Annotated in this window: 46 protein-coding genes, 1 tRNA gene, 2 rRNA genes and 1 pseudogene (1 of these 50 cut by a window edge); 40 read left to right on the forward strand and 10 right to left on the reverse strand. The window is 73.1% G+C overall.

All coding sequences use genetic code 11. The features are described 5' to 3' along the window. The 4 genes and pseudogenes from ACIOGZ_RS02435 to ACIOGZ_RS02450 all read left to right on the forward strand — a co-directional run. Positions 1–762, forward strand: a 23S ribosomal RNA gene (locus ACIOGZ_RS02435); the annotation flags it as partial. A 109-nt stretch (positions 763–871) separates the two neighbouring features. Further along, a 5S ribosomal RNA gene (gene rrf, locus ACIOGZ_RS02440) occupies positions 872–988 on the forward strand. Between the two features lie 204 nt (positions 989–1,192). Beyond that, positions 1,193–1,993: pseudogene (locus ACIOGZ_RS02445) on the forward strand (tetratricopeptide repeat protein); the annotation flags it as partial. 66 nt (positions 1,994–2,059) lie between these two features. Continuing rightward, positions 2,060–2,938, forward strand: coding sequence for a tetratricopeptide repeat protein (locus ACIOGZ_RS02450; RefSeq protein WP_363589383.1), 879 nt, complete (start codon positions 2,060–2,062; stop codon positions 2,936–2,938). Between the two features lie 89 nt (positions 2,939–3,027). On the opposite strand, the gene ACIOGZ_RS02455 is transcribed toward ACIOGZ_RS02450, so the two are convergent. Then, complete coding sequence (locus ACIOGZ_RS02455; protein WP_400812505.1) at positions 3,028–4,398, reverse strand: DUF1015 family protein; 1,371 nt, start codon at positions 4,396–4,398, stop codon at positions 3,028–3,030. Positions 4,399–4,490: 92 nt separating this feature from the next. On the opposite strand from ACIOGZ_RS02455, the gene ACIOGZ_RS02460 reads away from it, so the two are divergent. Further along, entirely contained in the window at positions 4,491–5,090 is a 600-nt protein-coding gene (locus ACIOGZ_RS02460; RefSeq protein WP_363589375.1) for a tetratricopeptide repeat protein, read from the forward strand. Positions 5,091–5,176: 86 nt separating this feature from the next. Further along, positions 5,177–6,214 (forward strand): HAD-IIA family hydrolase, encoded by a 1,038-nt coding sequence (locus ACIOGZ_RS02465; protein ID WP_400984512.1) that lies wholly within the window; start codon positions 5,177–5,179, stop codon positions 6,212–6,214. Positions 6,215–6,309: 95 nt separating this feature from the next. On the opposite strand, the gene ACIOGZ_RS02470 is transcribed toward ACIOGZ_RS02465, so the two are convergent. Further along, positions 6,310–6,657: an SCP2 sterol-binding domain-containing protein gene (locus ACIOGZ_RS02470; protein WP_363624102.1), complete on the reverse strand. Its 348-nt coding sequence runs from the start codon at positions 6,655–6,657 to the stop codon at positions 6,310–6,312. Positions 6,658–6,834: 177 nt separating this feature from the next. On the opposite strand from ACIOGZ_RS02470, the gene ACIOGZ_RS02475 reads away from it, so the two are divergent. The 4 genes from ACIOGZ_RS02475 (at position 6,835) to ACIOGZ_RS02490 (ending at position 9,789) form a co-directional block, all read left to right on the forward strand. Continuing rightward, on the forward strand, positions 6,835–7,761 hold the full coding sequence (locus ACIOGZ_RS02475; RefSeq protein ID WP_400984515.1) for a hypothetical protein: 927 nt from the start codon (positions 6,835–6,837) through the stop codon (positions 7,759–7,761). Beyond that, positions 7,745–7,933 carry a hypothetical protein gene (locus ACIOGZ_RS02480; RefSeq protein ID WP_363589367.1) on the forward strand — a complete coding sequence of 63 codons (189 nt, stop codon included), beginning with the start codon at positions 7,745–7,747 and terminating at the stop codon, positions 7,931–7,933. Before ACIOGZ_RS02475 ends, ACIOGZ_RS02480 begins: the two co-directional genes overlap by 17 nt. Continuing rightward, positions 7,930–8,787: a TlyA family RNA methyltransferase gene (locus tag ACIOGZ_RS02485; protein ID WP_400984517.1), complete on the forward strand. Its 858-nt coding sequence runs from the start codon at positions 7,930–7,932 to the stop codon at positions 8,785–8,787. Before ACIOGZ_RS02480 ends, ACIOGZ_RS02485 begins: the two co-directional genes overlap by 4 nt. 93 nt (positions 8,788–8,880) lie before the next feature. Continuing rightward, on the forward strand, positions 8,881–9,789 hold the full coding sequence (locus ACIOGZ_RS02490; RefSeq protein WP_063349647.1) for an NAD kinase: 909 nt from the start codon (positions 8,881–8,883) through the stop codon (positions 9,787–9,789). A gap of 19 nt (positions 9,790–9,808) precedes the next feature. Here ACIOGZ_RS02490 and ACIOGZ_RS02495 read toward each other — a convergent pair whose 3' ends face one another. Then, on the reverse strand, positions 9,809–11,308 hold the full coding sequence (locus tag ACIOGZ_RS02495; protein ID WP_363589363.1) for a PLP-dependent aminotransferase family protein: 1,500 nt from the start codon (positions 11,306–11,308) through the stop codon (positions 9,809–9,811). A gap of 132 nt (positions 11,309–11,440) precedes the next feature. On the opposite strand from ACIOGZ_RS02495, the gene ACIOGZ_RS02500 reads away from it, so the two are divergent. The 3 genes from ACIOGZ_RS02500 to ACIOGZ_RS02510 all read left to right on the forward strand — a co-directional run bounded on the left by ACIOGZ_RS02500 (position 11,441) and on the right by ACIOGZ_RS02510 (position 15,408). Next, complete coding sequence (locus ACIOGZ_RS02500; protein ID WP_400812510.1) at positions 11,441–12,136, forward strand: YitT family protein; 696 nt, start codon at positions 11,441–11,443, stop codon at positions 12,134–12,136. 88 nt (positions 12,137–12,224) lie between these two features. Continuing rightward, positions 12,225–13,958 carry a DNA repair protein RecN gene (gene recN, locus ACIOGZ_RS02505; RefSeq protein WP_363633577.1) on the forward strand — a complete coding sequence of 578 codons (1,734 nt, stop codon included), beginning with the start codon at positions 12,225–12,227 and terminating at the stop codon, positions 13,956–13,958. A gap of 271 nt (positions 13,959–14,229) precedes the next feature. Next, on the forward strand, positions 14,230–15,408 hold the full coding sequence (locus ACIOGZ_RS02510) for a glycosyltransferase family 4 protein (RefSeq protein ID WP_363633572.1): 1,179 nt from the start codon (positions 14,230–14,232) through the stop codon (positions 15,406–15,408). Between the two features lie 27 nt (positions 15,409–15,435). On the opposite strand, the gene ACIOGZ_RS02515 is transcribed toward ACIOGZ_RS02510, so the two are convergent. After that, the gene (locus tag ACIOGZ_RS02515; protein ID WP_400844681.1) at positions 15,436–17,442 is read right to left on the reverse strand and encodes a glycoside hydrolase family 15 protein; all 2,007 of its coding nucleotides are present in this window, start codon (positions 17,440–17,442) and stop codon (positions 15,436–15,438) included. 720 nt (positions 17,443–18,162) lie between these two features. Here ACIOGZ_RS02515 and ACIOGZ_RS02520 point away from each other — a divergent pair. The 10 genes from ACIOGZ_RS02520 (at position 18,163) to ACIOGZ_RS02565 (ending at position 31,232) form a co-directional block, all read left to right on the forward strand. After that, on the forward strand, positions 18,163–19,842 hold the full coding sequence (locus tag ACIOGZ_RS02520) for a CTP synthase (protein WP_079135937.1): 1,680 nt from the start codon (positions 18,163–18,165) through the stop codon (positions 19,840–19,842). A gap of 93 nt (positions 19,843–19,935) precedes the next feature. After that, a complete protein-coding gene (locus ACIOGZ_RS02525; protein WP_363586994.1) occupies positions 19,936–20,583 on the forward strand; it encodes an NUDIX hydrolase in 648 nt (215 codons plus the stop codon). Positions 20,584–20,758: 175 nt separating this feature from the next. Then, positions 20,759–22,957, forward strand: a complete 2,199-nt coding sequence (locus ACIOGZ_RS02530; protein WP_400984521.1) for a tetratricopeptide repeat protein — start codon at positions 20,759–20,761, stop codon at positions 22,955–22,957. Between the two features lie 261 nt (positions 22,958–23,218). Continuing rightward, the gene (gene ald, locus ACIOGZ_RS02535; protein ID WP_363624116.1) at positions 23,219–24,334 is read left to right on the forward strand and encodes an alanine dehydrogenase; all 1,116 of its coding nucleotides are present in this window, start codon (positions 23,219–23,221) and stop codon (positions 24,332–24,334) included. A 481-nt stretch (positions 24,335–24,815) separates the two neighbouring features. Further along, the gene (locus ACIOGZ_RS02540) at positions 24,816–25,883 is read left to right on the forward strand and encodes a ParA family protein (RefSeq protein WP_030245868.1); all 1,068 of its coding nucleotides are present in this window, start codon (positions 24,816–24,818) and stop codon (positions 25,881–25,883) included. Continuing rightward, positions 25,880–26,467: a hypothetical protein gene (locus ACIOGZ_RS02545; protein WP_400811461.1), complete on the forward strand. Its 588-nt coding sequence runs from the start codon at positions 25,880–25,882 to the stop codon at positions 26,465–26,467. The genes ACIOGZ_RS02540 and ACIOGZ_RS02545 overlap by 4 nt, the downstream gene beginning before the upstream one ends. Positions 26,468–26,700: 233 nt before the next feature. Continuing rightward, positions 26,701–27,567, forward strand: a complete 867-nt coding sequence (locus tag ACIOGZ_RS02550; RefSeq protein ID WP_363586998.1) for a segregation/condensation protein A — start codon at positions 26,701–26,703, stop codon at positions 27,565–27,567. Positions 27,568–27,839: 272 nt separating this feature from the next. After that, on the forward strand, positions 27,840–28,511 hold the full coding sequence (gene scpB / locus ACIOGZ_RS02555; protein ID WP_400811587.1) for an SMC-Scp complex subunit ScpB: 672 nt from the start codon (positions 27,840–27,842) through the stop codon (positions 28,509–28,511). 63 nt (positions 28,512–28,574) lie between these two features. Further along, positions 28,575–29,933: a pseudouridine synthase gene (locus ACIOGZ_RS02560; protein ID WP_400984524.1), complete on the forward strand. Its 1,359-nt coding sequence runs from the start codon at positions 28,575–28,577 to the stop codon at positions 29,931–29,933. A gap of 315 nt (positions 29,934–30,248) precedes the next feature. Then, the gene (locus tag ACIOGZ_RS02565) at positions 30,249–31,232 is read left to right on the forward strand and encodes a helix-turn-helix domain-containing protein (protein WP_159398525.1); all 984 of its coding nucleotides are present in this window, start codon (positions 30,249–30,251) and stop codon (positions 31,230–31,232) included. A 47-nt stretch (positions 31,233–31,279) separates the two neighbouring features. Here ACIOGZ_RS02565 and ACIOGZ_RS02570 read toward each other — a convergent pair whose 3' ends face one another. From ACIOGZ_RS02570 to ACIOGZ_RS02580, 3 genes are all read right to left on the reverse strand, one after another. Further along, entirely contained in the window at positions 31,280–31,642 is a 363-nt protein-coding gene (locus tag ACIOGZ_RS02570; RefSeq protein WP_350883713.1) for a DUF952 domain-containing protein, read from the reverse strand. 79 nt (positions 31,643–31,721) lie between these two features. Further along, positions 31,722–33,269: a mucoidy inhibitor MuiA family protein gene (locus ACIOGZ_RS02575; protein ID WP_400984526.1), complete on the reverse strand. Its 1,548-nt coding sequence runs from the start codon at positions 33,267–33,269 to the stop codon at positions 31,722–31,724. A 3-nt stretch (positions 33,270–33,272) separates the two neighbouring features. Further along, on the reverse strand, positions 33,273–35,639 hold the full coding sequence (locus tag ACIOGZ_RS02580; RefSeq protein WP_400984529.1) for a DUF4139 domain-containing protein: 2,367 nt from the start codon (positions 35,637–35,639) through the stop codon (positions 33,273–33,275). Positions 35,640–36,044: 405 nt separating this feature from the next. On the opposite strand from ACIOGZ_RS02580, the gene ACIOGZ_RS02585 reads away from it, so the two are divergent. The 4 genes from ACIOGZ_RS02585 to der all read left to right on the forward strand — a co-directional run bounded on the left by ACIOGZ_RS02585 (position 36,045) and on the right by der (position 40,920). After that, complete coding sequence (locus ACIOGZ_RS02585) at positions 36,045–37,130, forward strand: prephenate dehydrogenase (RefSeq protein ID WP_363624126.1); 1,086 nt, start codon at positions 36,045–36,047, stop codon at positions 37,128–37,130. 79 nt (positions 37,131–37,209) lie between these two features. Beyond that, entirely contained in the window at positions 37,210–38,304 is a 1,095-nt protein-coding gene (locus ACIOGZ_RS02590; RefSeq protein WP_400811472.1) for a DUF4419 domain-containing protein, read from the forward strand. Positions 38,305–38,493: 189 nt separating this feature from the next. Next, the gene (cmk, locus tag ACIOGZ_RS02595) at positions 38,494–39,207 is read left to right on the forward strand and encodes a (d)CMP kinase (protein WP_363629139.1); all 714 of its coding nucleotides are present in this window, start codon (positions 38,494–38,496) and stop codon (positions 39,205–39,207) included. A gap of 258 nt (positions 39,208–39,465) precedes the next feature. Then, positions 39,466–40,920: a ribosome biogenesis GTPase Der gene (gene der, locus ACIOGZ_RS02600; protein WP_363587005.1), complete on the forward strand. Its 1,455-nt coding sequence runs from the start codon at positions 39,466–39,468 to the stop codon at positions 40,918–40,920. Between the two features lie 149 nt (positions 40,921–41,069). On the opposite strand, the gene ACIOGZ_RS02605 is transcribed toward der, so the two are convergent. Together ACIOGZ_RS02605 and ACIOGZ_RS02610 are read right to left on the reverse strand one after the other, a co-directional pair. Further along, positions 41,070–41,825, reverse strand: a complete 756-nt coding sequence (locus ACIOGZ_RS02605; protein ID WP_363587006.1) for a hypothetical protein — start codon at positions 41,823–41,825, stop codon at positions 41,070–41,072. A 223-nt stretch (positions 41,826–42,048) separates the two neighbouring features. Further along, a complete protein-coding gene (locus ACIOGZ_RS02610; RefSeq protein ID WP_363587031.1) occupies positions 42,049–42,882 on the reverse strand; it encodes a hypothetical protein in 834 nt (277 codons plus the stop codon). A gap of 606 nt (positions 42,883–43,488) precedes the next feature. On the opposite strand from ACIOGZ_RS02610, the gene ACIOGZ_RS02615 reads away from it, so the two are divergent. The 9 genes from ACIOGZ_RS02615 (at position 43,489) to ACIOGZ_RS02655 (ending at position 51,556) form a co-directional block, all read left to right on the forward strand. Beyond that, entirely contained in the window at positions 43,489–44,298 is an 810-nt protein-coding gene (locus tag ACIOGZ_RS02615; protein WP_400984533.1) for a transglycosylase family protein, read from the forward strand. A 340-nt stretch (positions 44,299–44,638) separates the two neighbouring features. Continuing rightward, a complete protein-coding gene (locus tag ACIOGZ_RS02620) occupies positions 44,639–45,079 on the forward strand; it encodes a transglycosylase family protein (RefSeq protein WP_363629135.1) in 441 nt (146 codons plus the stop codon). Positions 45,080–45,185: 106 nt separating this feature from the next. Then, positions 45,186–45,884: an alpha-ketoglutarate-dependent dioxygenase AlkB gene (locus tag ACIOGZ_RS02625; RefSeq protein ID WP_363629158.1), complete on the forward strand. Its 699-nt coding sequence runs from the start codon at positions 45,186–45,188 to the stop codon at positions 45,882–45,884. Between the two features lie 235 nt (positions 45,885–46,119). Next, entirely contained in the window at positions 46,120–46,986 is an 867-nt protein-coding gene (locus tag ACIOGZ_RS02630) for an acyl-CoA thioesterase II (RefSeq protein ID WP_363587009.1), read from the forward strand. A gap of 275 nt (positions 46,987–47,261) precedes the next feature. Next, complete coding sequence (locus ACIOGZ_RS02635; protein ID WP_363587010.1) at positions 47,262–48,053, forward strand: DUF1684 domain-containing protein; 792 nt, start codon at positions 47,262–47,264, stop codon at positions 48,051–48,053. 62 nt (positions 48,054–48,115) lie between these two features. Further along, positions 48,116–49,525 (forward strand): MFS transporter, encoded by a 1,410-nt coding sequence (locus ACIOGZ_RS02640; protein WP_400811480.1) that lies wholly within the window; start codon positions 48,116–48,118, stop codon positions 49,523–49,525. 156 nt (positions 49,526–49,681) lie between these two features. After that, positions 49,682–49,755: transfer RNA gene (locus ACIOGZ_RS02645), tRNA-Pro, on the forward strand. A 1,008-nt stretch (positions 49,756–50,763) separates the two neighbouring features. Further along, positions 50,764–51,087, forward strand: coding sequence for a hypothetical protein (locus ACIOGZ_RS02650; protein ID WP_400473423.1), 324 nt, complete (start codon positions 50,764–50,766; stop codon positions 51,085–51,087). 214 nt (positions 51,088–51,301) lie between these two features. After that, the gene (locus ACIOGZ_RS02655) at positions 51,302–51,556 is read left to right on the forward strand and encodes a hypothetical protein (protein ID WP_400473424.1); all 255 of its coding nucleotides are present in this window, start codon (positions 51,302–51,304) and stop codon (positions 51,554–51,556) included. A 131-nt stretch (positions 51,557–51,687) separates the two neighbouring features. Here the strand turns inward: ACIOGZ_RS02655 and ACIOGZ_RS02660 are convergent, their stop codons facing one another. After that, complete coding sequence (locus ACIOGZ_RS02660) at positions 51,688–52,899, reverse strand: hypothetical protein (RefSeq protein WP_400473425.1); 1,212 nt, start codon at positions 52,897–52,899, stop codon at positions 51,688–51,690. A 174-nt stretch (positions 52,900–53,073) separates the two neighbouring features. On the opposite strand from ACIOGZ_RS02660, the gene ACIOGZ_RS02665 reads away from it, so the two are divergent. The 4 genes in view from ACIOGZ_RS02665 to ACIOGZ_RS02680 are tightly spaced (each overlapping or abutting the next) and all read left to right on the forward strand, a layout consistent with a single transcriptional unit that may run on beyond the window. Further along, the gene (locus ACIOGZ_RS02665; RefSeq protein WP_400473426.1) at positions 53,074–54,426 is read left to right on the forward strand and encodes a hypothetical protein; all 1,353 of its coding nucleotides are present in this window, start codon (positions 53,074–53,076) and stop codon (positions 54,424–54,426) included. Next, positions 54,413–55,006 (forward strand): hypothetical protein, encoded by a 594-nt coding sequence (locus ACIOGZ_RS02670; RefSeq protein ID WP_400473427.1) that lies wholly within the window; start codon positions 54,413–54,415, stop codon positions 55,004–55,006. Before ACIOGZ_RS02665 ends, ACIOGZ_RS02670 begins: the two co-directional genes overlap by 14 nt. Continuing rightward, positions 55,003–55,659, forward strand: a complete 657-nt coding sequence (locus ACIOGZ_RS02675; RefSeq protein ID WP_400473428.1) for a hypothetical protein — start codon at positions 55,003–55,005, stop codon at positions 55,657–55,659. Before ACIOGZ_RS02670 ends, ACIOGZ_RS02675 begins: the two co-directional genes overlap by 4 nt. Further along, a protein-coding gene (locus ACIOGZ_RS02680) for a hypothetical protein (protein ID WP_400473429.1) crosses the window boundary here: on the forward strand, positions 55,656–56,953 show its beginning. The gene runs 1,816 nt beyond the window's last position; the window shows 1,298 of its 3,114 coding nt (coding positions 1–1,298); its start codon is at positions 55,656–55,658; the stop codon falls past the right edge of the window. The genes ACIOGZ_RS02675 and ACIOGZ_RS02680 overlap by 4 nt, the downstream gene beginning before the upstream one ends.

A 56,953-nucleotide genomic window follows, 5' to 3' on the forward strand; every position in this document is an offset into this window, starting at 1 on the left:
GCAACGCCAGTTGTTGTGGAGTCGTCGTTGAAATACCACTCTGGTCGTGCTGGATGTCTAACCTGGGTCCGTGATCCGGATCAGGGACAGTGTCTGGTGGGTAGTTTAACTGGGGCGGTTGCCTCCTAAAGAGTAACGGAGGCGCCCAAAGGTTCCCTCAGCCTGGTTGGCAATCAGGTGTTGAGTGTAAGTGCACAAGGGAGCTTGACTGTGAGACTGACGGGTCGAGCAGGTACGAAAGTAGGGACTAGTGATCCGGCGGTGGCTTGTGGAAGCGCCGTCGCTCAACGGATAAAAGGTACCCCGGGGATAACAGGCTGATCTTCCCCAAGAGTCCATATCGACGGGATGGTTTGGCACCTCGATGTCGGCTCGTCGCATCCTGGGGCTGGAGTAGGTCCCAAGGGTTGGGCTGTTCGCCCATTAAAGCGGTACGCGAGCTGGGTTTAGAACGTCGTGAGACAGTTCGGTCCCTATCCGCTGTGCGCGTAGGAGTGTTGAGAAGGGCTGTCCCTAGTACGAGAGGACCGGGACGGACGAACCTCTGGTGTGCCAGTTGTCCTGCCAAGGGCATGGCTGGTTGGCTACGTTCGGGAGGGATAACCGCTGAAAGCATCTAAGCGGGAAGCCTGCTTCGAGATGAGCACTCCCACCTCCTTGAGAGGGTAAGGCTCCCAGTAGACGACTGGGTTGATAGGCCGGATATGGAAGCCCTGTGAGGGGTGGAGTTGACCGGTACTAATAGGCCGAGGGCTTGTCCTCAGTTGCTCGCGTCCACTGTGTGGTTCCCGGGTAGCGAACAGCTATCGCCGGCGAACAAGAAAAACACTTATCAATTAAAAAGTGTGTTTCGCTGAATACCCGATAGGGTTTCGGTGGTCATAGCGTGAGGGAAACGCCCGGTTACATTCCGAACCCGGAAGCTAAGCCTTACAGCGCCGATGGTACTGCAGGGGGGACCCTGTGGGAGAGTAGGACGCCGCCGAACAATCATTCAAGGCCGCGGCCCCAGCGACTCGCTGGGGCCGCGGCCTTTTTGTGTTTTGCGAACGAGTAGTACCCCGGCAGGCCGGGACCTTCGCCCAGGCGGAGTGTTCCGGGATGTCGGACAATGGAGATGGTGCGCGGCCAGGAGGCCGGCGCCGAAACCGCGTGACGGCAGCGGAGTTGCTCAGTCCGCGGTGGAGCTGAAGCAGCAGAAGGAGTCACCACGATGTCGAACCAGCCCCAGGACCGTCCCGAGCGTCGATCGGACGACGGCCGAGGCTACGAGCCCCGGTCCCGTGGGGGCTGGTCGAACGACCGTGGCGGCGCCCGTCGGGACGACCGTCAGGGCGGCGGCGGCTTCCGTCGTGACGACCGCCCCTCGGGTGGTGGTTTCAACCGTGACGACCGTCCGCGTCGTGACGACCGTCCGTCCGGTGGTGGTTTCAACCGTGACCGCGACGACCGCGGTGGCTTCCGTCGTGACGACCGCCCCTCCGGTGGTGGCTTCAACCGCGACCGCGGCGACCGCCCGTCGGGTGGTTTCAACCGCGATGACCGTGGTGGCGACCGTGGCGGCTTCCGTCGCGACGACCGCCCCTCCGGTGGCGGCTTCAACCGTGACCGCGGCGACCGCCCGTCCGGTGGCGGCGGTTTCCGTCGCGATGACCGTCCGGGCGGTTTCAACCGTGACCGTGACGACCGTCCGCGTCGTGACGACCGTCCGTCCGGTGGCGGCTTCAACCGCGACCGCGACGACCGCGGTGGCTTCCGTCGTGACGACCGCCCCTCCGGCGGTGGCTTCAACCGTGACCGTGGGGACCGCCCCTCGGGTGGTTTCAACCGCGATGACCGTGGTGGCGACCGTGGCGGCTTCCGCCGTGACGACCGCCCCTCCGGTGGCGGTTTCAACCGCGACCGCGGCGACCGTCGGGACGACCGCGGCGGCTACCGCGGCAACCGCGACGACCGCCGTGACGACCGGGGCGGCTACGACGACCGTCGTGGCAACTACGAGCCCGTCAAGCGCCTGCCGATCCCGGAGGACGTCACCGGCTTCGAGCTGGACGGGGACGTGCGCCAGGAGCTCAAGAGCCTTCCCAAGACGCTCGCGGACGATGTCGCCCGCAACCTGGTGATGGTGGCCCGCCTGCTCGACACCGAGCCGGAGGAGGCCTACCAGTTCTCCCGCGTCGCGCTCCGTCTGGCCTCCCGGGTGGCCGCCGTCCGTGAGGCGGCCGGTTTCGCCTCGTACATGACGCAGCGGTACTCCGAGGCGCTGACCGAGTTCCGTGCCGCCCGTCGGATGACCGGCCGCGCGGACCTGTGGCCCGTGATGGCCGACTGCGAGCGCGGTCTGGGCCGTCCGGAGCGGGCACTGGCGATGGCCGGTGAGCCCGAGGTGAAGCAGCTGGACAAGGCCGGCCAGGTCGAGATGCGCCTGGTGTCCGCCGGCGCCCGCTCCGACATGGAGCAGTTCGACGCGGCCGTGGTGACCCTGCAGAGCCCGGAGCTGGCCTCCAGCGCCGTGCACCCGTGGACCGCGCGTCTTCGGTACGCCTACGGCGAGGCGCTGATCGCGGCCGGCCGTGGCGACGAGGCGCGTGACTGGTTCGCGAAGGCGGCCGAGGCCGACACCGACGGCACGACCAACGCGGCGGAGCGCCTGGCCGAGATCGACGGCGTGGAGTTCGTGGACGCGCTCGACCCGGAGATGGCCGAGGAGGAGTCCGAGCAGGCCGACGCCCCGGCGAAGAAGCGCGGCGGCGAGGCCTCCGACGACCGCGTCATCTTCGAGGACGAGGAGGACGTCGAGGAGTACTACGACGAGGACGACCTCGAGATCGACGAGGAGTTCGACGGCGTGGTGCCCGCGCGCGCCACCGAGGCCAAGGACGAGGCCAAGGACGAGGCGAAGGCTGACGCCGAGGCCAAGGGCGACGCCCGCAGCTGAGCGGCTCCGACCGACGAGTGAGGCCCTGCCTGCTTCCCCTGGAATTCCAGGGGAAGCAGGCAGGGCCTCTTCGCGTTTCGGCGGGGAACCTAGCCCAGTTCGAGGTTGCGCAGCACCAGTCCGGTGGCCGGCTTCGGCCCGAAGGAGGTGGACTTGCGCGGCATGGTGACGCCCTGTTCGGCGAGCCTGCGGACCACGCTCTCCCGGACCGGGTGCAGCAGGACGGCGGTGCCGCCAGTGCGCGCGGCCTCCTGCTCGGCGGCTGCGGCGGTGTGCAGGTAGCCGATGTCGTCCGGGCCGTCGGGGACGTGCCAGGTGCGGTCGAGCAGGGTGGCGTGCAGGACCGTGGCGTCCAGGTGGCGCCACTCCTCGGGCCGGTCGTGCGGCACGGTGGCGTCGAGCAGTGCCTCCTCGGGCTCGCCGAGCAGCCAGTACACGCCGTCCCCGCCGGTCAGTATGAAGCCGTTGCCGCCGTGCCGTTTCTGTTCGGCGAGCGCCTGGAGGGCGGCGGTCAGCGGGCCGGGGACCTCCTTGACCTTCCACTGGTCGCCGAGCCTCTCCAGTGCCTCGGCCACGGGCAGCCGGTACAGCACCCGGTGGATGGCCCGGACCCGCAGCGGGTAGCGGGCGGTGTCCACCAGGAGCACCAGGCCGCGGTCCCACGGGCTGCGCGGCAGGTGGCGGTGCTCGCGCTGGAGGCGGAGGTACATCTCCCAGCGGTGGTGGCCGTCGGCGATCAGGGCCCGGCAGGTGGCGAGGTCGCGGCTGATCTCGGCGATCTCGGCGGGGTCGGCGACGGCCCAGAGGCGGTGGTGGGTGCCGTCGCTGGTGGCCGTGGAGAGCAGCGGCTCGCCCTGGACGGTCCGTTCGATGACGCCGGAGGCGCCGCCGCCGCCGCGGTAGGTGAGCAGCAGCGGTTCGAGGTTGGCCCGGGTGGTGCGCATCAGGCCGACCCGGTCGGCGACCGGCCGCGGCATCACGTCCTCGTGGGGGAGGACCACGCCGGCCTCGCGACCGCTCACCGCGAGGGCCCCGATCAGCCCGCGCTGGAGCAGTTCGGGGGAGTCGCCGGTGGCGGGCACGCGCTGCTCGTAGACGTAGAGCGCGGGCGCCGCGTCGGCGGCGAGGATCCCCTCGCGCTGCCAGGCGGCCAGGAGCCGGGCGGCGTGCCGGTACTTGGTGTCGCGGTCGGGCCGATCGCCGGCGTCCTCGGGCTCGGGCCTGGGCAGGATCAGCCGGACCACGTTGTGCGGGTCGGCGGTCTCCAGGTCGAGCCGGCGGCCGGGGTCGACGACGTCGTACGGCGGTGACATGACCGCGGCCAGGGCACCGACCCGATCGGGGACGTAGCGCAGGCCTCGGAAGGGTGACAGGGACAGGCCTGCGGTGGCGACGTGCCCGGGATTGCCGGGGCCGCCCTCGGGAGTCTCGACTCCGTCTTCTGCACTGGGTGTGCTCATTCTGGGCATCGTAACCGGGTACGCGTTGTTGAGAGATCGGAATACCCGTGCTGACCTGTGGGACGGGTGTGCGACCGAGGGCGAGGTACCGCATGGACGACGGGCAGGAACGGCTGGACGGCAGCGGCCCGGCCGAGCAGGGCGGGCCGGCCGGCGTCGGCGGCGGGGGCGCTCCGGCGCACGGCGGCGTGCCGGCGCAGGGGCGTTCCGGCGAGCCGACCGGGGACGTGTACGACTGGTTCCGGCGCGGCGGCAGGCTGCTGGCCCAGGGCAACCCGGCGGCCGCCGAGCAGCTGCTGGTCCGGGCGGCGGCGGCCGAGCCGCAGTCGCGCAGCATCCGGGAGACGCTGGCGCGAGCCCAGTTCGACACCGGTTCGTACGCGGCGGCGCTGGAGAACTTCCGGGCCGTCGCGCTGGCCGATCCGTCGGACGACTACGCTCAGTTCGGGTGGGGCGTCGCGGCGGCCCGGCTGGGCGACTTCGAGACGTCCGCCGAGCACCTGGCGCTGGCCGTGGCCATGCGGCCGGGCACCGAGCACTACCAGGCGGCGCTGCGGCAGACCAGGGCGACCCTGGCGGCCCGCGCCGGGGCGTTCGGCCCGCTGCTGCCCGGGGCACCCGGGTACCTGGCGCCCCCGCCGGGCCCGGACGGGGCGCCGACGGGCGACGCCGGTGCGGACGACGAGGTCTGACCGGCTCAAGGGCCCACCGGCTCAAGGGCCACCCGCTCGGGGGCACCCGAGGAAGCGAACGACGCAGTGAATGAGGTAGCGCAGCCATGACCGAGACGGCCACCACCGTGCGACGGACCGCCCCCGGCGGCAGCGAGCAGCCGCTGACCGAGGCGTACGACACGGCGCTGCTGGACCTGGACGGCGTGGTCTACGCGGGCCCGCACGCGATCGAGCACGCCGTGGACGCGCTGGCCGCCGCCCGGACGGCCGGGATGCGGCTCGCGTACGTGACCAACAACGCCTCCCGCCCGCCGCGGGTGGTGGCCGAGCACCTGACCGGGCTGGGCGTGCCGGCCGAGCCGGCCGACGTGATCAACTCGGCGCAGGCGGCCGCCCGGGTGGTCGCCGAGAAGGTGCCGGCCGGGGCGAAGGTGCTGGTCGTGGGTGGCCCGGGGCTGGAGGAGGCTCTGGCCGAGCGCGGGCTGGTCGCCGTCCGCTCGCTGGCCGAGGAGCCGCTCGCGGTGGTCCAGGGCTACGACCCGTCGGTCGGCTGGGCGCAGCTGGCGGAGGCCGCGTACGCGGTGCAGCAGGGGCTGCCGTGGGTGGCCTCCAACACCGACCTGACCATCCCGACCGCGCGCGGCATCGCGCCCGGCAACGGGACGCTGGTGGCGGCGGTGCGGGCGGCCGCCGGGGTGGACCCGGTGGTGGCGGGCAAGCCGCAGCCGCCGATGCACCGGGAGACCGTGCTGCGGACCGGCGCGCGGCGGCCACTGGTGGTCGGCGACCGGCTGGACACCGACATCGAGGGCGCGTTCAACGGCGGGGTGGACAGCCTGCTGGTCTTCACCGGGGTGACCACCCCGGCGCAGCTGCTGGCGGCCCCGGCCGAGCACCGGCCGACCTACCTGTCGGCGGACCTGCGCGGGCTGCTGGAGCCGCACCCGGCGGTCACGACCGGGGCGGACGGCTTCGGTTGCGGCGGCTGGGCCGCGTCGGCCGCCGGTGGCGTGCTGCGGCTGGACGGCGGCGGGGACCGCTGGGACGGTCTGCGGGCGCTGTGCGCGGCGGCGTGGACGGCGCTGGACGCGGACGGCGCACCGGCCGACGGGCGCAAGGCCCTGGCCGAGCTGGGGTTCTGAGCCGCCGCGCGGCGCTCAACACGAGGGCGGTCGGGCCCGGAGCGCTCGGGTCCGGAGCGCTCGGGTCCAAGAGGGAAGGACCACGGCGGCCGGGTTCAGAGCAGGGTGCGCAGCCGCAGCAGATCGCGGAAGCTCGCCTCCAGCCGGATCCGGCCGCCCGCCCAGGCGGACGCGAAGTTGAGCCCGCCGAAGACCACGGCGACCAGGTCGTCGCTGCTCATGGTGAGTCGGATCGCCGCCTTCTCGGCCGGGGCGCCGGGGGCCGAGGCGAGGTCGTGGATCCGGCCGTCGCGCAGTTGGCCGGTGAAGGTCAGGTCGAGGTCGGTGATCCGGCAGCTGAGCGAGCGGTCGAGAGCGGCCGCCTTGCGGACGTCACCGGTGGACTTCGCCATGTTCCGGCTGAGCTGTTCCAGTGCCTCGCGGCACTCCTCGGCGTTGGCCATGGCGGTGGTTCCCCTCCCTGGGTTCCCTGGTGGTTGCGGCAGGTGACGGCGATGGTCCCTGCCGGGCCACGGTACCGCAGGCGGGTTTTGGCGGTAGCGTCGTCCGTGGGGTGCCCGGATCGGCCCGGGCACCGACGGCGACGGAGCGATGCGCGCAGGCGCTAAGGAGGCACCCGGATGCTGCCGAGGACGGTGCGGGGAGTGGTGGAGGTCGCCGCCGGGCTGGCGGAGGAGGTCGGCAAGCGGGTCGTCGGGACGGCGGCCGTGATCCTGGAGCGGACCGGGGTCGACGTCACCGAGGTCGAGCGCCGGCTCGGCGGGCAGTTCCCGCCGTCGGCGAAGACGCTGCAGACGCTGGCGGAGGAGGCGGTCACCGCCGGGCGGGCCGGGGTGGACCTGGCCGTCGGGGTGGCGCGCGGCGAGGTGGAGAAGGCCTTCGAGAAGGTCGGCGACCAGGTGATGAAGGTCGGCGTGGTGCTCGCCTATCTGGAGAGCAAGCTGCGCGAGGTCGAGGAGGAGGCCGAGCCCGCGGTGCGGTCGGCCGGGTTCGACGAGGCGGCGGAGCCGGCGCCGGCGCCCCGGGCGGACGACCTGTTCGGGCGCGGCTGGGAGCGGGCGGACGAGCAGCCGGCGGCCCCGGCGGCGGGGGAGCCGGTAGTGGCCGAACGGGTGGAGGTGGACGAGCCGGTCGAGGTCGACCCGCCCGTCCCGCCGGTACGGCCGTCGCTACCGGGGAAGGCCGCCGCGAAGCGGACCCCGGCGAAGGAGCCCACGGCAGCGGAGCCGGCCCCGGCGAAGGAGCCCACGGCAGCGGAGCCGGCCCCGGCGGAGCAGACCTCGGCGGAGAAGGCCCCGGCGGCGGGCCGGGCCGGGGTGAAGAAGTCCCCGGCGAAGAAGGCGGCGGCCAAGAAGCCGGTGGCCAAGAAGACGGCCGCCAAGAAGACGACCGTGCGCAAGACGGCCGTCAAGAAGACCGCCACCGCGCAGCAGACCGCCGCCGAGCCGCCCGCGCAGCCCAAGGCGCCCGCGAAGCGTACGGCGACGAAGAAGACCACCGTCCGCAAGGCCACCAGCACGAAGAAGCCCGATGACCGGACCAGCTGAAGCCGTCGAACCGCTCGGCGTGGAACCGACCCCGACCGGCCACCCCGTCGTGGACGCCGGGCTGGCCCGGCTGGAGGCCCTGGACGGGGTCCCGGCCGAGGCACACGTCGAGGTGTACGAAGATGTTCACCAGCGGCTGGCCGACACGCTGGCCGCGCTCGACCAGGAATGACCCTGGAACGACCCGCAGGACCCGTAGGAGCTGAAACACCAGTGGCAGTGGCACGACGCCGACTCGACGCGGAGCTGGTCCGCCGCAAGCTGGCCCGGTCGCGTGAGCACGCGTCCGAGCTGATCGCGGCCGGCCGGGTGACCGTCGGAGGCACCACCGCGACCAAGCCGGCCACCCAGGTGGAGACCTCGGCCGCGGTCGTGGTGGCCGAGGACGACAACGACCCCGACTACGTCTCGCGCGGCGGGCACAAGCTGGCCGGGGCGTTCGCCGCCTTCGTCCCGCAGGGCCTGGTGGTCGAGGGCCGCCGGGCGCTGGACGCGGGCGCCTCCACCGGCGGCTTCACCGACGTCCTGCTGCGGGCCGGCGCGGCCGGCGTGCTGGCGGTGGACGTTGGCTACGGGCAGCTCGCGTGGTCGCTGCAGAGCGACGAGCGGGTGACGGTGATGGACCGAACCAACGTCCGGGAGCTGACCCTGGAGCTGATCGGCGGCACCCCGGTCGACCTGGTGGTCGGCGACCTGTCGTTCATCTCGCTGGGCCTGGTGCTGCCCGCGCTGGCCGCCTGCGCGGCCGGGGACGCGGACCTGGTGCTGATGGTCAAGCCGCAGTTCGAGATCGGCAAGGAGCGCCTGGGCAGCGGCGGGGTGGTGCGCAGCCCCCAGCTGCGCGCCGAGATGGTGCGCCAGGTCGCCGGGCAGGCGTGGGAGCTCGGGCTGGGCGTGCGCGCAGTCACCGCGAGCCCGCTGCCGGGCCCGTCCGGGAACGTGGAGTACTTCCTGTGGCTGCGCCGGGACGCCCCGCAGCTGGATCCCGCCGAGGCGGACCGGGCCGTCGCGGAGGGGCCCCGATAGGGTGCTGTGGGGGCGTCCGGTCCGTCATGCTGTGTGACGCGGCCGTACCGGGGCCGAAGGCGACCCGGCAGGCGTGAGGGAGAGGGCAGCGGCATGAGCGATGAAGAACGTACGGTCTTCCTGATCGCGCACACCGGCCGGGCGGCGGCGCTGCGCAGCGTCGAGGCCTTGGTGCACGGGCTGCTGAAGGCGGGCATCCGGATCAGACTGCTCGCCTCCGAGGCGCTGGACCTGGACCTGCCGGACGGGGTCGAGAAGGTGGCCGGGGGGCCGGGTGCGGCGGACGGCTGCGAGCTGATCCTGGTCGCCGGCGGGGACGGGACGCTGCTGCGCGGGGCGGAGCTGGCCCGCGAGCACGGGCTGCCGATGCTCGGGATCAACCTGGGCCGGGTCGGGTTCCTCGCCGAGGCCGAGCGGGACGATCTGGCCGTGGTGGTCGAGCGGGTGGTCGACGCCGACTACGAGGTCGAGGAGCGGATGACGATCGACGTCATCGTCCGCACCAACGGCGATGTGGTGCACCAGGACTGGGCGTTGAACGAGGCGTCGATAGAGAAGGCGTCCCGGGAGCGGATGCTGGAGGTGGTGACCGAGGTGGACGGCCGCCCGGTCTCCAACTTCGGCTGCGACGGCGTGGTGTGCGCGACGCCGACCGGTTCCACCGCGTACGCGTTCTCCGGCGGCGGGCCGGTGGTGTGGCCGGAGGTGGAGGCGCTGCTGATGGTGCCGATCTCCGCGCACGCGCTGTTCGCCCGCCCGCTGGTGACCTCGCCGGACTCGGTGCTGGCCGTCGAGGTGCAGCCCAAGACCCCGCACGGCGTGCTCTGGTGCGACGGGCGGCGCACGGTCGAACTGCCCGCCGGCGCACGGGTGGAGGTCCGCCGGGGGCAGACCCCGGTGCGTCTGGCCAGACTGCACCGGGCGCCGTTCACCGACCGGCTGGTGGCCAAGTTCGCGCTGCCGGTGACGGGTTGGCGCGGGCGGGCGAACACCCACTGCTGACCGCCCGTCGGTTCGCCGGTCAGATCGCCAGCGGCGGGGTGTCGCCGGGCGGCCCGTACCGGCCGCCCGCCGTCGCCCGGGCGGCGGTCTCGGCGAGCCGCTGCACGGCGGCGGGGACGGCCGGGGCCGGCACGGTGAGCGGGATCCGGATGTGGTGCTCGAACGCGCCGTCCGAGCCGAACCGGTTGCCCGAGGCGATCCGCACCCCGGCGCGTTCCCCGGCCCGGGCCAGCGCCGCGCCGGACAGCCCGCCGGTGGACACCCAGAGCGAGAGGCCGCCGGGCGGTGGCGTGAACGACCAGCCCGGCAGGTGCTCGGGCAGTGCGGCGGCGAAGGCGTGCGCGGTCGCCCGCAGCCGGTCCAGCTGGTGCGCCCGGACGGCGGGCAGCGGCTCGCCCAGCAGTTCGGCGGCGATCAGCTGTTCCAGGACCGGCGTGCCGACGTCGCTGTAGACCCGGTCGGCGGCCAGCCGGCGCACCAGCGCGGGCGCGGCCCGGACCCAGCCGATCCGCAGGCCGCCCCAGAGCAGCTTGCTGGCCGAGCCGACGGTGACCACCTGGGTGGACCGGTCCAGCGCCGCCATCGGGCGCGGCAGCGGGACGGACTCCGGTACGCCCCAGCCGAGTTCGGCGGTGGTCTCGTCGACCAGGACGATGCTGCCGGCGGCCCGGGCGGCGGCCAGCAGCTCGCGGCGCTGCTCCTCGCCGATCAGCGCACCGGTCGGATTGTGGAAGTCGGGGATCACGTAGGCGACCTTGGGCGCGGCCCCGCGCAGCACCCCGCGCCACTCGGCGAGGTCCCACTCGGGCTGGGGGCGGTAGCCGTACGGCACCGGCACCAGGCGGGCGCCGGTGATCCGGAGCGCCTGAAGGGTGTGGGCGTAGCTGGGCGCCTCGACGGCGACCCGGTCGCCGCGACCGATCAGCGCCCGCTGGACCAGGTGCAGCCCGCCCATCGCGCCGGTGGTGACGAGGATCTGGTCGGGGGTGGTGGGCAGGCCGCGCTGGGTGTAGCGGCGGGCGAGGGCCTCGCGCAGCACCGGGACGCCGGTGGGGTAGTGGCCGTGCCCGGCGGCGTAGCAGGGCAGCTGCTCGACGGCCCGGACGGTGGCCTCGCCGAGGAACGGCTGCGGGGCCGGCAGGGCGGCGACCCCGAGGTCCAGGGTGCGGCCCTGCTCGTCCGGGGGGACGGGGTGCAGCGCGTCGCTGGGCGGCGGGGCGCCCTCGGGCAGGGCGGTCCAGCTGCCGGCGCCGCGGCGGCTGAGCAGGTAGCCGTCGGCGCGCAGGGTCTCGTAGGCGGTGGCGACGGTGGTGCGGCTCAGCTCCAGGGCGCCGGCGAGTTCGCGTTCGGCGGGCAGCCGGGCGCCGACCGGCAGGCGGCCCTCGGTGACCAGCAGCCGGATCTGCCCGGCGAGGGTCCGGTAGGCGGGGCGGCGGGCGGTGGCTGGTTCGGGCAGCCGGGCGGCGGCGAGCAGCCGGGCGAGCGCGGGCGGGGTGATGGTGGTGTGCCAGTCGGCCAAGGCTGATCAGTCCACTTGCTCGAAATTGGCCCTGGAGCGGGCTCTATTGGCCTGACCATCATGGCAGTGCGGCCGTCGAGTCCGCCACCGCCGGGGCCGCCCGGGGTGCAGCACCACCCGCAGGAGCACCCGATGGCCACCACGACCACGCCCACGACCACGTCCGAACCCGCCCCGGAGGCCGCCCGGCCCCCGCTCGCCGCCCGGGTGCTCGGCGACACCCACGCCCTGGGCCGCCGGATCCCGCAGCTCGCCGTCGGCCTCTACCTGTACGGCGCGAGCATGGCGCTGATGCTGCGCTCCGGCCTCGGCCTCGACCCGTGGGACGTCTTCCACCAGGGCCTGCAACGCGTCGCCGGCCTCTCGGTGGGCACCTGGGTGACCATCTGCGGCGCCCTGGTCCTGCTGCTGTGGATCCCGATCCGCCAGCGCCCGGGCGTCGGCACCGTCGCCAACGTGCTGGTGCTGGGCGCCTCGATGGACCTCACGCTGCGGATGGTCGACGGCCCGCACGGGCTGCCCGCCCGGATCGCGCTGATGGCCGCCGCGATCCTGCTCAACGGCCTGGCCACCGGCCTCTACATCGGTGCCCGCCTGGGCCCCGGCCCGCGCGACGGCCTGATGACCGGCCTGCACCGGCGCACCGGGCGTTCGCTGCGGCTGATCCGCACCGGCATCGAGGTGACGGTGCTGGTCGCCGGTGTCCTGCTGGGCGGCACCGCCGGGGTCGGCACGGTCGCGTACGCACTGGCGATCGGCCCGCTGGTGCAGATCTTCCTGCCGTGGTGCACGGTACCGGGACCCGGGCAAACGCCCCGGAAGGGGTGAACTTCCGGGCACGGAGTTGCCGCGCGGCGTTGCCGCTCGTCGCGCGCCGGGGGTGGAACCTCGTAAGGTCGTCTCCGTGTTGGACGAGATGCGGATACGGGATCTTGGGGTCATCGACGACGCGGTGGTCGAACTCGCCCCCGGCTTCACCGCCGTGACCGGTGAGACCGGCGCCGGAAAGACCATGGTCGTGACCAGCCTCGGCCTGCTGCTCGGCGGTCGCGCCGACCCGGGCCTGGTGCGCAACGGGACCGGACGCGCCGTCGTCGAGGGCCGGCTGGAGCTGCCCGCCGGCTCCCCGGCGGCGATCCGCGCGGCCGAGGCCGGGGCCGAACTGGACGAGGGCGCCCTGCTGATCAGCCGGACCGTCTCCGCCGAGGGCCGCTCCCGGGCGTACGTCGGCGGGCGGGCGGTCCCGGTCGGGCTGCTCACCGAACTCGGCGAGGAACTGATCGCCGTGCACGGCCAGACCGACCAGCAGCGGCTGCTGCGCCCGGCCCGCCAGCGCGGCGCGCTGGACCGGTACGCGGGCGAGGCGGTGGCCGAACCGCTGGCCCGCTACCGGGAGACCTACCGGAGCCTGCGCGAGGTCTCGGCCACCCTGGAGGAGCTGACCACCCGGGCCCGTGAACGCGCGCAGGAGGCCGATCTGCTGCGCTTCGGCCTGGACGAGATCGCCGCCGCCGAGCCGGTGGCCGGCGAGGACACGGAGCTGGCCGCCGAGGCCGAGCGGCTGGGCCACGCCGACGCGCTGTCCTCCGCCGCGACCCTCGCCCACGCCGCCCTGGCCGGGGACCCGGCCGACCCGGAGGCACTGGACGCGGGCACCCTGCTCGCGCAGTCCCGCCGCGCGCTGGACGCTGTGCGCCACCACGACGAGCGCCTCGCCGGCCTCGCCGACCGCCTCAACGAGGTCGGCTACCTGCTCGCCGACGTGGCCGGCGACCTGGCCGGCTACGCGGACGACCTGGACGCCGACCCCGTCCGGCTCGCCGCCGTCGAGGACCGCCGGGCCGTCCTGGCCCAGCTGCTGCGCAAGTACGGCGGCCCGGAGAACTCCCTCGCCGAGGTGCTCGCCTGGGCCGAGGCCAGCTCCGCCCGGCTCGCCGAACTCGACGGCGACGACGACCGGATCGACCGGCTCGGCGCCCAGGAGACCGCGCTGCGGGCCGAGTTGGCCGAGCTGGCGGCCGAGGTGTCGGGCGCCCGGCAGGCCGCGGCCGGGCGTTTCGCCGAGGCCGTCTCCGCCGAACTCGCCGAACTGGCGATGCCGCACGCCCGGGTGACCTTCTCGATCGCCCAGGTCGACGACCTGTCGGGGATCGAGGTCGACGGCCGCACCGTCGCCTACGGCCCGCACGGCGTGGACGAGGTTGAGGTGCTGCTCGCCCCGCACCCCGGCGCCCAGCCCCGCCCGATCGCCAAGGGCGCCTCGGGAGGTGAGCTGTCCCGCGTGATGCTCGCCGTCGAGGTGGTCTTCGCGGGCGCCGACCCCGTCCCCACCTACCTGTTCGACGAGGTGGACGCGGGCGTCGGCGGCAAGGCCGCGGTCGAGATCGGCCGCCGGCTGGCCAAACTGGCCGAATCCGCCCAGGTCGTGGTGGTCACCCACCTGCCGCAGGTCGCCGCCTTCGCGGACCGGCACCTGGTGGTGGAGAAGACCAACGACGGCACCGTGACCCGCAGCGGCGTCAAGGTGCTGAACGACGAGGAGCGGGTGCGCGAACTCTCCAGGATGCTGGCCGGACTGGAGGACTCCGAGCTCGGCCGGGCCCACGCCGAGGAACTGCTGGCCGCCGCCCGGGCCCCGCGCCACCGCTAGGGCGTGTCCGGCCGATCTTGCCGGACAGGGCCTGGGGCACTTCGCGTCGAGCGCCCGGCCGGACCTGCTGCGACAGGTCCTGGCCGGGGTGCCCGACCCGCCGACAGGGTCGGGTGGCCCTTGCGGACGGAAGGCGACGCGCCCCTGGTGGCGCCGACTGTCCAAGAGGGCCGCCGACCTGGCATGGTGGCGGCTGGACATTGGCTTTCCAGTCCCGAGCGCCGCCGACGGGCAACCCTCGCGAAGCGGCGCGCGAACCTGATCGAGTCGGATGCGAGAGAACGTGGACCATTCCGCCGCCCGGGCCGCCGCTGCCACCCCAGAACCGGGACAGCTGCACGTGGTACTCGTCCTGGCCGCCAGCACCGGCGGCATCGGTGCCCACGTGCGCTCCCTGGCGCAGGGCCTCGTCGCGCACGGCGTGATCGTCACGGTGTGCGCCCCGGCCGGCACGGACGCGCTGTTCGGCTTCTCCCGCACCGGCGCCAGGTTCCACACCGTCGACATCACCCCCACCGCCGGCGCCCGCAGTGACGCCACCGCGATCGGTGAGCTGCGCCGGGCCTTCACCGGCGCCGACGTGGTGCACGCGCACGGGCTGCGCGCCGGACTGCTCGCCGACCTCGCCCTGCGCACGGCAGGCCGCTTCCCGGGCCTGCGCCCGGAGACCCCGCTGGTGGTCACCTCCCACCACGCGCTGCTGGCCACCGGCCTGGAACGCCGCCTGCAGCGGCTGATGGAGCGCCGGGTCGCGCGCGCCGCCGACCTCGTCCTCGGTGCCTCCTCCGACCTGGTCGCCCGGGCCCGCGAGCTGGGCGCCACCGACGCCCGGCTCGGCCCGGTGGCCGCCCCGCCGATGCCCGAGGGCCGGCTCGACCGGGCCACGGCGCGCGCCGCGCTGCTCGGCGACGGCCCGGACCGGCCGCTGGTGCTGGCGGTCGGCCGGCTCGTCCCGCAGAAGGCCTTCGGGCTGCTGCTGGACGCCACCCGCGAGCTGTCCGTGCTGGACCCGGAGCCGCTGCTGCTGGTCGCCGGGGACGGCCCGGAGGCGGCCGGGCTGCGCGAGCGGGTCGCCGCCGAGAAGCTGCCGGTGCGGCTGCTCGGCTTTCGCACCGACGTGCCCGACCTGCTGGCGGCCGCCGACGTGGTGGTGGTCGCCAGTCGCTGGGAGGCCCGCTCGCTGGTGGTGCAGGAGTCGATGCGGGCCGGCGTGCCGGTGGTCGCCACCGCCGTCGGCGGGATCCCCGAGCTGGTCGGCGACGCGGCCGTGCTGGTGCCGGCCGGCGACCCGGTCGCGATCGGCCGGGCGGTGCGCGGGCTGCTGGCCGACCCGGCGGGCCGCGAGCGGCTGGTGGCGGCCGGCCGGCAGCAGGCCGAGACCTGGCCGGACGAGGCCGCCACCGTCGCCCAGGTGCTCAGCACCTATGACGAGCTGGTCCAGCGGCCCTAGGCCGCCGGACCGCCGGCCGCCGGGCTGCTAGACCGTCGCCTGCTCGACCCGCTCGGCCGCCAGGCCGTCCGGCTGGGCGGACAGGTAGGCGCCGCCGCAGGCGGTCAGCCGCAGTGCGGTGTCGATCAGCGGGACGTGGCTGAAGGCCTGCGGGAAGTTGCCGACCTGGCGCTTGAGCCGCGGGTCCCACTCCTCGGCGAGCAGTCCGAGGTCGTTGCGCAGCGCGAGCAGCCGGTCGAACAGCTCGCGCGCCTCCTGCACCCGGCCGATCATGGCGAGGTCGTCGGCCAGCCAGAACGAGCAGGCCAGGAAGGCGCCCTCGTGGCCGGAGAGGCCGTCGACGTTGTTGCCGCTCTCGTCGTGGGTCGGGTAGCGCAGCACGAAGCCGTCCTCGGTGGACAGCTCGCGCTGGATCGCCTCGATGGTGCCGATGACGCGCTTGTCGTCCGGCGGCAGGAAGCCGACCTGGGGGATGAGCAGCAGCGAGGCGTCCAGCTCCTTGCCGCCGTAGTACTGGGTGAAGGTGTTGCGCTCCGGGTCGTAGCCCTTCTCGCAGACGTCCCGGTGGATGGTCTCGCGCAGCTCGCGCCAGCGCTCCAGGTGGCCGTCGGAGGGGGCGTCCTCGGGGGTCTGTTCCAGCAGCTTGATCGTCCGGTCGACGGCGACCCAGGCCATCACCTTGGAGTGGACGAAGTGCCGGCGCGGGCCGCGGACCTCCCAGATGCCCTCGTCCGGCTCCTGCCAGTGGTCCTCCAGGTACTCGATCAGGCGCAGCTGGAGGTGGTGGGCGTGGTCGTTGCGGACCAGGCCGGTCATGTGGGCCAGGTGCAGGGCCTCGACGACCTCGCCGTAGACGTCCAGCTGGAGCTGGCCGGCCGCGCCGTTGCCGACCCGGACGGGCTGTGAGCCCTCGTAGCCGGGCAGCCAGTCCAGCGAGGACTCGGTGAGCTCGCGCTCGCCGGCGATGCCGTACATGATCTGGAGGTTCTCCGGGTCGCCGGCGACGGCGCGCAGCAGCCACTCCCGCCAGGCCTTGGCCTCGTCGCGGTAGCCGGTGCGCAGCAGCGAGGAGAGGGTGATCGCGGCGTCGCGCAGCCAGGTGTAGCGGTAGTCCCAGTTGCGCTCACCGCCGATGTCCTCGGGCAGCGAGGTGGTGGGGGCGGCGACGATGCCGCCGGTGGGGGCGTAGGTGAGGCCCTTGAGGGTGATCAGGGAGCGGATCACGGCCTCGCGGTAGGGGCCCTGGTAGGTGCACTGGGCGGCCCACTCGTGCCAGAAGTCGGTGGTGGCGTCGAGCATCTCCTCGGCGTCCGGGGCCTTCGGCGCGTCCAGGTGGGAGGCCTGCCAGGTCAGCGCGAAGGCGATCCGCTCGCCTGCGGTGACGGTGAAGTCGGCGTAGGTGGTCAGGTCGCGGCCGTAGGTCTCGGACTCGCCGTCCAGCCACACCGAGTCGGGCCCGGCCACGGCGACGGTGCGGTGGCCGCCGCCGGCCTGCTCGACCCGGTGCACCCAGGGCACGATGCGCCCGTACGAGAAGCGCATCCGCACCGCCGAGCGCATCCGGACGGTGCCGGACACGCCCTCGACGATCCGGATCACCTGGGGGACGGCGTCGCGGCCGGCCAGCGGGCGCGGCGGCATGAAGTCGATCACCCGGACGGTGCCACCCTGGGTGTCCCACTCCTGTTCCAGGACCAGCGAGTCGCCCCGGTAGCGGCGGCGGTCGGCGGGCACCGCGGGGGCGGCCGCGGTGGGCGGCGGGACCCTCAGATCGGCGGTGTCGGTGAAGCGGGGGAGGCCGAGGGCGGGGGCGGCCGGGGTGGGGGGTGCCGCGGGGGTGGGGACTTCGGTCGCGACGGCTTCGGCCGGACCGATCCGCCAGAAGCCGTGTTCATCGGTGCCGAGCAGGCCGGCGAACACGGCCGGAGAGTCGAAGCGGGGCAGGCAGAGCCAGTCCACCGCCCCGTCCCTGCTGACCAGGGCAGCGGTCTGCATGTCCCCGATGAGTGCGTAGTCCTCGATACGGCCGGCCACGTGGATCTCCAGTTCGCAATGTGGTCACGACGCATCGGCGATCTGGGGGAGCGAGCGGTCTGCGGGGCCGGAGCCCACCCCGGGACGTCCGGCTCGCCGAGGGGTGGTGGCGGGCCTTGCTGGAGTGTCCGCGCGGGGCTCGGTCGAGCCCCTGGGGTGGGAGGGGAGGAGCTGGAATACGGGGAGGTCCGGTCGCGCATCGGGGACCGGGAGTGTCCTGACCTCCCACGCCCTCCGCGTGCTCGTGCTGTCGGCGATGCGTCCGTGCAGCTTACGACGGACGAAAGGGGCGAAGCACGCGGGCGCAGCCTCGTGTGGCGCCACAATTCGGCGGAAATGCCGTGCATCGCGAGGACGCCGGGCAGGATGGTCCGGACGGATCAGTTCCGGCTGGTCCCAGTGGAGGGGCTGTCATGGCCCGAACGGAGTGCTCCGAAGTGGCCCGGTCCGGCCGGGGTGCGACCGGTGTGACTGCTGCGCCGGATGATGCGCCGGTGGTGCGCCCCGCGCACGCCCCCGGGGCGCCGCGAGCGGGCCGGAAGGCGTCCCGGTCGCGTCACTGATACCCTGGTATCCCGTGGACCGGTGGGATCAAACGCCCCGGACCAGCCGAATCGACGACCCCCCGAGTGCCGTGCACCGCACCGCCTCCCGTCGTTCGGCGAGTCGAGAGCATCCCGCCCACGTCACCTTCGACACGCGACCCACGGGAGCCCCCTCTTGGCACAGCCCCATTCCGGCAAGGCAGCGAACGGCCGCGCCGTGACGACCAAGCACCTCTTCGTCACCGGGGGTGTCGCCTCTTCGCTCGGCAAGGGCCTCACCGCCTCCAGCCTCGGCGCGCTCCTCAAGGCCCGCGGCCTGCGCGTCACCATGCAGAAGCTCGACCCGTACCTCAACGTGGACCCGGGCACCATGAACCCGTTCCAGCACGGTGAGGTCTTCGTCACGGACGACGGCGCCGAGACCGACCTGGACATCGGCCACTACGAGCGGTTCCTGGACACCAACCTGCACGGTTCGGCGAACGTCACCACCGGCCAGGTCTACTCCACCGTCATCGCCAAGGAGCGACGCGGCGAGTACCTGGGCGACACCGTCCAGGTCATCCCCCACATCACCAACGAGATCAAGTCCCGGATCCGCCGGATGGCGACCGAGGACGTCGACGTGGTGATCACCGAGGTCGGCGGGACCGTCGGCGACATCGAGTCGCTGCCGTTCCTGGAGGCCGTCCGCCAGGTCCGCCACGAGGTCGGCCGGGACAACGTGTTCTTCGTGCACGTCTCCCTGCTGCCGTACATCGGCCCCTCGGGCGAGCTGAAGACCAAGCCCACCCAGCACTCCGTCGCCGCGCTGCGCAACATCGGCATCCAGCCCGACGCGATCGTGCTGCGCGCCGACCGCGAGGTCCCGCAGGCCATCAAGCGCAAGATCTCGCTGATGTGCGACGTGGACGAGGAGGCCGTGGTCGCGGCCATCGACGCCAAGTCGATCTACGACATCCCCAAGGTCCTGCACGGCGAGGGCCTGGACGCCTACGTGGTGCGCCGGCTCGACCTGCCGTTCCGCGACGTGGACTGGACGACCTGGGACGACCTGCTGCGCCGCGTCCACGAGCCGCAGCACATCGTCAAGGTCGCCCTGGTCGGCAAGTACATCGACCTGCCGGACGCCTACCTGTCGGTGACCGAGGCGCTGCGCGCCGGCGGCTTCGCCAACAACGCCCGGGTCGAGATCAAGTGGGTGACCTCGGACGACTGCGAGACCCCCGAGGGCGCCCGGGCGCAGCTCGGCGACGTGGACGCGATCTGCATCCCCGGCGGCTTCGGCGACCGCGGCGTCAACGGCAAGGTCGGCGCCATCACCTTCGCCCGCGAGAACCGCGTCCCGCTGCTCGGCCTGTGCCTGGGTCTGCAGTGCGTGGTCATCGAGGCGGCCCGCAACCTGGCCGGCCTGCCCGAGGCCAACTCCACCGAGTTCGACGCCGCCGCCAAGCACCCGGTCGTCTCCACGATGGCCGAGCAGCTGGCCATCGTCGACGGCAAGGGCGACCTGGGCGGCACCATGCGTCTGGGCCTGTACCCGGCCAAGCTCGCCGAGGGCTCGATCGTCCGTGAGGTCTACGGCGGCGAGCAGTACGTCGAGGAGCGCCACCGCCACCGCTACGAGGTCAACAACGCCTACCGCGCGGACCTGGAGAAGACCGGCCTGCAGTTCTCCGGCCTCTCCCCCAAGGGCGACCTGGTCGAGTACGTCGAGTACCCGCGCGAGGTGCACCCGTACCTGGTGGCCACCCAGGCCCACCCGGAGCTGAAGTCCCGCCCGACCCGCCCGCACCCGCTGTTCGCGGGTCTGGTCAAGGCCGCCATCGAGATCAAGACCACCGCGGCCGAGTAAGTCGCCGGTCGTTCACCGGACGGCGGCCCCGCGATTCCCGCGGGGCCGCCGTCCGGCGTTAGATTGTGTCGTACTGACGAAAAGGGGAGAGCGATGGACGAGCAGCGCGACCAGGGGATCGCCGACGTGGCCGAGGAGTGGGAGGTCCGGGAGAGCCGGACGCCGTTCCAGGGCAAGGTCACCGGTGTGCGCAGCGAAGAGGTCCGGATGCCCGACGGCAGCTGGGCCCGCCGCGACTACCAGACCCACCCCGGCTCGGTCTCCGTGCTCGCCCTGGACGACAAGCAGCGGGTGCTGATCCTGCGGCAGTACCGGCACCCCGTCCGCCAGCGCCTGTGGGAGCTGCCCGCCGGCCTGCTCGACGTGCCCGGCGAGAACCCGTGGCACGCCGCGCAGCGCGAGCTGTACGAGGAGGCGCACTGCAAGGCCGGCACCTGGCGCATCCTCGCCGACTACTACACCTCCCCGGGCGGCACCGACGAGGCGCTGCGGATGTTCCTCGCCACCGACCTCGCGGAGGCCGAGGGCGAGCGCTACGCGGCGGAGGGCGAGGAACAGGAGATCGAGGTCGCCTGGGTGCCGGTGTCCGACCTGATCCGGCTGATCCACGCCGGGCGGCTGCACAACCCGACCCTGGTCACCGGCACGCTCGCCGTGCACGCCGCGCTCACCGGACCGGACGGGCTGGACGGACTGCGCCCGGCGGACTCGCCCTGGCCGGCCCGGCCCTTCGAGGGGTGAGCGAACGGCCCGTACGCCTCCTGAGCACCCTGCTGTTGATCCGCAAGGGTGATTTACCGGTTCGTACGACCGGATGTCACCTCGGCTGAGCCGGACGGTCGAACTACGCTTCGCAGACAGGGCGCCCGTCCCGGGCCGCCTCCGCTGAGGCCGGATGACGTCGGGAGTGGCACGGGTGGCGAGGAAGACGGCGACGATGGACCCCGGCCCCGACGCGCCCGTCGGGGCCGTTCCGGGCCTCGACCGGCTGCCGGCCGGGCCCGCGCTGTTCGTCGGGCGGCGCACCGAACTGGCCGCGCTGCGGGCGGCCGCCGCGCGCCCGGCCACCGGCCGCAGCCCGGTGCTGGTCCTGGCCGGTCGCCCCGGCTCCGGCCGCACCACGCTGGCGGTCCGCTTCGCCCGCACCGCCGCCGCGGACCACCCCGACGGTGTGCTCTTCGCACGTCTGTCCGCCCCCGACGGCGGCCGGGTGGCGCCCGCCCGGGCCGCCCGCCTGCTGCTGGAGCAGCTCGATCCCGAGGCCCCCGTGCCGCTGCCCGGCGCCACCGGGGACGGGCGGGACGAGCCCGCCTGCGTCGCGCTGCGCGAGGCGCTCGTGGGCCGCCGGGTCCTGCTGGTGCTGGACGACGTCCGGGACGCCGGGCAGCTGTGGCCGCTGCTCGCGGACGAACCCGGCTGCCTGGTGCTCGCCACCACCGCCGGGCCGCTCACCGGCATCGAGGACATCGACCCGGTGATCCTCGGCGGGCTCGACCGGCAGGCCTCCGGCGAACTGCTCGCCGACCTGGTCGGCGGCACCCGGATCTCCTGCGACCCGGTCGGCGGCGCCGACCTGGCGGAGGCCTGCGCGGCCCGGCCGGCCGCCCTGCGGCTGATGGCCGGATGGCTGCGCGGCGACCCGAAGGCGGCCGTCACCGAGGCGGCGCGCGAGCTCACCCGGGTGGTGGGCGAGGAGTCGGCACGGTCGGCGGCGCCGAAGGGGGAGGGGGAGAAGGCGGAGAAGCCCGTTCAGGGGCCGAAGACCGCCCAGGCGCCGACGCCCGGGAAGGCCGCGAAGCCGGTACAGGGGGCGGCCCCGGGGAAGGCTGCGAAGCCCGTGCAGGGCGCGGCGTCGGGGAAGGCCGCGAAGTCCGTACAGGGGCCGAAGGCTGTTCAGGTGTCGACGCCCGGGAAGGCCGCGACGCCCCCACCGCCGGGGGAGAAGCCGGCCGAGGGCCCGCCGCCGGAGCCCGCCGCCGGCGAGACGGCCGGGGAGCAGGCGGCCTGGGTGAAGCCCGGCCCGGAGCCGGCCGAGCCGGTGCCCGTCCCCGACAGCGACCCGCTGATCGGCGCGTTCACCCTGCTGTACGGCACCCTCCCGGCCGCCCAGGCGCGGATGCTGCGCACCCTCACCCTGGCCCCGGCGCAGACCGCCGACCCGCGCACCGCCTCCGCCCTGGTCGGCTGCCCGGCACCGGAGGCGGCCGTGACGCTCGCCGCACTGGCCGAACGGGAGCTGCTCGGCCAGGAGGCGCCGGCCGCCGACGGCAGCCCGCGCTACCGGGTGCCCGGGCGCCTCTACCCGAGGCTGGTCCGGCTGCGCGAGCAGGAGGACCGGCCCGCCGAGACCGAGCTCGCCCGGGCCCGGCTGCTGGAGCGGCTGGTCCGGCTCACCGAGTCGGCCCGCGCCCTGCTGGACCCGGCGGGCAGCGGCCCCGGGCCGGACCCGCTGCCCGCCGCCCTGCGGCTGGGCTCGGCGGAGCACGCCCGGGAGTGGCTGCTCGGCGAGCGGGACCTGCTGCTCGGGGCGGTGGCCGACGCGATCGGCCAGGGCGACCTGGACGGCTCGGCGGGCCGGCTGGTCACCGCGCTGCTGCGGGCGCTGCCGCTGACCGGCGCCGCCGCCCCCGCCGACCTCTACCGGCTGCACGAACTGGTCCTGACCGTCGCCGAGCGGCACGGCAGACCCCGCCGGGCCTCGGCCGCGCTGCTCAACCTGGGCGACCTACAGGCCGCCGCGGGCCGCTGGGAGCAGGCCGTCACGCACTACCGGGCCGCCCTGGAGCACGCCCGCACGGCCGGGGACGAACCGCTCTGCGCCCGGGCCCTGGAGGGTGCGGCCGGCTGCCACCGGGCGCTCGGCGACGCGGTGCGCGCCGCCGACTGGTACGGGCGGGCACTCGGCCTGCGGCAGTCGATGGGGGAGCCCGCCGCCGAGGCCCGGCTGCTCGCCCGGGTGGCCGAGGCGCACACCGCGCAGCGCCGTTTCGACGAGGCGGACCGCGAGTACCGGGCCGCGCTGGCGGTGCTGCGCAGGCTCGGCGACGAGCGCGGCCGGGAGGCCGTCGGGGCCGCCCTCGCGGACCTGCGGGAACGGGTCGACGCCGGGTGGTGAGGGGTCTTTCGGAGGTATTGTCGAAGATGCCCGGTTAACACATCTTTGGTGGGAAGATCGCAAGGGAAGCCTACGAACCTGCCAATGTGTTCGGCAGATTTATTCACTTTGGAAGGCTGACACGCCGACTGGGCTTCATTACACTCGAACTCAGTCGCGCAGCGATCCCCGCCCCGGGCTGCCCCGGAGGCTTCCCCACGTGCGCGTCGCCCGCCGGTCTTCTCCGGTAGGGACCCCCATGGCAAGAGGACGTGTTTAGCCGTGAAGGTCGGCATCCCCCGCGAGGTCAAGAACCACGAGTACCGCGTGGCCATCACGCCCGCCGGCGTGCATGAGCTGGTCCGCAACGGACACGAGGTCTACATCGAGGACAACGCCGGTGTCGGCTCCTCGATCCCCAACGAGGAGTACGTGGCCGCCGGCGCCACCATCCTCCCCACCGCCGACGAGGTGTGGGCCACCGCCGACCTGCTGCTGAAGGTCAAGGAGCCCATCGCCTCCGAGTACCACCGGCTGCGCAAGGGCCAGACCCTCTTCACGTACCTGCACCTGGCGGCCGACCGCGCCGGCACCGACGCGCTGATCGCCTCGGGCACCACCGCCATCGCGTACGAGACCGTGCAGCTCGGCAACGGCGCGCTGCCGCTGCTCGCCCCGATGTCCGAGGTCGCGGGCCGTCTCGCCCCGCAGGTCGGCTCGTACCACCTGATGCGCCCGGCCGGCGGCCGCGGCGTGCTGCCCGGCGGCGTGCCCGGCACCCACCCGGCCAAGGCCGTCGTCATCGGCGGTGGCGTCTCCGGCTGGCACGCGGCCACCATCGCCATCGGCATGGGCTACGAGGTGACCCTGCTCGACCGCGACATCAACAAGCTGCGCGAGGCCGACCGCATCTTCGGCACGAAGATCAAGGCCATCGTCTCCAACACCTTCGAGCTGGAGAAGGCCGTCATCGAGGCCGACCTGGTCATCGGCGCGGTGCTGATCCCGGGCGCCAAGGCCCCGAAGCTCGTCACCAACGAGCTGGTCTCCCGCATGAAGCCGGGCTCCGTGCTCGTCGACATCGCCATCGACCAGGGCGGCTGCTTCGAGGACTCGCACGCCACCACGCACGCCGAGCCGACCTTCCAGGTCCACAACTCGGTCTTCTACTGCGTGGCCAACATGCCGGGCGCCGTCCCGAACACCTCCACCTACGCGCTGACCAACGCGACGATGCCGTACGTCGTCGAGCTGGCCAACCGCGGCTGGAAGGAGGCGCTGCGCCGTGACCCGGCGCTCGCCAAGGGCCTGAACGTGCACGAGGGCCAGATCACCTTCCCGGCCGTGGCCGAGGCCTTCGGCCTGGAGTCGGTCTCGCTGGAGAGCGTGCTCGCCTGATCCGGTGATCCTGCGATTCGGTGATCCTGCGATCCGGTGATCCAGAGATCCTGCGATCCGGTAGACCGCCCGGCGGTCGTTCGCCCCCGACCCGATCCCCTCGGGCCGGGGGCTTCGCCGTGCCCGTGAACGGGTGGTGGAGCGGACGGGTCGCTCTGTCGTCAATTTCTGTCGGTCGTGTCACCCCACCGCAGAAACGTTAGGGTCAACGGCCTACTCATCCCTTGACATCGGCCCGCCCGATAGTCGACACATCCGGCCCACTACCGTGGATTGTGTTGCTGCGAACGCCTTGAACGGCCTAGAGTCGCAAACCGTCGGCATGCTGCCACGCTGACGAATCGACATAGAGTCCTGGATGCCCAAGGAGGTAAGACGACTTGTGAATGAGTCGACATTTGCTCCCGGGGGTGGTCAGCCAGGACTGGCGGAGCGCACCGCCGGCCAGCCGAGTGAGGAGCCAGGGGCCCGGCAGCCCTCCGTGGGCTCGGCCGAGGTCGGCTCGGTCGCACTCCGCACCTTCGAAGCACGCCAGAACACAGCGCAGGTGACCACGGTGACCGATCACGACGCCGACTTGGCGGCCTACGGCCTGGCCTACGGCGAGTTCGCCTACGGCGCCTACGACGACCCGGACGCCGAGTACGAGCCGGACCCGGAGTACGCCGCCACGCTGGCCCCCGACGCCGCGCGCCAGCGCCGCGAGCGGGTCGGCCCGACCGGCCGCCCGCTGCCGTACTTCCCGATCCCCGCCCCGGTGGCCGAGCACGGCCCCGCGCAGATCATCGCCATGTGCAACCAGAAGGGCGGCGTCGGCAAGACCACGTCGACCATCAACCTGGGCGCCGCGCTGGCCGAGTACGGCCGCCGGGTGCTGCTCGTCGACTTCGACCCGCAGGGCGCGCTCTCGGTCGGCCTCGGCGTCAACCCGATGGAGCTCGACGTCACCGTCTACAACCTGCTCATGGAGCGGGGCCTGACGGCCGATGAAGTGCTGCTCAAGACGGCCGTGCCGGGCATGGACCTGCTGCCGTCCAACATCGACCTCTCCGCCGCCGAGGTGCAGCTGGTCAGCGAGGTGGCCCGGGAGTCCGCGCTGGCCCGCGCGCTGAAGCCGCTGCTGCCCGACTACGACTACGTCATCATCGACTGCCAGCCCTCGCTGGGCCTGCTGACGGTCAATGCGCTGACCGCCGCTCACAGCGTCATCGTCCCGCTGGAGTGCGAGTTCTTCGCGCTGCGCGGCGTCGCGCTGCTGACCGAGACCATCGAGAAGGTGTGCGAGCGGCTCAACCCCGAGCTGCGCCTGGACGGCATCCTCGCGACCATGTACGACTCGCGCACCGTGCACAGCCGCGAGGTGCTGGCGCGCGTCGTCGAGGCGTTCGGCGAGCACGTCTTCCACACCGTCATCGGGCGGACCGTGCGCTTCCCGGAGACCACCGTCGCCGGCGAGCCCATCACCACGTACGCGACCAACTCGGTCGGTGCCGCCGCCTACCGCCAGCTCGCCAGGGAGGTGCTCGACCGGTGCCGCCCCGCCGAGTGAGTCTCCCGGGGGCCGACGAGCTGTTCCGGACCACCGGCGGGATGGCGCTGTCGCCGTCCCTCGCGCCGCGTCCGGCCGCCGAGGCAGCCAGAGCGGAGACCGCGCGGACCGTCCACGGCACGGACGGCGCCGAAGGCGCCGAGGACGCTCAGGGCACCCAGCGCACCGGCGAGGCCGGGCGGCAGCCGTCCCAGGACCAGCAGCCGGCCGCCGGCGCCCCGGCGGGCGCCCAGCCGCCGGCCCAGCGCTCCGCCTCGTCCGCCGGGCCCCAGGGCACCGTGCCGGCCGGCCGCCAGCACCCCGGCGCCGCCGAGGAGCAGGCCGGCGGCACCGGGCGCGCCCGGCCGCGCGGCCGCGCGCCGCGCCGCCCCAGCGGGCGCGAGCGGCACGACGAGAAGATCACCGTGTACGTGTCCGCCGAGGAGCTCATGGACCTGGAGCACGCCCGGCTGGTGCTGCGCGGTGAGCACGGCCTGGCCGTGGACCGCGGGCGGATCGTCCGGGAGGCCATCGCGGTCGTCCTGGCGGACCTGGAGCAGCGCGGCGAGGCCTCCATCCTGGTCCGGCGGTTGCGCGGCCGCTAGGCCCCTTCCTGGCCGTCAGTGGTGCCTCTGGTGCTGCTGGTGCGGTGCCTCCGGTGCGGCGGTCCCGGTGTGGCATCCCTGGTGTGGCGTGTCGACGTCCTGTGGTGACGTCCTGCGGTGGCGTCGATGTCGATGCCGAGGGCCGACGCCGGGAGGCGTCGACCGCGTGACGACGGCGTGTCGACGGCCCCGGGGGCGGGGCGGGCGGCCGGGCCGGGTGAAGATGGACCGTCATGCCGAGCACCGCCGAACCACCCACCACCGCCGTGAACGCGACCGAGGAACAGCCGCGGGGCGGCTTCCGGGTGCGGCTGGACAACTTCGAAGGCCCCTTCGACCTGCTGCTCAGTCTGATCGCCAAGCACAAACTCGACGTCACCGAAGTGGCGCTGGCCACCGTCACCGACGAGTTCATGGCACACATCCGGGCGATGGGCCCGGACTGGGACCTGGACGCGGCGACCGAGTTCCTGGTCGTCGCCGCGACCCTGCTCGACCTCAAGGCCGCCCGGCTGCTGCCCGTCGCCGACGTCGAGGACGAGGAGGACCTGGCGCTGCTGGAGGCCCGTGACCTGCTGTTCGCCCGGTTGCTGCAGTACCGGGCGTACAAGCGGGCGGCGGCCCTCTTCGGCGAGCGCTGGGCCGCCGAGCTGGCCCGACGCCCACGCACCGTCGGGCTGGAGCCCCGGCATGCCGGGCTGCTGCCCGAGGTGGTCATCACCATCGGCCCGGAGCGGCTCGCGCAGCTGGCGGCCAGGGCCATGGAACCCAAGCCGAAGCCCGTCGTGTACGTCGACCACATCCACAGCCCGCCCGTCAGCGTGCGCGAGCAGGCCGGGCTGGTGGTCGGGCTGCTCACCGAGCTCGGCGAGGCGTCGTTCCAGCGGTTGGTCGAGGACGCGTCGGACGAGCTGGTGGTCGTCGCCCGTTTCCTGGCGCTGCTGGAGCTGTACCGGGAGCGGGTGCTGGCCTTCGAGCAGCCGGAGGCGCTGGGCGAACTGCTGGTGCGCTGGGTGGCGGAGGAGGACCGGGGCGCGGTCGAGGTGACGGACGAGTTCGACCGGCCGGTGGGTGAGCGGGAGCGGGAGGAGAGTCGATGAGTGGTGGGAGCGGGAGCCCGAGCCCGAGCGGGAGCGGGGTCGGCGGGCGGCCGGTGCGGCGCCCGCTCGGGCTGCCGGGGCGGCCTCGGGCCGGGGAGTGGCTGGAGCCGGCCTTCGAGCTGCTGGCGGAGCCGGTGGCGGGGCCCGTGACGGATCCGGTGGCGGCGGGGTCGGTGGTGGAGCCGGTAGCGGCGTCCGTGGGTGCGTCGGCGGAGGGCGAGGCCCGGGTCGTGCACCAGAAGTCGGCCCCGTCGACCTCCGGCGTCACTGATGTGGTCGGCGTCGCTGATCCGGCCGGGGGCGAGGAGACGCCCGGGGCCGGGTTGAAGGCCGAGCTGGAGGCGATCCTGATGGTCGTCGACGAGCCTGCCGGGGAGGAGCGGCTGGCCGGCGTGCTGGAGCGGCCCCGGGCGCAGGTGGCCGCTGCGCTGCGCGAACTGGCCGCCGAATACACCGCCCAGGGCCGCGGATTCGACCTGCGGCTGGTCGCCGGCGGGTGGCGGTTCTACAGCCGGGACACCTGCGCTCCGGCCGTCGACCGCTTCCTGCTGGACGGCCAGCAGGCCCGGCTCACGCAGGCCGCATTGGAGACCCTGGCGGTCGTCGCCTACCGGCAGCCGGTGTCCAGATCGAGGGTTTCCGCCGTCCGCGGTGTGAACTGTGACGGCGTGATGCGTACCCTGGTACAGCGAGGACTGGTGGAAGAGGCCGGATCCGAGCCCGAAACAGGTGCGATCCTGTATCGGACGACGAACTACTTCCTGGAACGGATGGGGCTCCGCGGCCTGGACGAGCTGCCGGAGCTTGCTCCCTTCCTGCCCGAGGTCGACGACGTGGAAGCGGAGTCCCTGGAGGGCACGATGATCGCGGAGGCGGTCGCCGCCGCTGCCGTGCAGGCCGTGGGCGGCAGTGGCGAGGCCGGTCGGGCTGCGCCTGATCGGTAGGGGGCGGTGAGGTCGGCCGAAACGACCGCACATCCCAGACGGTAACGACGTACGGACACTTTGATGCGTAGCAGTGGCAACGGCAGGAACGGCAGCGGCGGCGGCAGCGGTCGCAGCGGACAGGGCGGGGGCCGGGGCGGCGGCTCCTACGGCGGCAGCGGCAGCGGCCGCAGCGGCTCGGGCTCGGGCTCGGGCTCGGGCTCGCGTGGGGGTTCGTACGGCGGTGGGTCCGGCTCGGGCTCGGGCTCGCGTGGGGGTTCGTACGGCGGTGGGTCCGGCTCGGGCTCCGGCTCGCGCGGCGGCTCGTACGGCGGTGGGTCCGGCTCCGGCTCGCGCGGCGGTTCGTACGGCGGCGGCAGCGGTGCCGGTTCGCGCGGCGGCTCCGGCTCGTACGGGCGTGACAGTCGCCGGGACGACCGGCGCGACGACAACCGGTACCCGGACCGCCCGCTGCGGCCCGAGGAGCGGCGCTACGACCGCCCCGAGTTCGGCGGTGGCCCCAACGCCACCCCCGCCCGCGGCGGCTACTCCGGTCGGCGCCCCAGCCCGGCCCCGCGCCCGCGCCGTGAGGGCCAGGGCGCCCCGGGCGACCCGCGCCGCCAGCCGCAGCGCTCGCGCGAGCTGCAGGCCAAGATCGAGGACGCCGTCCTCGCCCGGCACGACAAGCCGGCCGTCAAGCTGCCCAAGACCTTCGGCGAGCCCGAGGGCGAGCGCCTGCAGAAGGTGCTGGCCCGGGCGGGCATCGGCAGCCGCCGCGCCTGCGAGGAGCTGATCGAGCAGGGCCGGGTCCAGGTCAACGGCAAGCTCGTCACCGAGCAGGGCAAGCGGGTCGACCCGCAGAACGACGAGATCAAGGTGGACGGCCTGACCGTCGCCACCCAGTCGTACCTGTTCTTCGCGCTCAACAAGCCGGCCGGCGTGGTCTCCACCATGGAGGACCCGGACGGGCGCCAGTGCCTCGGCGACTACGTGACCAACCGGGAGACCCGGCTGTTCCACGTCGGCCGTCTGGACACCGAGACCGAGGGCATCATCCTGCTCACCAACCACGGCGAGCTGGCCCACCGTCTCACCCACCCCCGGTACGGCGTGACCAAGACCTACCTGGCCGCCATCCAGGGCCCGATCCCGCGCGACCTGGGCAAGCAGCTGGCGCAGGGCATCGAGCTGGAGGACGGCTTCGCGCGCGCCGACAGCTTCAAGGTGATCTCCAACGTCGGCAAGAACTACCTGGTCGAGGTGACCCTGCACGAGGGTCGCAAGCACATCGTCCGCCGGATGCTGGCCGAGGCCGGCTTCCCGGTCGAGAAGCTGGTGCGCACGCACTTCGGCCCGATCGCGCTGGGCGACCAGAAGTCGGGCTGGCTGCGCCGTCTGACCAACCCCGAGGTCGGTCAGCTGATGCGCGAGGTCGGTCTGTAGACCGGTCGGTATATTTCTATAGACCGGTCGGTATATTCCGATTGGGCTATGTAGACCGGTCGGTATATTCTCCCCCGGAGTCTGTAGACCGGTCGGTATATTCGGGCTTCTGCTGAGGGCCTCCCCGTCGAAAGGCGGGGAGGCCCTCGGTCGTTCGGTGGGGGTGGGCGGGGTGCGAGGCGGGGCGCAACCCCTGGTCACGGCCTTGTCAGCGCCATGATCCGTGGCAGAGGATTGCCACCGGACCACCATCCGCCCAGTGGCGGGACTGCGCCAGGGCCGGCGCCGGTGGGGGGCGAACGGGGAGACGGCGTCGTGTCGGATGCACCACTCAGCGCACTGGGACTGGCCGAGCCGGACGGACAGGTCTACGCGGCGCTGGTGGCCAATCCGCAGTCCACCGCGGAGGAACTGGCCGAGGGCTGCGGCCTGACGCTCCAGCAGAGCGTGCGCGCCCTGGACCGCCTGGCGCAGCAGGGCATGGCGACCCGGGCGCCGGTGGACCGGCAGCGCTACCTGCCGGTCGCCCCCGACGTCGCGATCGGCACCCTGATCGGCCACCGCGAGTCCGAACTGCGGCACGCCCGGGCCGAGATGCACCGTCTGATGGACGCCTTCCGGGAGGCTTCGCGGTACACCGATCCGGCGCACTCGGTGGAGGTGCTGACCGGTGGCGAGGCGATCGCGCAGCGGCTGGAGCACATCACCGAGACCAGCCAGTACCAGGTCCGCGGCTTCGACCGCCCGCCGTACATCCAGGATCCGGTGACCCCGATCCCGTTGCAGCGGCGGCGGTTGCGGGAGGGCCTGCGGCTGCGGACCGTCTACGACCGGGACGCGGTGGCCTGGCCGGGCCGACTGGAGCGGAACATCCTGGCCGGGGTCGCGGACGGCGAGGAGGCCCGGGTCCGGCCGTCGCTGCCGATGAAGATGATCATTTCGGACGACCGGATGGCGATCATCCCGATCAGCGTGGGCGACAGCGTCCTCGACGCCGCGTACGTCATCCACCCCTCCGCGCTGCTCCAGGCGCTGGACACGCTGTTCGAGGCGGAGTGGGAGCGCGCCGTCCAGTTGCAGGCCGCGATCGGCACCGGGGACGCGACGCTGGAGCCGGAGGCCGACCACCGCAAGCTGCTGGGCCTGCTGGCGGCCGGCCTCACCGACGAGTCGATCGCCCGGTCGCTCGGCTGGAGCGCCCGCACCACCCAGCGCCGGTTGCAGAGCCTGATGCGCTCGCTGGGCGCCACCACCCGCTTCCAGGCCGGTATGGCGGCCCGGGAGCGGGGTTGGTTGTGACAGGAGTTGGCTGTGCACCGGGCCGGGCGGACGTCGGGGGTCGGGCGTCAGCTCCAGGGGGTGAGGGCGGCCCAGCGGCCGTCCGGGCCGCGTTCGACCTTCAGCAGGCCCTTGACGGCGGAGCGGTTGAGTCGTCCGTAGACGTGCGGGAACAGCAGGCCGGGGGTGGCCCCGGGCGGCGGTGCGCCGTGCGGGGCCTCCCACTTGACCATCGGTTCCACCTGTGACTCCTCGATCAGCAGTGCCATCAGCGGGTCGGGAGTGTCGGCGAAGAAGGCGTTGGCCACCGCGAGTGCCGTCTGTTCGTCCGCCGAGCAGTGGATGAACCCGTCGGTGAGCAACGACGCGGTGGTGTACGGCCGACCGGGGTCGGACAGCCAGTCGTCCAGGGGTGCGAGGTGGAGGATCATGTTCCTGTTCTACCCGGTTTGGTCCTGAGCGGTCGTCACGAGCGGACCGGTGTTCAGACGGCGGCGGAGGCCGGGCTCCTCAGAGTCCGGCGACCTTGGCGGTGGCGGAGACCTCGTAGACCAGCGTGACCGTCCGACGGGCGCCGGGCCCGAGCGGGACGTCCCAGCGGAGGATGCCCTCGGCGTCGAAGGCGTCCGGCGACGGGGAGCACTCCTCCTTGCGCAGCCGCACCTCCACCGCCGACACCTCGGAGACCGGCACCCGCTCGCGGACCGCGACGACCTGCTCGTCCCGCTCCTCCGGGCCGGAGAAGCGGGAGAGGTGCAGCCGCACCGTTCGGGTGGTCGTCTGGCGGCCGGTGAGCCCGGCGGTGGCCTGGCGTTCCTCGGCCTCGCGGACCACCCGGTAGCCGTCCGAACTGCCGAACGCCAGCTCGGCGTCGGCCCCGGCGGCGGTGAAGCCCAGCTCGCCTCGGCCGGTGAAGCCGCTGCCGCGGACCAGTTCGACCGGACCCGCCAGCAGCGGGTGCCCGGCCGTGTTGCGGAACCGGACCACCTGGGTCACCAGCGGGGACAGCTCCGGCGCGCACGCGTACTCGCTGCTCGCCTGCCCGGTGAAGGCGCCGAGCGGCACCCGGTGTGCCCGGCCGTCGGAGGGCACGGTGGCCGGAGCGGGCGCGGGCAGCACCCGGACCTCCCCGCCGTCGTCCACCCCCGGTACCCCGGCGGCCGGGCCGAGCGCGCTGATCGCCTCCTCGCGCAGCTCCACCTCGACCGTGCGGCGCTCCTCCGCGGTGCGCTCGCGCAGCATCAGGACGTCCTCGGCGACGGCGGGCGGGTCGGTGGCGAGGGCCGAGCGGGCGGTGGAGAAGGTGAGCCGGACACCGGTCCAGTCCTCGCCGGTGCGCTGCCAGACCACCGCCTCCGACTCCAGCCGCAGGCTTCCGCCGTCCAGGGTGGCCCGGTACGAGGGGCGCCAGAGGGCGCACGGCACCAGATGGGTGACGGCCAGCCCGCTCGGGCCGGGCTGCGCCGCCTCGACGGTGAGCTCCAGGTGGGCGACCAGTTCGGCCGGTTCCTCCTCGGCCTGGTCGAGGGTGAGCAGGGCCTGCGAGCGCTCCTGGTCCAGGCGGCGCAGCCGGGAGTGGGTGGTCCGCAGCTCCTCGCCGTGGCGCTCGCGTTCGGCGTCCACCCGGTCCAGTTCGCGGGACCAGCGGGTGCGTTCGAGCTCGCCGATCCCGGCGCCCTCGCCGATCTCGCGCAGCAGGTCGGCGGAGAGCTGGGCGAGCAGCGCCAGCCGGGCCTCCAGGCGGGCGCGGGTCTGGTCGGCGAGGCGGCTCGCGGTCTCCAGCTCGTGCAGCCGGTGGCGCAGCCGGGAGTCCTCCGGGCCGGGCGGCAGCGGGGCGCGTGGGATCCAGTCGCGGACGATCCGGGCGTCCAGCACGCGGGTGCCGGGGGCGATGGTCTCGGCGCGCAGGGTGCGGTCGACGGCGAGCGCGGTGAGCGGGCCCAGTCGCAGCCGCTGGACGCCTGCGGCGAGGTTGACGGTGGTGGTGCGTTCGACCTGGCTGCGGTCCTCCAGGCAGGTGACGGCGGTGACGGGGAGGGGGATGGTCGTTCCGGTCATCGTTCAGTTCCTCCGGTTTCCACCGACGATGGCCTTTCCGGCCGGGATCTTGATCTGGTAGCCGCCGTCCAGCTCGGTGCGGCCGCCGGGCGGCAGCTCGACCCGCCAGAGCCGGGTGCTGGGCGGGCAGTCCGGCGTGGAGACCGCCGGGGCCTGCCAGTCGGCCCGCTCCTCGATCCGGATCTCGGCGTCGGAGGTGACCGGCACGCGCTCGCGGACCTCCACGGTGACGGTGCGGCCGAGCCGGTTCGCCAGCTGGACGCGCACCCGGTGGTCGAGCACGGTACTGCTGCTCAGCATGCCCGCGGTGGACTCGTGCAGCTCGGTGCGGCGCGCCACCTCGATGCTCTCGGTGACCCCGATGCCCAGGCTCCGCAGCCCGCCCGGGGCGAGGGTGGGCAGGGCGGCGGTGAGCAGGAACTCGTCGTCGACGGTGACCTCGACCGGGCCGGCCAGCACGGCGCGGTCGGTCCGGTTGGCGAGCACCAGGGTGGCGTACACCTTCTCTTCGACGGCGGGGACGGTGACGTACTCCGGGCGGACGGACACCGGGATCTCGTCGATCGTGACGGTGTGCCAGGTGCCGTCGGACGGGATGTCGGCGGGGGCGGCGGAGTCGAAGCGGTGATCGAAGGAGCCCGCCGACTCGCGGGGCGGGACGGCGTGCCGGGGGAGTGCCAGATGGCGGACCCGCTCGCCGCCGGTGTCACCCGGGGGCATCGCCGCCGGCCCGTAGTGGTCGGCCTGCTCGGCCTGGGGGCGCAGGGTGCCGCGGTGGGCGGCGGGTGCGTCGGGGCCGGCCAGGACGAGGCCGGGGTAGTCGAGCAGGGAGGCGTCCGGGGCGAAGCCGGTGCCGGGGGCCTCGGTGCCGCCGCCGCTTCGGCGGGAGCGGCGGGCGAGCGGGTGCAGGTCCGGCGGGGGCGCGCCGCCCGGTGCCACGGGGGCGGGCGGCGGCGCGGGGGCCTGGGGCATCGAAACCTGGGGCATCGAGGCTTGGTGCATCGAGGCTTGCGGCAGGGGGGCTTGGGGCATCGGGGCGGCGGCGGGTGCACCGCCGTATCCGGCGAAGCCGCTCGGGGCGGGCGGGGGCTCCGGTGCGGGTTCGTCGATGTCCAGGGTGCCGCCGCGCCCGGCGGGGGCGGCCAGCCGGGCGGCGTCGGCCACGAGGCCGGCGTCGGCGGGCCGGGCGCCCCCGAGGCGGTTGAGCCGGGCGGCGGATCCGTACGGGCCGGGGGCCGAGACGGCGAGCGGGGCCTTGCGGCGCGGGGCCGGGCGGGCTCCGGCTCCGGCGTCGTCGTAGCCGGTGAAGAGGTCGGCCAGGCCGGCCGGGGGCTCGCGCCAGCCGGACGGCGGCGGGGCGGGCTGGCTGCGGCCGATCCGCAGCGAGCGGAGCCGGGGCAGGTCGGTGCGGCGGTCGAGGTCGGCGGTGGAGAGGGCGAGCCGGACGCCGGTCCAGTCCTCTCCGGTCTGCTGGGCGACGGAGGCGCGCAGGACGAGTCGGCCGGTGTCGGCGCCCTGGCGGTAGGAGAGGCGGTAGGCGGGCGCCCAGCGGGCGGCCGGGACGCCGTACTCCAGCTCGATGTCGAGCCGGGCGGGGGGCTTCTCGGGGGCTGGGGCGACGGGTTCCCCGGCGGATTCCGGGGCGGATTCCATGATGGGTTCCGGGGCGGGCTGTGCGGAGAGCGCCGAGGCCTGCGCGGTGGTGAGGGTGAGCAGGACGGTGGCGGCGGTCCCGACCGGGTGGGCGGGGCCGGCCGTGGATGCGCGGTCCAGCCGGTCGGCGGCCAATTCGCGCTCGTGGTCCGCGAGTTCGACTTCCTTGGTGAGCTCCTCGGCGCGTCGCTGGAGCCGGGTCAGGCGCTCGTCGACGAAGTCGGCCAGCTCCAGCCAGGCGTCGGCGGGCGTCCGCCGCAGCGGTTCCTCGGGCCGCCGCTGCGGTGGTACGGCGCGCAGGGCGGAGGTCTCGGCGATCGCGGTCAGGACCAGTCGGCGGCGCTCGGTGAGTGCGCCCTGGCGCTCCATGGCCTCGTCCAACTCGCGGCGGAGCCGGGGGAGTTCGGTCGGCTCGTGGAACTCGGCGAGCAGCTCCAGCCGGGCCTCGGTGACCGCCGTCCCGCTCGGGCCGTCGAGCACCCGGGCGCGCAGCGAGCGGCCGTCCAGGGAGGAGGGCAGACCGGTCAGCCGCAGCCGGCCGTCGGCCGGGAGCGGGACGCTGGCCCGGCGGCGGCACACCGCGCCCTCGGCGTAGACCACGACGGAGTCCAGGACCGACGGGTGGGCGGGGACGGCGGGGGGTTTCGGGGGCCCGGCCTCGCCGACGTGTCGGGCCTCGCCGTTCTGCTGATCGTCGCCGCTGTGCTGATCGTCCATGCGCAATCCCTTCGTTCGCGTGCCGTGTTCCGCGTGTCGCCCGCGCCGTGCCCGGGCGGCCAGTCTGCCCCGCTTCGGTGCGGGCGTCGCCGGATTTCGCGGGGTGCGGCGTGTGTGCCCGTTGGCGGGTCTGGCGGTCTGGCGGTCTGGCGGTCTGGCGGCCTGGCGCGTTCGCGGTCCTGTGGTGCCCGCCGTGTCCGGCGTGCCTCCGCATGGTGTGGGACGGGGGCGGGGCCGCCGTGGTTGCCCAGCGGGTGGGCGGTGGGGGCGTGGGTGGGGCGGATGCGAGAGGATGGGGCGCGGGTGTTCCCGGCCGGTGCCGGGGCGCCGACCGGACCGAGAACCGGCGAGGTCGGGCAGCCCGGAACGCGAAGCCCGAGAATTCGAGAAGGAGCGCGACCCGCCATGCGCACTGCCGTCGTCGTCGGTACCGGACTGATCGGCACCTCCGCCGCGCTCGCCCTGGCCGGCCGCGGGCTGACCGTCCATCTGGAGGACGCCGACCCGGACGCCGCCCGGACCGCCGCCTCGCTCGGCGCCGGCATCACCGAGCCGGCCGACGGCCCGGTCGACCTGGCGATCATCGCCGTGCCGCCCGCCCTGGTCGGCAAGGTGCTCGCCGACTGCCAGCGCCGCAACCTGGCCCGCTGGTACACCGACGTCGCCAGCGTCAAGGCCGGCCCGCGCATCGAGGTCGCCGCGCTCGGCTGCGACACCGTCCACTACATCGGCAGCCACCCGATGGCCGGCCGCGAGCGCTCCGGCCCGCTGGCCGCCCGCGCCGACCTGTTCGAGGGCCGCCCCTGGGTGCTCACCCCCACCGACGACACCGACACCGAGACGCTCAACGCCGCCCTGGAACTGGTCGCGCTCTGCGGTGCGATGCCGATCGTGATGGACGCGACCGCGCACGACCGGGCCGTCGCCCTGGTCTCGCACGCCCCGCAGCTGGTGTCCTCGCTGGTCGCCGCCCGGCTGGAGCACGCCGACGAGACCGCCATAAGGCTCTCCGGGCAGGGTGTCCGGGACGTCACCAGGATCGCCGCCTCCAACCCCGGCATGTGGGTCGACATCCTCTCCGCCAACGCCGGCGCGGTCGCCGACATCCTGGAGGAGGTCGCCTCCGACCTCGGGGAGACCGTCACCGCGCTGCGCGCCCTGGACGCCCCCGAGGAGGGCGAGCGCCGGGCGGGCGCGGCCGGGATCGAGGCGGTCATGCGGCGCGGCAACACCGGCCAGGCCCGCATCCCCGGCAAGCACGGCGCGCCGCCCACCCGGTACGAGACGGTGGCCGTGGTGCTCGGTGACCAGCCCGGCGAGCTGGGCCGGCTGTTCGGCGAGGTCGGCGCGGCCGGGGTCAACATCGAGGACGTCGTCATCGAGCACTCGACCGGCCAGCAGGTGGGCTTCGTCCAGCTGTCGGTGGCGCCCGGGGCGGTCAAGCCGCTCACGGTGGCGCTGCGGGCGAGCGGGTGGAGCGTCCGGGACTGATCGGGCTGCGGGGGCCGGTCGGCTTCTGGGACTTCGGTTGAGCGGTTCGGTCGAGCGGTTCGGTTGAGGGGGAGCAGGGATGATCATCGAGTTGCCGCTGGGCGAGACCCGGCACGGGTCCTACGGCCGGCCGGTGGACCTGGGGAACGAACGGTTCCTGCGGGCGGTGGTGGGTGGGGACTTCCGGATCCACCACCGCAGCGTCGAAGCGCTGGTCGAACTGCCCCGGCCGACGCCGCCGGACCCGGAGTCCACCGAGCCGGAGCCGACCTGCAGCCTGCTGGTGCGGGCGGTCCACGCCGCCTTCGCGGAGCACCTGCCGCTCAGCCTGTCGCCGGACGTGCTCTGGTACGCGGTGGTGCACGAGGTGGCCGTGCACGCGCGGATGTACGCGCCGAGGTACCGGGCGCTGTTCGGCGGTGCCGAGGGACGCCGGGAAGCGATCGTGGTCCGCGACGACGCCCTGGCGGCGCCCGGCCCGGACTGGTCGCGGTCGGTCCGGCTGGTGCGGGAGCCGCTGGCGGCGGCGGTCGGGGCCGAGCTGGTGGAGCTGTTCCAGCCGGCGTTCTCGACGACCACGCCCGACGACGCCTCCTCCGCGCTGGTGGCGCTGATGGACGTGGTCAGCCCCTACTACGCCTTCCGCTGGGAGACCCGCTGTGGCATCCCGCGGATCCGGCTGGAGGGCACGGTCGAGGACTGGGCGCTGCTGGTGGCGCGGGTCGCCGGGCTGGCGGAGCGCTTCGACTGGCTGGCGCCGTGGTTCGCCGAACTGCGCCCGGTGCTCGACGAGATCGCGGCGACCGCGGCGGGCGGGACGGTCGACGACGAGTTCTGGCGCTCGCTCTTCAAGTGGCGGTCGATGTCCGGCGGCCCACGGGTGACCGGCTGGCTCACCGCCTTCCTCGCGCACACCCAGACCCCCGACGGGCCCCGGCTGCGCCAGTCCTTCGGCTGGCGGGAGGCGGACGCCAACCCGTACCACCGGGACTCCTTCGCGGTGAACGACTTCCCCTCGCACGTCTCCAAGGTGCCGTTCGTCTGGGACCACCTCGGCCGCGAGATCCCGATGGCCTTCACCGCCGGCATCCTCGGCATCGAGTGGGACGGGGAGTACCTGCGGCCCCGGCTGGGCAACGCCGTCCTGCGGATCCTGGGCCCCGACCAGGGCTGATACCGGGGCCGATATCGGCGCTGATACCGGGGCTGTACCGGAGCCAAGGGGGGCCGGCAGGGGGCTGGCACTGGGCTGATCGGGTGGCGGAGTGGGTAGGGCGGCGGTCCATTAACCTTGAGGGAGACAACCCCCTGCCGTCTGCCTCCCCAGGCCCCGGCTTTCACGCCCAGAGAGAGGTTCGGCCCCGTGGACACTGCCGACCGAGCGCACGCCCCGGTCGTCGTCGCGATCGACGGACCCTCCGGTTCGGGCAAGTCGACCGTCTCGCGGGCGGTGGCGGCCCAGCTGGGCCTGAGCTTCCTGGACACCGGAGCCATGTACCGGGCGATGACCTGGTGGATGCTGGCCAACGACGTCGCCGTGGCCGACCCGGAGGCGGTGGCCGTCGCGTGCGGCAAGCCGGTGATCGTGTCGGGCACGGACGCGGACGGTCCCACCATCACGGTGGACGGCCAGGACGTCTCCGGACCGATCCGCGGCCCCGAGGTGACGGCGCAGGTCAGCGCCGTCTCCGCGGTGCCGGCGGTGCGCTCCCGGCTGGTGGAGCTGCAGCGCGGCTGCGCCGAGGTCGCCGAGCGCGGCATCGTCGCCGAGGGCCGGGACATGGGGACGGTGGTGTTCCCGAACGCCACCGTCAAGGTGTTCCTGACCGCCTCCGAGCAGGCCCGGGCCGAGCGCCGGGCGGCCGAGCTGCGCGCCAAGGGCGTCGACGAGGCGACCATCACCGCGATGGCCGCCGACCTCGCCCGCCGGGACGCCGCGGACTCCTCCCGGAAGACGGCCCCGCTGGCCCAGGCCGCGGACGCCGTCCTGGTGGACACCAGCGAGCTCACCCTGGAGCAGGTGATCGACCGGATCGCCGCGCTGGTGGAGGAGCGGGCCGGGATGTCGTCGGTCTGAGAGGACGGACAGGCCTGAAGGGACGGACCGGTCTGAAGGACGGACCGGTCTGGACGGCCACAATGGTCTGAACGGCAGGAACGGCAGGAACGGCAGGAACGGTCTGAACGGCCGGAACAACCGGAATGGCCGGAACGGCCGAATGAGCTGCGGTGCCGCCGAGGTGCCGCGGAGAAAACCATCGCGCTGCCCCGAGCGGGGCAGGTACGCACGGCGCGCCCCTGGGAAGGGCCGCGCCGGGAAACGGAACAGACGAACATGACCGCAGAGCACTCCGACACCGGCCACGGTGGACTGGACGCCGCCGACTACGCCGAGTTCATGGCCATCGCCGCCGAGGAAGGCTTCGACGTCGACGGCGTGGACGGCTTCGACGGCGCCGAGCACGTACCGCTGCCGGTGCTGGCCGTCGTCGGCCGCCCGAACGTCGGCAAGTCGACCCTGGTGAACCGCATCATCGGCCGCCGTGAGGCCGTCGTCGAGGACAAGCCGGGCGTCACCCGCGACCGGGTCACCTACGAGGCCAGCTGGAACGGCCGCCGCTTCAAGGTCGTCGACACCGGCGGCTGGGAGATCGACGTCCTCGGCATCGACGCGATGGTGGCCGCGCAGGCCGAGCTCGGCATCGAGCAGGCCGACGCGGTGCTGTTCGTGGTCGACGCCACCGTCGGCGCCACCGACACCGACGAAGCCCTGATCAAGCTCATCCGCCGGGCCGGCAAGCCGACCGTGCTGTGCGCCAACAAGGTCGACGGCCCGTCCACCGAGGCCGAGGCCGCCTACCTGTGGTCGCTGGGCCTGGGCGAGCCGTACCCCGTCTCCGCGCTGCACGGCCGAGGCTCGGGCGACCTGCTCGACGCCGTCATGGACGCGCTGCCCGAGGCCCCGCCGCAGACCTTCGGCGACGCCGCCCCCGGCGGCCCGCGCCGCATCGCGCTGATCGGCCGCCCGAACGTGGGCAAGTCCAGCCTGCTGAACAAGGTCGCCGGCGAGGAGCGGGTGGTCGTCAACGAGCTGGCCGGCACCACCCGTGACCCGGTCGACGAGATGATCGAACTCGCCGGCAAGACCTGGAAGTTCGTCGACACCGCCGGCATCCGCCGTCGCGTCCACCTGACCGCCGGCGCCGACTTCTACGCCTCGCTGCGGACCTCCGCCGCGCTGGAGAAGGCCGAGGTCGCGGTCGTCCTGGTCGACGCCAGCGAGACCCTCGCCGAGCAGGACACCCGGATCATCTCGATGGCCGTCGAGGCCGGGCGCGCCGTCGTCATCGCCTACAACAAGTGGGACCAGATGGACGAGGAGCGCCGCTTCTACCTGGAGCGCGAGATCGAGCGCGACCTCGTCCAGGTGCAGTGGGCCCCCCGGGTCAACGTCTCGGCCAAGACCGGCCGGCACATGGAGAAGCTCGTCCCGGCGATCGAGACCGCGTTGGAAGGCTGGGAGACCCGCATCCCGACCGCGCGGCTGAACGCCTTCCTCGGCGAGCTGGTGGCCGCCCACCCGCACCCGATCCGCGGTGGCAAGCAGCCGCGCGTCCTGTTCGGCACCCAGGCGGGCATCCGTCCGCCGCGGTTCGTGCTGTTCGCCTCGGGCTTCCTGGAGGCCGGCTACCGGCGCTTCATCGAGCGCCGGCTGCGTGAGGAGTTCGGCTTCGTCGGGACGCCGATCTCGATCTCGGTGCGGGTCCGGGAGAAGCGCAAGAGGAAGTAGGACGTCGTGATCCACCGGCAGTAGTCGGTGGGTGCCGGCAGCAGGTGTGGGCGAGGGCCCCGTCACGGTGGTGGCGGGGCCCTCGTCGCGTGTACGGGGTCGTGCGGGCGCTGTGCGGGCGCCGTGGGGGTGGTGCGCAGGCGGGCGGTTCAGTGGTGGTCGCCGTTGCGGCCCGGGGGGAGGGAGAGCATCTGGCGGTGGCGGCCGCCGGTGGGCGCGGCGGTGGCGACGCCGGTGGCGGTGCCCATGGCCGGGGCGGGGGCCGGGGGCGGCGCGGGCATCGCGTGCGGGATCGGGCCGAGGTAGCCGGCGGCCACCCAGCCCTGGCCGTTGGTGAACTGGGGCGGCGGGGGCGGGGTGTGCTGAGGGGCGGTGGCCGCCGGGGCGGCCTGGCCGAAGCCGTCGCTGGTCGGGGCGGCGGGCTCGGCGTGGGGGTGCGGCTGAGGGGCGCTGTGGCCGGTGTGGCCCATCGCGCCGTGATGGGTGTGGCCGGTGGCGTTGTGGTGGGTGTGGCTCGTGGCGCCGTGGCCGGAGTGCCCGGTGACGCCGTGGTTGGCGGCGTGCCCTGCGGAGTGGCCGTGCTGCTGGCTCGGCATGTACTGCGGCAGGCCGGGCGCCTGTCCCCCGTAGCTGTGGAAGGCCTGGTGCTGGGGCGGGTACGGGCGCGGTTCGCCGAGCACCGGGTAACCGTCGCGGACCGCGAAGCCGGTGAACTTCAGGTCCTCCTCGCCCGAGCGGTCGCCCGGGAGCGCGCGGAACAGCCGCCGGTACTCGGAGTACAGCTCGTCGTAGATCGGCGTCGTCGAGTGCGGGTGCTCCGCGTCGTACGACGGGCGCATGCCGGGGATCGAGCGGGGGGCGGTGGTGGACCGGCCGGGGGACGCGGAGACGTCGTAGCTGTACACACAGGGGCCAACGAGTGAGGGGGCACAGGGATGCGGGGTTGCCGGGGCCCGGCCGGAAGGCGGCTTGTGCCGAGGGGGAGGCCGCCTTCCGGCGGGTGCGGAGCCCGGGCGTGGAGCCCGGGTGCCGGCGGGTTGGGGCGCGGCTGGGGCTGGGGCTGGGTGCTGCTGGGGCGGGGGCGCGGCTGGGTCGGGCGCGCGCTGCTGGGGCTGGGTGCCGAGGGGCTCAGGTGCCGGCGAGGGGGAGGGAGGCGGCGACCACCTGGCCCAGTGCCACCGCCCGTTCCAGCGCCTGGCGGAGCAGGTCCTCGCGCGGCTGACGGCCCACCATCCCGGCCGGGACGGCGTACATGGTGACCTCGGAGAGCTGGCTCGCGGCCATCCGCCAGGCGTCGGTGACCTGGAGCGGCTGGTGCGCCTGCCACCAGCCGGTGCTGCCGCCGGCGGCAGCGGGCTGCAGGATCGCGTGCAGCTTGCCCATCGCCACCAGGACCGACCAGCCGCCCAGTTGGTCCGGGGTCTCGTCGAGGTCGGTGATGGCCTGGAAGCCGGCGTCCTGGAGCAGGTCGAGGAACTCGTCCTCGCCCGAGGTGCTGCCGGGGCGTCCGACCGGGCCGGTCGGCTCGACGACCAGCGAGGCGTGCCCGACCTTGCCGTGCAGCACCAGCCCGCAGGTGATGCCGAGGATGGCGGCCTGGCCCGGCGCGCTGGGCTGGGGGGTGGGGGCGGTCGCCGGGGTCGGCGCGGGAATGGGCACCAGCGGGTGCGCGGGCGCGGCCGGGGCGCCGGTCTGGGCCTGGCTGATGCTGCGGACGGCGCCGACCAGTTGCTCCTCGGCCACCGGCACCACCTGGGACGGGATGCAGCGGGCGTGGGCGAAGGCGAGTACGGCGGTCTCCTCGCCGACGAACAGGACGGTGCTGGTGGGCTCCGCGTGGGTGTCGCCGGAGGTGCGGCAGGAGGTGCATTCGTAGCTGTCGGGTGCGCGGTCGCCGCCGAGGAGGCGGTCCGCCTCGTCGTCGCCGATCTCGGACCGGACCTCGTCGCTGACGTCGAGCATGCGCGGCACGGGTTCTCCTCTTGGTGGGTGCGGTTGGCGGTCGGGGGGCGGGTACGGGGAGGTCGCCATGACCAACGGGCCCTTGTGTCAGGCGTCACGGGTGGTCGACGAGGCTGACGGGAATTGCCTCTGATCCGACCGCGCCGCGTGTTCTCGTGGTCGCAATGTGTCGATGTCGGTGGCAGGCCTGCCGGAATGAAACCGTGAGGTGAGTCACGCCGCCGTGATGTTTGATCTACGAATCGACGGCTAAAACGGGCATTTCGGGCAAGATTGTGCGGTCATTACCGCCGGTAACCCTTGGCTGAGCTGGGCAGACCGGTGGAGTTTTGGTTTCCCCGCCGACCGGCTCGTAGCTTCATTGGCGGCGCAACGAGCGCCACCCGGGTTCACCCCCGACGCACCGCCCCTCCGGCTTCCCGCCGGATGCGGCAGGTGCCCGCCGACGCGATCGCTCGAACAGGTCGCCGGTGAGCGGCTGGGTGGCCGGGGCGGCAAGCGGCACGTCCGACACGTGCACGGTCGCCCGATGGACGCGGCAAGTGAACGCGGCCCTCTCCAGGGCCTGGTTCCGCATGCCCGCCCGGGGCTTTCGAGAGGAACCCCATGACCTTCCGTCACGAGACCGCCGCTGCCACCACCTCCACGGCCACCAAGCGCAACCGCGTCCGGATGGCTGTCGTGGCGGGCGCCGCTGTCGCGGCCCTGCCGGTGGCCGGCCTCGTCACGGCCACCTCGGCCTCCGCCGCCTCCGTCTCCACCTGGGACTCCGTCGCCCAGTGCGAGAGCGGCGGCAACTGGGCCATCAACACCGGCAACGGTTTCTACGGCGGACTGCAGTTCACCTCCAGCACCTGGGCCGCCTTCGGCGGCACCGCCTACGCCTCGCAGGCCAACCAGGCCACCAAGGCGCAGCAGATCGCCGTCGCCGAGAAGGTCCTCGCCTCGCAGGGCCCGGGCGCCTGGCCCGTGTGCTCCGTCAAGGCCGGCCTGACCAAGGGCGGCGCCCCGGCGGCCGTCGACACCTCGGCCGGTTCGACCGCCGGTTCGACCGCCGCCAAGCCGGCTGCCCCGGCCGCCAAGCCGGCGCAGGCCCAGGCCCCGAAGGCCGCCGCTGCCCCGAAGGCCGATGTCGCGCCGAAGGCCGCCGCCCCGAAGGCCGCCGCTGCGCCGAAGGCTGACGTCGCGCCGAAGGCCGCGCCGAAGAACGACGCCGCCAAGGGCGCCAAGGGCTGGACCGGCTCGAACGACGCCAAGCCGGCCAAGGGCGACAGCTACACCGTCAAGTCCGGTGACACCCTGAGCTCGATCGCCGCCGCGCAGGGCCTGGACTGGCACGACCTGTACAAGAACAACGCCAAGGTCATCGGTGGCAACCCCGACCTGATCCTCCCGGGCCAGACCCTGAGCGTCTGATCAGTTGAGCCTCTGAGCCTCTGAGCCTCTGAGTAGCTGAGTGTTTGAGCAGCTGAGCGATTGACACCGACTCTCCGGGGTCTGCCGCCTGATGTCGGCTGTCCGACGTCCCCGGCCTGAGCTCGGTTCAGCGGGCCTCCCGGCCCCGGCGCTGTGCTGACACCACGGCCGCTTCTCCGCTGTGCGGGGGAGCGGCCGTCGGCGTTTCCGGTGCTTCTGGCGTCTCTGGTGTTTCTGGCGCGTTCGGCGCGTTCGGAGTGTCGTTGGGGAGGGTCGTGCGGCGACCAGCCTAGGGTCGGCTGCTGTGCTGCCTCCGTGTGACGAGCGTATGTGCCGGGTCGTGCTTCGGCTGGGCGTCGCCGTGGTGCTGCTGGCGGGGTCGGCGGCGATCCCCTGGGAGCGGGCCGGTGCGGCGGTCCGGGTCGCGGACGTCGTGTGGGACGGCCTCGCCGAGTGCGAGAGCGGCGGCGACTGGCAGGCCGACACCGGCAACGGCTACTACGGCGGCCTGCAGATCTGGCCGCCCACCTGGGAGGTCGCCGGAGGCTTGCGCTTCGCCGACCGGCCGGACCACGCGAGCCGCCGGGAGCAGACGACGGTCGGCGAGGAGATCCTCCGACGGCAGGGCTGGGAGGCGTGGCCGGACTGCGCGCGGGAGCTGGGGCTGATCGGTGGATCGCCGGCCCCCGGCGGCAGCCCGACTCCCGGTAGCGGTCCGGGCCCCGGCGGCAGCCCGACCCCCGGTGGCGGTCCGGGCTCCCGAGACCGGCCGGGTCTCTGAGGCTGGCCGAGTTTGTGAGGCCGACAGGGTTTCTGAGGCCGGCCGGGCTTCGGCCGTGGCGGTGCGGGAGGATGGTGGGGTGATCCAGGGCGAACTGTTCGGTGACCTGCCCGGTGCCGTCCCGGGCGGCCGGTCGGGGTCCGCTGCCGCGCGCGGGCGCGCCGAGCCCGCCCCCGGTGCCGTCCTCCTCCCCGGCTGGCTGGACGCCGATGCCCAGCTGCGCCTGGTCGCCGCCTGCCGGGAGTGGGCCCGCCCACCGGCCGGCCTGCACGCCGTGCGGATGCCCACCGGCGGAATGATGTCCGTACGGATGGTCAGCCTCGGATGGCACTGGTATCCGTACGGTTATCGGAGGGACGCGGAGGACGGCACGCCCGTCAAGCCGTTCCCGCCCGAACTCGACCGCCTCGCCCGCCGGGCCGTCGCCGACGCCTACGGGACGGACGCCCGGCAGATCGCCGGCGCCGCGTCGTACGAACCCGACATCGCGATCGTCAACCACTACCCGCACGGCGCGAAGATGGGCCTCCACCAGGACCGCGACGAGCGGACCGACGCGCCCGTGGTCTCGCTCTCACTCGGCGACGCCTGCGTGTTCCGGCTCGGGAACACCGAGACCCGGACCCGCCCGTGGACCGACCTGGAGCTGCGCAGCGGGGACCTGCTGGTGTTCGGCGGCCCGGCCCGGTTCGCTTACCACGGCGTGGTGCGCACGCTGCCCGGCACGGCGGATCCGGCGCTGGGTCTGGTCGGCCGACTCAACATCACCGTGCGGCAGTCGGGGCTGGCGGCGGGGGAGGCCTGAGTCCGGGTGGGCGTTCGTTCGTCCGTCCGCCTGGCGGCCGCTCGTCCGCTCTCCCCCTACTGCTCGCTCGCCGCTCGCTTACTCGTTCGAGTGAATCGGCTCCTTCGGCCCGGTGGGCGGGAATGACCCCGGTCGCCGGAGAATTCGAGTGGGTTGGAGAATTCGATCAGGACGGGCACCGGAGCCGGGCGGAAGACCTCCGCCGGGGCCGTGGGCCTGGAGAGGAAGCGCACGCATGGGTACCCCCGTCGACGACCTTGTCGACCTGCTCGACCTGGAGCAGATCGAACTGAACATCTTCCGCGGGCGCAGCCCCGAGGAGGCGCTGCAGCGGACGTTCGGCGGCCAGGTCGCCGGGCAGGCGCTGGTCGCGGCCGGGCGCACGGTGGACGGCGACCGTCCGGTCCACTCGCTGCACGCCTACTTCCTGCGCCCCGGGGTGCCCGGCGTGCCGATCGTCTACCAGGTCGACCGGATCCGCGACGGCCGCTCCTTCACCACGCGCCGGGTGCTCGCCATCCAGGGCGGTCGGTCGATCTTCGCCCTCACCGCCGACTTCCACCGCCCCGAAGAGGGCGGCATCGAGCACCAGCACCCCATACCGGACGTCCCCGCGCCCGAGGACCTGCCCAGCGCTCTGGAGGAGGTCGGCTCCCGACTCGGCGAACTCCCCCCGTTCATCAGCCGCCGCCAGCCCTTCGACATCCGCTACGTCGACCGGCTGCGCTGGACGAAGGAGGAGCTGGCCGGGGTCGAGGCGCGCAGCGGCGTCTGGCTGCGGACGGACGGCCCGCTGCCGGACGACCCGCTGATCCACGTCTGTGCCCTCACCTACGCCAGCGACATGACGCTGCTCGACGCCGTCCGCGCCCCCGTCGAGCCGCTCTGGGGCACCCGGCATTTCGACATGGCCTCGCTGGACCACGCGATGTGGTTCCACCGCCCGTTCCGTACGGACGACTGGCTGCTGTACCAGCAGGAGTCCCCGATCGCCCACGGCGCGCGCGGCCTCGCGCGCGGGCAGATCTTCGACCGGAGCGGGCGGCTGGTGGTGTCGGTGGTGCAGGAGGGGCTGTTCCGGCCGCTGGGCGCCGGCAGCTGACGGGGCGGGCGCGTGGGTGCGTCGGCGGCCGGGTGCCGGGTGCCGGGTGCCGGGTGCCGGGTGCCGGGCGTCGGCCGAGCGGGACGGCCTTCGTCCTGGCGGGCGTCGTGTCCGGGGTGTTGCCGTCGTGACGCCGTGTTGCCGTCCGGTGGCCGCCCTGTGGCGGTTCCGGCAGGCGGGAATGATCCGTCCGGGTGCGCGGCGTTGTGGTGGGTGACCGAGTTGGACGGCCCGAACGGCGGGCCGTCCGAGGACCGCAGTGGGAGGGTGTACCGATGACGGCGACGGCCGCGGAGGACTGGAAGCACTGGAGTGACGGCCGGGCGGCGTCGGTGAGCGCGCCACACGGCCAGCTCGCACTCACCGGCACGCACTGGTTGGAGCCCGAACCCGCCGAGATCGTCGGCCTGCCCGGGCGCTGGTGGGCCGACGCCGAGGGCGTCCGGGTCCGGGCGGCGGCCGCGGACGGCATCACCGTCGGCGGCGCCGACGGCCCGGTCGACGGCGAGGCGCTGCTCCGCCCCGACACCGATCCGGCCGCCGACACCGCCACCCTCGGCGACGTCCTGCTCGTCCCGATCGAGCGCGAGGGCGAGCTCGCCCTGCGGGTCTTCGACCCGGCCGCGCCGCGCCGGACGGCCTTCGCGGGCATCTCCGCCTACCCGTACTCGCCGGAGTGGGCCGTCCCCGCCGTCTTCACCCCGTTCGAGCAGGACGGCGCCCAGTCCGTGCTCGTCCCCAACGCGGACGGCAAGGAGCGTCCGCTCGCCGTCACCGGACAGATCGCCTTCACCGTCGCCGGCGAGCACCGCGAGCTGACCGTCAGCCGCTCCGGCGACCGCCTCACCGGCGTCATCGCGGACGCGACCAGCGGCATCGACACCTACCGGTTCCGCTTCATCACCCTCCCCGCCCCGGACGCGGACGGCCGCACCGTCCTCGACCTCAACCGGGCCTACCTGCCGCCGTGCGCCTTCGCGGACCACTTCATCTGCCCGTTCCCGCCGCCGGGCAACCGGCTCGACTTCGCGGTGGAGGCAGGGGAGAAGCAGGTCCTGACCAGGTAGGACGGGCCGCTGCCCGGCCCCGGTGCGGGGAGCGGGGAGGCCGGGGCGGACCATGGAGGGTTGTGTCGACCAATCATCCTGCCAATCCCGCCCCGGCGTCCGATCCCGCCCCGACGCCTGCCCCTGCCCCGGCGCCCACCCCTGCCCCGGCGTCCGATGCCGCCCCGGCCACCGCCGCTGTTCCGGCGGAGGAGTCACCCTCCGACGCCTCCTCTCCGCCGGCCGGAACCGAGGCCCTCCCCTGGTACCGGCGGGCCTTCGCCGACCTCAGCCCACTGCGCGACCACCCCGACTACCGCCGGGTCTGGTTCGGGCAGGCGGTCTCCTCCATAGGCCAGCAGATGACGGCCGTCGCCGTCTCCGTCCAGGTCTACGACGAGACCGGCTCCGCCTTCGCGACCGGCCTGGTCGGCCTCTTCTCCTTCTTCCCGCTCGTCGCCTTCGGCCTCTACGGCGGCGCGATCGCCGACACCGTCGACCGGCGCAAGCTCGGCCTGATCGGTTCGGCCGGGCTCGCCGCCGTCTCCGCCGTCCTCGCCGTGCAGGCACTGGCGGGCCTCGGCCAGGTCGCCGTCCTCTACGCCGCCGTCGCCGCCCAGGCCGGCTTCTTCGCCCTCAGCTCGCCCGCCCGCTCCGCGATGATCCCCCGGCTGGTCCCCAGCCACCAGCTTCCCGCGGCGAACGCGCTGAACACCGTCAGCATGAACCTCGGCCTCACCGTCGGACCCATGATCGGCGGCGTCCTCATCGGCGCCTACGGAACCCAGGCCGCCTACCTGGTCGACACCGTCGCCTTCGCCGGCACCCTCTACGCGATGTGGCGCCTGCCCGCCATGCGCCCGCTCGGCGACCGCAAGGGCCGCGCCTCCGTCCTCGACGGCCTCCGCTTCCTGCGCGAGCAGCCCAACCTGCGCACCAGCTTCCTCGCCGACCTGGCCGCGATGATCTTCGGCATGCCGCGCGCCCTCTTCCCCGCCATCGCGGTCACCTTCTACGGCGGCGACGCCCGCACCGTCGGCCTCCTGGTCGCCGCCCCCGCCGTCGGTGCCCTCACCGGCGCCCTCTTCTCCGGCTGGGTCGGCCGCATCCACCGCCAGGGCGCCGCCGTCCTCGTCGCCGTCGCCGCCTGGGGCCTCGCCATCGCGGCCTTCGGCGCCCTCCACAACCTCTGGCTCGGCCTCCTCCTGCTCGCGGTCGCCGGCTGCGCCGACACCGTCAGCATGATCTTCCGCAACACGATGATGCAGGTCGCCGCCCCCGACGAGATGCGCGGCCGCCTCCAGGGCATCTTCATCGTCGTCGTCGCCGGCGGCCCCCGCCTCGGCGACTTCGAGTCCGGCGCCGTCGCCGCCCTCACCAACCCCGCCACCTCGGTGATCACCGGCGGCCTCGCCTGCGTCGCCGCCGTCGTCCTCCTCGCCGCCCGCCGCCCCGCCTTCCTCACCTACGACGCCCGCCACCCCACCCCCTGACCCACCCCGACCCGCCCCTGACCCACCCACCCCCAACCCGGCAGCGAGCACCCCTCCACGTGCTGTATTGTTTTCCACGTCACCGGGACAACCGGAGACAAGGTCGAGAAGCCCACAGCAGAGCCCCCCAGGCCCCGCTACCGGGCACCGAGACCACGGGACGTGGCGCAGCTTGGTAGCGCACTTGACTGGGGGTCAAGGGGTCGCAGGTTCAAATCCTGTCGTCCCGACGTGAGTCGGAAAGGCCGTTGGCCGGGTTAACGCCCAGGTCAGCGGCCTTTTGCGTGACGGACCGTCAGGGACCAACGGAATTGGTTCGCATACTGTTTGGGACCATTTTGGGACCGGAGGGGCCTGGAGGCCCTTCTGGCGGGTGCGGCTGAGCCTGAAATGCCCGATTCCCTGACTACTCTAAGCGACCGTTACCGAGTTGTAATAGTCGATTTTCGGTCACAATCATGGCGGAAGTCAGGCTTGCGTGGCGGAAGTTGGCCACGCCTGATTGCCGCTCAGGTGGCGTGTTTGTGCCTGGATCGACACAGTCCCCCTCCGCCCGACTATCGCGGGCGCTCCCAGTGGCACGCGGCGTACAGGGGACTGGTGGCTCTCTGTGATGATCTCTTCAACGGACCAGGCGCCGAAGGCGGGGTGGCCGTGGAAGTTGTCGGTAGGCTCGCGGGGGTCTGAGGAGGTGTCAGTGCGACGGTCCAGTGAGGTAACGAGGTACCGGTACTGGTCGGAACGGCAGATCCGCGCCCTTGGACGGGACAATGGCCTGCGCCTGGGGGCCGCGTGGCAGGTTTCCACCGCGAGTACCCCCTCCTCCTTATTCGGAATCTCGCTTCCCGCAGTCGGCCTGCAGCACGCCGAAGGCCGCGAACGGAGTCGGAAGCGCGTGGCCGACCGGCTCGTGCGGGCACTGCGAGATCAGATCGCCGTCACCTACGACGAGCCGCGGGTGCTGCTCGCCAGCGGGCTGGGCAGGGTCGCGTTCTCGGCCTTCACGGACGGGCCCGCCCGGGAGAAGGGTGTCGTGCTCCATGCTCGTACCGAGAGCAGCTCTGGCCGGAGGGTCGACCTGTGCTTGTTCGGCAGCGGACAACACAGTCGACTTCCGGGCCGGCGAGGCGATCGAGGGAAGCTCCTCGTCCGCCTGGTCCGCTGTCGCTGAACTCCTCGAAAGCCGAGGTACCCGGAACACCTCGCAGTGGGACGAGCCAGGACTCGCCATCGAGGCATTGAAGATCGCGCTCGGAGACAGAGGTCGAACCCAGGGCGGCTCGCCGGAAGAACCGTGGACACGCCCGTGGGCGCTCGGCCATGCCACCGACGTCGAATGGCTCGCGGTGATCTACAGCGACGTCACGCTCGACCCCGAGCGGTGGGACTTCAACGGCACCAACCTTGAAGGCACCCAGCGGATCATCGTCGGGGCCCCGCTGTGGGTGCGTACGGCCGGCCCGCAAGTAGTGGTCCGGTACGCCGACCTACGCCAACCGCAGGCCCCTCGGCTGGCTTGGTGGCGCCGTCCATCGACTGGGCTTCGCCAGAGCAGCCGATGACCGCTTACGCGCGGGCGCCTTTCTGGGCAGGCTCGAACCCTGAGCGAGGATGACCGCAGGCCAGCTCGCCGTGAAGTACCTTCTCTGAACTACAGCCCGTGACCGGCTTGCAACTCATCAACCCGGCGCTCTACGATCCGACTTGCAGCGCGCCTGATACGCTGCCGGCTTTTTGAGTCGAGCCTCAAAAAAAAGACTCCGCTAGTCTGCTAGCGTGGTGAGCTTTTTCTCACTGCTGGCGACTGCAGACGGAGCTGACACCGCCATCTGGCGGATTGAGGCTGGCTGTTCGTTGAGCACTGTTCTGCTCAAGCACGCGCTTGTTGGGCTGAAGTTCCTCCCTGTCCTGCTAGTGGTCGCGCTCTCCGCTCCGGCATGGCTGACCTGGCCTTTCCTTTCAGAGCAGCGCCAGCATGTGGTGCTCGACATGGTGAAGGCGTTGGCTGACTGGAGCCGCAACACCCGTTGATCGCTGCGGGCCCGCCCTGTTGATGTGGGCGGGCCCGCAGCCGTCAACTTCGATGACTGGTCAGGTCATTCGGGGTCATCAGGCCGCACCACCCTTTCCGTCGTCGGCCGCGCGCTAACCCTGGCCACTGCCTACCAGTTCGCTGCAGGGCCCAGCTGCGCGAGCAAAGTATCGACTGGCAACTCTGTCTCCCCGGTGCCGAGTGCAGTAACTGGCATGGCGATGTCGGTGCCCGAGGTGAGCCGGTCGGCGATCAGCTGCGGGACGAGCAGGGCCACCGTCCCGGCTGGCCAGTTCGTGGCCACCTGGTACGTGGCGAGAACCCCCGCTTCCCACTGGCTCAGCGGGTCCTGGGAGCGGCCGAGGGAGCTGTCGAACGACGTTGGCAGTACCGACACGGCGAGGAGTCGCCGGGGCCTTGCCTTTTGCGTGGCGGTAACAGCGCGGGCTTGCGCGCACCAGGACGTGAGCAGCTCGTCGAGCGCAGCGTATGCCTCGTCGCGGCCCTTGCGGCGGCGGCCGAAGGCGTAGTGCAGAACCAGCGACGCGGAGGGACGGTTGTCCTCGAGTGCCAGCCATGAGCGGGCCGTGTCCTCGGCCCAGTCAGCCCAGGCCCTTCGCAGCACTGCCTCGGTTTGGTTCCCGAGACCGGCGAAGCCTTCCTGCGTCGAGAGGTCGCGAGGCTGCTCAAGTCGGGTAACAGCTGCGGAATCGAGTAGGGCGTCGGGTGGTAGCAGCGCGGCGAAGGCGCACCGCTCGGATTCGATCACGGCGGCGAGATCGCCGAGGGTTGGCTCCGCCCATGTTGCGAGCCAAGGATGGGCTGCCGCGGCGGAGTTGCTCTCCAGCATGAAGTTGTGGAGGTGGCGCCAGTGTCCGTGGTGACGCTCGCGGATGAAACGGGCGAGGGCGTACCGGTCCGATTCCGCTTGGTCGCGCCCGTCGCGTTTGGGGTAGTTGCCTTGGGCGAGCACTGCAGCGGCGTCAGCTTCGTCGGAGGGGGCGAAGTCCACGTCCGGCGAAGGATCAGGGCCGGAATGCGCCGTCGCTCTCAGTACGTCCCGGACCGAGCTCGTGAACTTAACCAGCGGATCATCGGAAGGCATCGGCCAAAAGCAGGTGCCGCACAACCGCTCCGCCACCTCGCCCAGTTTCACCGTTGTCGCTTCGACGGTTCGGGAGGAACGGAGCAATCCGCACGTCTGCTCCCCGTGGAGCTTCCCGTTCCGGGAAGAAGAAGTCGTGAAGCAGCTCAGAGGGATGCTCGACAAGGGGCCGAGAGGCACGTCGGCGCTGAGGACGCGGCCGAGGTCCAGGCGGTAGGTGCGCGGGTCGGGGGACATGGCTGCAGGCTAGCGAACGGCGTCCACGGTGGAGCGCCAGCTTCTGGGGCACCCGGCTGGCATTCTCCGGTCTGATCGTTCTCTGCGCTCGAGTCGCCGATCACCGGTTGAGTCTGAGATTCATCTGAAAGAGCCCAGAGGGAGCCCTTGTTGCGAACGTGACATAAGCGGACAATGGTGTCGTTCGCGCTGGAAGTTTTGGAAGTGCCGCATGTGAACACAGATCCACCCCCTGGCGAGCCCCAGGGGCCAGGCGACCTGCCGGGCAAGCTCAGCCCGCGGCAGCAGGCCCTGAATGTGCGCGCGTTCAGCGCAGTGGTCGCCAAGTTCAGGGAAGCGCTCCTGGAAGGGCCGGAAGCGCTCGCAGTCGCCCGCGACATCGTCGCCGCCTTCGCGGACAGTGAGGCGTCCGGAGGGCCGACCAAAAGTGACGTCTGGGCCCTGATCGAGGAGAGGCGCTCACCGCAGTACGGTGAGGGCTTCTTCGACGCCCGATGGGCGATCTTCGAGCACTACGGCGCGATCCAGCCCTACCTCGCCAAGAAGCACCAACAGCGCTACGCGCTGCATCCTGCCGTTGGGCCCGCCATCCTGGTCCACGAACGGTTGCGCCGGCACCGGGGGATCGACGAACTGGCGGCGCTGCTCGACGAGACCAGATCCTTGATCAAACAGCGCTCCCGCGACCGGGCCGCCATCGAGGCCGGCATGGCGTACAGCCGGCAGATGCTGAGCCTCTACGCGATTCACCTCGAGCGGCTGGTCGCCGTCGCCGGCATCCGAGAGCTGGCCGAGGAACAGCGGGAACACAACTTCCCGGGCCTGACCGAGAAGGTGGAGTTCCTCAACAAGGAAGTCTCCGATCACTTCCCGAACGATCACGCCCTCGACTACCAGGCAGTAGCCCTGCTGAACGCCGAGCAGCGCTACCAGCGGGCGCTGGCAGCCGCCATCCAGCGGATCGTCGAACAAGGTGGACGCACCCTCGACTTTGCCGTGCTCAGCGCGGAGGAATACCTCGAAGCCGCCCGACACGCCCCGCCGGCCCTCCTCGGTCAGTTCGGTGCCGATCTTGTGGCGGACCCGCCGACCGTGTGGATCGATGCGGGCATGCTGATGAAGGCGGTCGAGGAGTTCGCTCCCTACACCCGGCTCCGGCGCCGCCCGACCATGCCGCAGGTGCCACCGGAGCGCGACCCCGTACAGCGGATCGGCGAGGCCCGGGTCCGCGAACGCAGCCGTCAGGACCACCTGGCCGAACGTGTTCTCGTGGAAGGCGACCGCGCGGACCTCACCGCCGAACTCCAACGATCCCGCTGGCCGGCCGCCGCCCGCCTGCTCGCAGACCTGATCGGGCTCGACGCAGACCCGTACGCGCCGTACCGCCTGGAGATCGGCATCAACCTGATCGTCGACCGCATCGGCTGGGTCACCTACCTCCACCCCGTCTACCTGAACCGGCAGGATGCCAAGGCACCAGAACACCTGCACCGCCGCAGACACGAGGAACACCATGGAAGCGCCTGACACGGCCTGCATCCTCGCCACCGCCCGCGCCCAGGGCCTGGTCGACACCCGCAGCCTGCCGACACAGGCCGTCGAGGCGGCGCAGCGCCGGGCCATCGCGTGCGGTCGGCGCCTCGTGGACTGCGCTGGCCCAGTCCCGCCACCGGCACTTACCTCCGGCCGGCCAGGCGCGATTCGCCAAGTGCGGACCCTGGGATGGTCCGTTCCCCCCGTACCGGAGGAAACGGCCGCCTACCCGGTGAGGCGCCTGAGCCCGACCCAGTCCGTCACCTTCGCCGTGTGCCTCGCGGCAGGATGGCGAGATGTCCGCCAGCCGCCCTACCCCGGCGAGCCGTTCGACCGCGCGCTGATCGTCGACACCCTGGTAGACATCGGCGCCGACTCCAACACGGTCAAGGACACCCTCGACACCGAGCTGCCCCTCCTGCTGCTCATCTACAGCGACGGCACACACCTGCGCCTCGGTCCCGCAGTCGCAGCCCTGCCCGACACCTTCACCGAGGCCGTACGTCGAATGCACGACCACCTGCCCCACCCACCCGAGACGGCCAACCGAGCACCGGACGAGAGCGAACCATGACCGAGACCCTCTCCGACCGGGAGGAGACCCTGGTCCTGGCGGCCGTCGCCGCCCTGGAAACCACCGACGGCCTGGTCCCGGCAGACGCATTCCCCGCCCTCGCCGACGACGCACTGCGAGCCGCCGTCGCCAGCCGCCTGAAGGCCACCGGCCGCACACTCATCGCCCGCGAGCACCGCACCATCGCCGGATACACCAGCGGCTACGACGACACCGTGGCCCGCAAGCTCGCAGCCGACGGGATCGGTCTCCTCCCGGAAGTCGACCGCGCCGTGCTCGCCATCGTCCTGCTGCGCACCGTGGCGATCCCCCGCGCCAGCAGAAAGCACCAGTCCACCTCCTGGCTCAGCGACGGCCCCGGCACTTCCATCACAGAGCTCTACAGGAACGACGATCCCGAGGTCACCTACGCGCTGCTGCGTCCCGCGCTACGACGGCTCAAGGCCCGGCGCCTGCTGCGCACCGGGTACCGCGGGCAGATCCTGCCCGGTCCCGCCCTGCTGCGGCTCACCGACGCGCAGTCGGCCCGTCTGTGGGAGGACCTGGTCCTGGTCACCCTGCCCGACTCCCTGTACGCCGACGTCATCCGACGCCGACGCGAGCGACAGGACACGGCGCCGCAGTCCCGGCCGGCCGAGGAGCTCGAATCATGACCACCCACCCGACCCCCGAAGAACCCACCGGCACCCGAGAGATCGACCTGGGCATCATCGGCGACCGCCAGCTGGTGGCCGTGCAGACCTTCGACATCGCCCGTCACCCCTCGGCTGCCGTCGTCACCGTGCCCGGAAGCTTCGTCGCGGTCACCGGCAAAGGCCCGGAGGACTCCAACGAGAGCGGCAAGACCAGCTGGCTCGCAGCCGTCGCGCTCCTACTCGGCGACCCGGAGTGGCGCATGTACGGAGCAGGCCCGGCATCCGTTGCCCAACTGCTCTTCGAACCCGACACCGCCGGCGTCGCCGCCCAGCGGTACCCGGCAGCCACGTTCGGCTTCATCGCGGGCATGTTCGTCGATCCGAACGACGTCCTGGGCACCGCCCACACCGTATGGATGAGGATCTCCGCCACCGCCCCCTACGTCCAGGTCCGGCACGCCCCCGGGATCCACCTTGCGACCTCCGACGACGACGAGGAACGCCACCAGGCCGCCTCAGCGATCTTCAAGTCACTCCCAGGTCCGCCGCTCGGGGCGATCCAGTACGCCGAACGCCTTTACGGACCGGTCCCGCGCTGTCTCGCCTACCTCACGTCCCGGGGCAAGCGCCGAGGCGGTCCGTCGCTGCTGAAGCTGGAGACCGGGCTGTTCACCCCGGCCGGCATCGGCGCGGCCCTGATCGACCTGACCGGACGGGCCCACCTACTCGAAACCGACGAGAACGTCCGTCGAGACCTCGCAGGCGCCATCGCCCAGCTCGCCGAGCGGACAGCAGAGAACGAGAACGCCCGCGACGAGGAGGAGCAAGCCCTGTACGCAGTTGAACAGCGAGACAAGGCGCGCTCCAACCTGGCCCAGGCCAACGAGTACTGGGAACTGCACTACGCCCGTGGCCTGCTCGACGTCCTCGCCAAACGAGACCAGCTGGAGCAGGGGAAGGAAGATCTCAAGACGCCACTCGACGATGCGAAGCGCGCTGTTGCGCGCGCGACCACCGAGTTGGACGCGGTGCGCGACAGCCAACAGGCCGACGAAGCCCTGCGCGCAGCATCGGAGAAGAGCCAACGGGCTGCCAACCAGCTGGAGGAAGCCCGTACCCGATCGGCGGGTCTGAAGAACGACATCACCCGCACCGAGGAGCGCATCCAGGAGGAAGAACACGAAGCGGCCGGCGCCCACGGCACCCTGGCCGACGCCCGCCCGCTCGCCGACGAAGCACGCCGGAGCACGCTCGCCGCCGAAGTCACACGCACCGCCGCGAACGCCGCCCACGCCGAAGCCGTACGCAACGT

Source organism: Kitasatospora sp. NPDC088160 (assembly GCF_044741445.1).
In the GTDB taxonomy this organism is placed as follows: domain Bacteria; phylum Actinomycetota; class Actinomycetes; order Streptomycetales; family Streptomycetaceae; genus Kitasatospora.

Excerpts from the sequence above, each read along its gene's own strand:
- ACIOGZ_RS02455 (WP_400812505.1), bottom strand. The coding sequence starts at position 4,398 with ATGAGCACACCCAGTGCAGAAGACGGAGTCGAGACTCCCGAGGGCGGC.
- ACIOGZ_RS02460 (WP_363589375.1), top strand. The coding sequence starts at position 4,491 with ATGGACGACGGGCAGGAACGGCTGGACGGCAGCGGCCCGGCCGAGCAG.
- ACIOGZ_RS02465 (WP_400984512.1), top strand. The coding sequence starts at position 5,177 with ATGACCGAGACGGCCACCACCGTGCGACGGACCGCCCCCGGCGGCAGC.
- ACIOGZ_RS02470 (WP_363624102.1), bottom strand. The coding sequence starts at position 6,657 with ATGGCCAACGCCGAGGAGTGCCGCGAGGCACTGGAACAGCTCAGCCGG.
- ACIOGZ_RS02475 (WP_400984515.1), top strand. The coding sequence starts at position 6,835 with ATGCTGCCGAGGACGGTGCGGGGAGTGGTGGAGGTCGCCGCCGGGCTG.
- ACIOGZ_RS02480 (WP_363589367.1), top strand. The coding sequence starts at position 7,745 with ATGACCGGACCAGCTGAAGCCGTCGAACCGCTCGGCGTGGAACCGACC.
- ACIOGZ_RS02485 (WP_400984517.1), top strand. The coding sequence starts at position 7,930 with ATGACCCTGGAACGACCCGCAGGACCCGTAGGAGCTGAAACACCAGTG.
- ACIOGZ_RS02490 (WP_063349647.1), top strand. The coding sequence starts at position 8,881 with ATGAGCGATGAAGAACGTACGGTCTTCCTGATCGCGCACACCGGCCGG.
- ACIOGZ_RS02500 (WP_400812510.1), top strand. The coding sequence starts at position 11,441 with ATGGCCACCACGACCACGCCCACGACCACGTCCGAACCCGCCCCGGAG.
- recN (WP_363633577.1), top strand. The coding sequence starts at position 12,225 with ATGCGGATACGGGATCTTGGGGTCATCGACGACGCGGTGGTCGAACTC.
- ACIOGZ_RS02510 (WP_363633572.1), top strand. The coding sequence starts at position 14,230 with ATGCGAGAGAACGTGGACCATTCCGCCGCCCGGGCCGCCGCTGCCACC.
- ACIOGZ_RS02525 (WP_363586994.1), top strand. The coding sequence starts at position 19,936 with ATGGACGAGCAGCGCGACCAGGGGATCGCCGACGTGGCCGAGGAGTGG.
- ACIOGZ_RS02550 (WP_363586998.1), top strand. The coding sequence starts at position 26,701 with ATGCCGAGCACCGCCGAACCACCCACCACCGCCGTGAACGCGACCGAG.
- ACIOGZ_RS02560 (WP_400984524.1), top strand. The coding sequence starts at position 28,575 with ATGCGTAGCAGTGGCAACGGCAGGAACGGCAGCGGCGGCGGCAGCGGT.
- ACIOGZ_RS02570 (WP_350883713.1), bottom strand. The coding sequence starts at position 31,642 with ATGATCCTCCACCTCGCACCCCTGGACGACTGGCTGTCCGACCCCGGT.
- ACIOGZ_RS02575 (WP_400984526.1), bottom strand. The coding sequence starts at position 33,269 with ATGACCGGAACGACCATCCCCCTCCCCGTCACCGCCGTCACCTGCCTG.
- ACIOGZ_RS02580 (WP_400984529.1), bottom strand. The coding sequence starts at position 35,639 with ATGGACGATCAGCACAGCGGCGACGATCAGCAGAACGGCGAGGCCCGA.
- ACIOGZ_RS02585 (WP_363624126.1), top strand. The coding sequence starts at position 36,045 with ATGCGCACTGCCGTCGTCGTCGGTACCGGACTGATCGGCACCTCCGCC.
- ACIOGZ_RS02590 (WP_400811472.1), top strand. The coding sequence starts at position 37,210 with ATGATCATCGAGTTGCCGCTGGGCGAGACCCGGCACGGGTCCTACGGC.
- der (WP_363587005.1), top strand. The coding sequence starts at position 39,466 with ATGACCGCAGAGCACTCCGACACCGGCCACGGTGGACTGGACGCCGCC.
- ACIOGZ_RS02610 (WP_363587031.1), bottom strand. The coding sequence starts at position 42,882 with ATGCTCGACGTCAGCGACGAGGTCCGGTCCGAGATCGGCGACGACGAG.
- ACIOGZ_RS02615 (WP_400984533.1), top strand. The coding sequence starts at position 43,489 with ATGACCTTCCGTCACGAGACCGCCGCTGCCACCACCTCCACGGCCACC.
- ACIOGZ_RS02630 (WP_363587009.1), top strand. The coding sequence starts at position 46,120 with ATGGGTACCCCCGTCGACGACCTTGTCGACCTGCTCGACCTGGAGCAG.
- ACIOGZ_RS02635 (WP_363587010.1), top strand. The coding sequence starts at position 47,262 with ATGACGGCGACGGCCGCGGAGGACTGGAAGCACTGGAGTGACGGCCGG.
- ACIOGZ_RS02660 (WP_400473425.1), bottom strand. The coding sequence starts at position 52,899 with ATGTCCCCCGACCCGCGCACCTACCGCCTGGACCTCGGCCGCGTCCTC.
- ACIOGZ_RS02665 (WP_400473426.1), top strand. The coding sequence starts at position 53,074 with ATGGTGTCGTTCGCGCTGGAAGTTTTGGAAGTGCCGCATGTGAACACA.
- ACIOGZ_RS02670 (WP_400473427.1), top strand. The coding sequence starts at position 54,413 with ATGGAAGCGCCTGACACGGCCTGCATCCTCGCCACCGCCCGCGCCCAG.
- ACIOGZ_RS02675 (WP_400473428.1), top strand. The coding sequence starts at position 55,003 with ATGACCGAGACCCTCTCCGACCGGGAGGAGACCCTGGTCCTGGCGGCC.